The following is a 57,671-nucleotide window of genomic DNA, read 5'->3' on the forward strand; positions in this document are numbered from 1 at the left end:
CACTGGCGCGGTGATGCGGCTCCAGTCAAGCTGCAATTGCGCGCTGGCAACGCTGGCTTCATCGGCTTTAATCGTGCCTTCGGTTTCACTGACCAGCGCCTGTTGGGCGTCCAGCTCCTGGCGAGAAACTAAGTTGCTTTTGACCAGTTGCTGGTAACGGGCCAGATCGCGGCGGGCGTTCGCCAGCGTCGCTTTATCTTTCGCCAGTTGGCCCTGCGCCTGTGCCAGCGCGACTTTAAACTGGCTGGGGTCGATTTCAGCGAGCAGGTCGCCCGCTTTTACCTGTTGACCTTCTTCGAAGTGCAGCGCCAGTAACTGCCCGTCGACGCGACTGCGCACCGTCACGGTATTGGCGGCGGTAATCGTTCCTAATCCGCTGAGATAACGCGGCACCGCCTGTTCTACGGCGGTCGCCGCCTGTACGGGCGCCAGCGGACCGGCGCGCATCCCGCGACGACCCGCGCCCGCAGGCGCTTTCGCCTGCCCGGTCGCGCCCGGGGCCGCGCTCTGCGGCTCGCTATGGTTTTGCCAGAACCAGACTGCGGCGATGGCCGCCACGACCACCGCGAGAGCTATCACCCAGCGGGATTTGTTACTGCCTTTCATCGTTATGAGTTTCTCATCCTGAAACGTTTCACGGAATGATACTAGTTTAGACAGCCATCAAGGGAGAAAAATGGAGGAATTATGAAACCCGGTACGGATTCATCCTAATGGCGGCGCGCTTTGCAAGACGTTACGCAACAATCGATAACGAAAAAAGCGCTGGCGGAAAATGGCGTTAGAGTGGCGGCAAGGCGATGAAGGAGGTAAGCCACGGATTTCAGCGTGACGCTGAAAAGGGAAAGCCCCTCCCGAGGAAGGGGCCAGAATAAGGAAAGGGTTATGATGAAGTCAGTCATCATACTGGTGAGACTCTTAGTCATGAGCTTCCAGGCTTACTCAGACACCAGGGGGAGGGGCGACCCTCCCTTACCCTCACTCCTGAAACTAAGCCACACCACGCTCATGTCAATGCGTTTGCTTGCAGCCTGCGAGGCGGTTAGCGGAAAACAACTTCCGCCCAGCGCGCCAGTCCGGCGGTTACCGAACCAAAGTCATCGCCGCCGGCAATCGGAATGCCCGGCAATTGCCTCGCCAGCGCTTTTTTAATCAGCGGCGAGCGGGCGCTGCCGCCGGTCAGGTAGATCACATCTGGTTTCTCCTGAGCGTTATCCAGCGCCAGTCGCACCTGTTCCAGAATGCGCGTTAGCGGTTGATCCAGCGCTGTTTCCAGCCCCTGCTGGCTGATGGCGGTCGCCAGTTCATCGCTAATAAACGGCAGTGTGGCGGTAAATTCTGGCTGGTCGGACAGGGCGATTTTGCACTCCTCGGCGCGGCGCGCCAGACGATGGCTCAGCCGCTGACGCCAGACTTTCACCAGCAACGCCACTTTTTCCGGTTCGCGGGCATCGCGTACCAGCGTGTCCAACAGGCGACCGTTGGCACTGCTGTAAAAATCGCTCTGGGCCGGAACGTCGTTGATGGCCACGGCGTTCCACCACGGCAGCACCGGCAGGGCAATGCCTTTTTCGGTCTCGCCGCCCATGCCGAGTAGCGGCATCAGGTTTTTGAACGCCAGCGCGATGTCCAGGTCGTTGCCGCCAACGCGGCAGCCGCTGTGTCCGAGCAGGCTGGAACCACGGTCGGCGCGATGGTGCCATTGGGGTCCCATCAGCAGCAGCGAACAGTCGGTGGTTCCGCCGCCGATGTCCACGACCAGTACGCGTTTTTCTTCCTGCAGGGTGGCTTCATAATCCAGCCCTGCCGCGACCGGCTCGTACTGAAAGACCACATCCTGGAATCCGGCGCGGGTAGCGGCCCGCTGCAGAATGCCCTGCGCCTGACGGTTGGCTTCGTCACCGCCCAGCCCCTGAAAGTTGATCGGGCGACCAATGACGGCCTGGGTAATCGCGTCGGCAAGCTGATGTTGCGCCTGATTTCGGATGTGCAGCATCATGGCGCAAACCAAATCTTCAAACAGCGCAACCTGCTGTGGTTTGAGTCCGTTGGCGCCCAAAAAAGACTTGGGCGACTTAACGAAGTAGACCTCTTCCGGATCGTCAACGTATTGCGCCAGCGAAGACAGGCCGAACTGGACGCTGCCGCCGTGAACCTCGATATCTTCATCGCGGTTGAAGCGGATCGCCCGGCGCAGCAGCGCCTGCGTCTCTTCATCCGGCGTTGGTACAGCGTGATGGCGGAACAGCCATTCGCTCACGGCTTCCCGGGTGGGCGCGCAGAGCATTGACGGTAACAGCGTGCTGTCGTTTTCCATTTTCAGTAACTGCGGCGCGCCGTCGCGCATGATCGCGACCGAGCAGTTCGCGGTACCGTAATCAAAGCCAATAAACACCTAATAAATCCCCATGCCAGTGAAGAAGGGGCGTGACTTTAGCGAAATGTCATCGCGCCGACAACTGGAATATGAAAGCAAGGCGTAACAATGGAATAGGGGTTATGCTCAGGGTTTGCAGAAAAAGGAGTGGGTGATGTTTTTCCTGAACTGGCAGCCGCCTTATGACTGGTCCTGGATGTTGGGTTTTCTCGCCGCTCGTGCGGTGAGCGGTGTGGAAAGGGTCGGTGATATGCGCTATACGCGCAGCCTGGTGGTAGGGGAGCATCGGGGGATAGTCACCGTGGTGCCCGATGAACGGACGCATACGCTGGCGGTCACCTTAACCGGGGGGCTGCTGCCGGTAGCGGATGTCTGTCTGGAAAAAATGGCGCGGTTGTTCGATCTCGGCTGCGAGCCGACGAAAATCACCCGGGCCCTTGGCGATCTGGGCGCGGCGCGTCCGGGGTTGCGCCTGCCCGGTTCGGTAGATGCCTTTGAGCAGGGTGTACGGGCAATCCTGGGGCAGTTAGTCAGCGTGGCGATGGCGGCAAAGCTCACTGCAAAAGTGGCGCAGCGCTATGGCGAACCGCTGGCCGACGCGCCAGGCTACGTCTGTTTCCCCGGCCCTGACATCCTTGCCGGCGCCGATCCGCTGGATCTGAAAGCGCTGGGGATGCCGCTTAAACGCGCTGAGGCGCTGATCCACCTCGCGCTGGCCGCGCGTGACGGGATACTGCCCACCAGCGCGCCTGACGATGTTGAGTCTGGGGTGAAAGCGCTACAGGCGTTTCCGGGGATTGGACGCTGGACGGCGAACTATTTCGCACTCAGAGGCTGGCAGGCGAAAGACGTGTTTTTGCCGGATGATTACCTGATCAAACAGCGATTTGCGGGCATGACGTCGGCGCAGATCCGGCGCTACGCGGAGCGCTGGAAACCCTGGCGCTCCTACGCCCTGTTGCACATTTGGTATACCGACGGCTGGCAACCGTCAGTTGATGGCAAAGTAACTGGTATTCAGTAGCAGATCCAGCGGCTGGGCTTCGGTAATGATGTCGCCATAGATCTGGTCGATGCCGATACCCGACAGCGTATCCATGACTACCGCCGTCTGCACCGGGCCGGCGATAGTTTTGCATCCCAGACGCTGGGCGTGACCGTGGATGATCGATACCAGCATTTCATCCATCAGGTTACTGTGGATGCTGGCGCTAAGCTCGCTGTCGAGCAGCAGGTAGTCGGCCATATTGGGGGCCAGCAGATTAAAGATTTGCAGGTCGCGCCCAATCTGGCTGAGGATAATGCGACAGCCCGCCTGACGAAGGGTCTGCAAGGCGGGCGCGGCTTCTTGCGCGTGGAGCAGCAGTGCTTCCGCCGGAATAATCAGGTGCAGCAGACGCCCCGGCAGCGGACTTTTTTCCAGTTGTTGCAACAGTTCGTCTATCAGTGTCGCGCTGGTTAATCCGGCGACGGACAGCGGCAGGGCGATGCTCAGTCCTTTGTGCGCGACCGCCGGGGCGGCATGATGGAAAAAGGCATGAAAGACCCGCCGATCCAACGCATGATTGAGCGCCGGGTCTGCCAGTCCGGCGCGAAACGCCTGTTCTTCCATAACCTCGCCCTCGCTGGTCCACAGACGAAGTGAGATGAGCCACAGGCTGCGCGCTTCCGGAATACGCGGCGACGCGACGCCGCGGGCTAACATCAGCAGATGGTTTTCTTTAATCATGTGCCACTGTTCATCCAGCGACATCATGGCGCGCGGGTGCTGCGCCATTTCCTGCTGCGGCTCGTAGACGGTGACCTGACCGCGACCGCTATTTTTCGAGGCGTAACAGGCGATATCGGCCTGTGACATCACTTCCACCGGCTGGCAGTTGTCGTCGTCAATGAGCGTGATGCCCGCGCTGGCCCCAACCCGGTGCAGACGGCCTTCCCACATAAAAGGGTACTCGTTAACCGCAGTGATGAGCCGGGTGGCGATAACGCGCGCGCTTTCAAGATGACAGTCCGGCAACAACAGGCCAAACTCATCACCGCCCAGACGCGCCAGTACGTCGCCAGGACGAAGCAAACCGAGCATCAGTTGGGCGAGTTCGCGCAGTAACGCGTCGCCCGCAGCGTGACCGGCGCTGTCATTGACAGCTTTAAAACGGTCGAGATCGATAAATACCAGCGCATGATGCTGGTGGGTACTGCGCACCGTTTGCAGCAACTGCTTTAGCCGGGTCTCAAAGCTGGGGCGATTAGTCAGCTGTGTGAGCGCATCATGCGTGGCGCTGTAGCTCAGTTGGCGCAGCATCTTGCGTGACTCGGTGACATCCTGGATCACAAGAACCGAACCAATGTTCCCGCCGTCCAGCGTCGTGAGCGGAGTGATGCTGTAGTGAATATCGTAGCTGCCGCCGTTGCGACAGTGCAGCACCACGTCCTGTTCGATGGCCGAGCGGGACATATCCGCGCTGTAGATGTTTTCCATCAGCGGACCGTTATTGCCTAAGGTAATGTGCAGCACTGTCAGTAAGGGTACGCCGATGGCGTTCTCTTGATGCCAGCCGCTCATTTTTTCAGCGACCGGGTTCATAAAGGTGATTTTCATATCGACGTCTACACAGATTACCGCCTCGCCGATGGAGTCGAGGGTAATGTGCAGCCGCTCTTTTTCCTGAAACAGCGCTTCATTGAGGCGCTTATTTACCCATTCCGTGTGTTTAAGATCGTTAATGTCTTCAATCTGAGCAATAAAGTAGAGCGGCGTGCCGTCAGTATGACGAACCAGAGAAACCGCCAGCAGCGCCCACACCACTTCACCGCTGCGGGTGTAATAGCGCTTCTCCAGCGAATAGCTGTTGATGTCGCCGCGCACCAGCATGTCGAGCTGTTCCAGATCGTTATGCAGATCTTCCGGCCAGGTCAGTTGCTGAAACGTGAGCGTGCGCAGTTCGTCCTGCGGGTAGCCAAGAAACTGACACAACGCTTTGTTGACCTGTAACCACTGTCCTTCGGTACCGACCAACGCCATGCCGATGGCGGAATATTCCATGGCGTTACGGAAGCGTTCTTCGCTTTCCGTAATGTGTTTACGTTCCGCGCGAAACGCATACATCACCATGGTCATGATATTCGCCGGTAGCAGGATCATCAGGAACGGCAGCCACGGCAGATGCGTCAGCAGATTCACCTTCGGCGTAACCAGCAGCGACGGGTCGGCGGCCAGCATCAGTGAAACCACCATCACCGTGGCGAGAAAGACTAAAAAAGCTTCCATGCGCGGCAGGCGCACCGCGCTCCACATCAGCAGCACGATGACGCAGGTAAACGGCCAGGGGACAAACTTCATCGCCAGCCAGCTTAGCACCAGCGTGACGATCAGCGTCAGCAGCGTTTCCAGCAGCAGGCGAGGGTTGCGGTGGCGCAGCAGATAGTGTGGCTTAAACAGCAAGCCCAATGGCACCAGCGCCAGCGCGCCGATGGATTCTGACAGCACCCAGAACAGAAACGCCCGCAGCGGGGTATCGTGCGGAGACAACATCCAGACCAGCATCCCGCCGAGCAGCGGGGGGATCACCGCACTGCCGAAGGCCAGACGGATCCAGTCGTTCAGATTCTGTAACGGGTTATACCCAGGCAGGAGCTTGCGCAGCAACAGCGCGCCTGTTGCCGCTTCAATAATGTTTATCGCCGTATAGGTAAAGTTGAGCGCGCCCGGGGGAAACAGCACCAGCGAGGCGCCAATACTGCCCAGAGAACAGGCGAGGGCGATGCCCGGCCACATGCGACCGGCATGGCGGTAAAAAGCCACCATCATAATGGAGGTAGGAAACCACAGAGGCGCTAACGCATTGCCGAACTGGGATAATTCCAGTGAAAAGAGCGTAAAAACAAACGCCGCCAGACCTAAACTGACGAAGCGCAGCAGAGGGTGCGGTAAGGGAACTAAAACATGTTGGGTTGGTTTACTCATTACCCTATCCGAATAGCCGGGAACGTCGAAGCACGCCAGGACGCGTCAGTGTGAGTCTGTGTTTATGCTAGTACAAACTTTTTACCTTTTATATCCCGGCTGCGCATAATTTGCCGTCAATCCAGAAGTCATCAGGGCGCAGGGACGGGGCTGGCGTGACGTTTCGCCGCGATGCATCTTGTCTGAATTTGTGTATAATTGCCGGCGTTTGACGCTCCGGCGTCTCCCTTCCTTACAGGTTATTCAGGTCGCTAAATTTATGACTGATCAGTCTCATCAGTGCGTCATTATCGGTATTGCTGGCGCATCGGCTTCTGGCAAAAGTCTTATTGCCAGTACTCTTTATCGTGAATTACGTGAACAAGTCGGTGACGAACATATCGGCGTGATCCCCGAAGACAGCTACTATAAAGATCAAAGCCATCTGTCGATGGAAGAACGCGTAAAAACCAACTATGACCATCCCAACGCGATGGATCACAGCCTGTTGTTTCAACATCTGCAAGCGCTTAAGCGCGGCTGCGCGATTGAACTACCGGTCTACAGCTACGTCGAACACACCCGCATGAAAGAAACCGTGCGCGTGGAGCCGAAGAAAGTCATTATTCTGGAAGGCATTTTGCTGCTCACCGACGCCCGTTTGCGCGAAGAGATGAACTTCTCTATTTTTGTCGATACGCCGCTGGATATCTGCCTGATGCGCCGCATCAAGCGCGACGTTAACGAGCGCGGGCGTTCCATGGATTCCGTGATGGCGCAATACCAGAAAACGGTGCGTCCGATGTTCCTGCAGTTTATCGAGCCGTCCAAGCAGTATGCGGATATTATCGTGCCGCGCGGCGGGAAAAACCGCATCGCCATCGATATTCTGAAAGCGAAAATCAGTCAGTTCTTTGAATAAGCCCTGCGAATTGTGTACCGTTCAGTGATAACCTGGTTTGCCCTTGCGACACAATGCGTTAAGGGCCTGCTGCACGAAAGGAGAAAGTGCCATGCGTCTGTGTGACCGAGATATTGAAGCCTGGCTTGATGAAGGCCGTTTGTCGATCAACCCGCGTCCGCCTGTGGAGCGTATTAATGGCGCGACGGTGGATGTGCGCCTTGGCAATAAATTCCGTACCTTCAGCGGCCACACCGCAGCATTTATCGATTTAAGTGGGCCAAAAGATGAAGTCAGCGCCGCGCTCGACCGCGTAATGAGCGACGAGATTGCGCTGGCCGACGGCGAAGCGTTTTATCTCCATCCGGGCGAACTGGCGCTGGCGGTGACCTATGAGTCGGTGACTTTACCCGCGGATTTAGTCGGTTGGCTGGATGGCCGCTCCTCCCTGGCGCGTCTTGGCTTGATGGTGCACGTGACCGCCCACCGTATCGATCCCGGCTGGTCCGGCTGTATCGTGCTGGAATTTTATAACTCCGGTAAACTGCCGCTGGCGCTGCGCCCCGGCATGTTGATCGGCGCGCTGAGCTTTGAACCGCTTTCCGGTCCGGCGCTTCGCCCCTATAACCGTCGCGAAGATGCCAAATATCGCGATCAGCAGGGCGCGGTCGCCAGCCGGATTGATAAAGACTGAGTCTGATCCACTGAGGATAGCATGAGACGATTTCTGACGACGCTGATGATTTTGCTGGTCGTTCTGGTGGCCGGCTTTTCTGCGTTAGTAATGCTGGTCAACCCGAACGACTTCCGTACCTATATGGTGCAACAGGTCGCGGCGCGTAGCGGCTATCAGCTACAGCTGGATGGCCCACTGCGCTGGCACGTCTGGCCTCAGCTCAGTATCCTCTCCGGACGCATGGCGTTGACGGCGAAAGGCGCCAGTGAACCGCTGGTGCGCGCCGATAACATGCGGCTTGACGTTGCGCTGTGGCCGCTGCTTAGCCATCAGTTGAGCGTCAAGCAGGTGATGCTCAAAGGCGCGGTGATTCAGCTCACCCCGCAAACGGAAGCGGCGCGCAACGAAAACGCGCCGGTGCCTCCTAAAGACAATAACTTACCGGACGTCGCGGAAGATCGCGGCTGGTCGTTTGATATCGCCAGCCTGCGGGTGGCCGACAGCGTGCTGGTGTTCCAGCATGAAAATGATGAGCAGGTCACCGTTCGCGATATCCGCCTGCAAATGGAGCAGGATGCGCAGCATCGCGGCGCTTTTGAGTTTTCCGGGCGGATTAACCGCGATCAGCGTGATTTGAATCTGGCCTTAAATGGTACGGTGGATGCGTCCGACTATCCGCATAACCTCTCTGCCGGGATCCAGCAGCTTAGCTGGCAGCTCCAGGGCGCCGATCTGCCGAAACAGGGGATTCAGGGACAAGGACAGCTTCAGGCGCAGTGGCAGGAAGACGCGAAATTACTCTCGTTCAGCCAGCTTGATCTGACCGCGAACGACAGTACGCTGACCGGAAGCGCCCAGGTGACGTTGACGGAGCAACCGGCCTGGCGCATTAACCTGAATTTCGGCAAGCTGAATCTGGATTCCATTATTCCGCTGTCGGAAAACAGCAGCGGCGCTAACGGCGGTGGCGAGCAGGGCGTGACGTCATCGTCTCTGGCCCGACCGGTCATCGCCAGCCGGGTCGATGAACCGGCCTACCAGGGGCTGAAGGGGTTTTCCGCGGAGATCGCGCTGAATGCGGAGAGCGTATTATGGCGCGGGATGAATTTCTCGGCCGTTTCGACGCGAATGACGAATCAGGCCGGCGTGCTGAAAATCGCGCAGCTCGAGGGCAAGCTTGATGGCGGCACGATTTCACTGCCCGGCACGCTGGATGCCAGCGCTGACACTCCGCGCGTGGTGTTCCAGCCGCGTCTTAATGATGTGGAGATAGGCACGATTCTGAAAGCGTTCCATTATCCCATTGCCCTGACCGGTAAAATGTCGCTGACGGGCGATTTCTCCGGCGCGGACATTGATGCCCAGGCGTTTCGCCATAACTGGCAAGGCCAGGCGCGCGTCGAGATGCGCGATACGCGGATGGATGGCATGAACTTTCAGCAGTTGGTTCAGCAGGCGGTGGAGCGCAGCGGCGGCGACGTTGAGGCGATGCGTAATTACGATAACGCCACACGTCTCGATCGTTTCGTCACCGACCTGACGCTCGACCACGGTAAGCTGGGGCTGAACAGCATGGAAGGCGAATCCTCTGTGCTGGCCCTGACCGGTAACGGTACGCTCGATCTGGTCGGAGAGTCGTGCGACACGCAGTTTAACGTGCGGGTGCTCGGCGGCTGGAAAGGGGAAAGTAAGTTGATCGATTTCCTGAAAAACACGCCGGTGCCGCTGCGGGTTTACGGCAAGTGGCAGGCGCTGAATTATAACCTGCAGGTTGACCAGGTGCTGCGTAAGCATGTCCAGGATGAAGCGAAACGTCGTCTCAACGACTGGGCGGAGCGGAACAAAGATACCCGCGACGGCAAAGACGTCAGGAAGCTGCTGGATAAGCTGTAAACCGCCTGTGGCGAGTCCCTTTTTGTAAGGCCGGACAGGGCGCGAAGCGCCGCTGTCCGGCGATTGCCACTACGCGTCGTATTCCCCGTCTTCGTCCGCGCGTAACGGAATCAGTTGCACCTTCTGTACGCGATGACTTTCTACCTGTAGCGTTTTCAGCAAGTAGTCGCCCACCTGAACCTCCTCACCCTCTTTCGGTATACGCTGCAGATATTCCATCAACAGGCCGGCGATGGTGTGATACTCGCGTTTCTCATCGAGCGGCAGGGGAACATACTGCACCAGATCGTCCAGCGGCATATGACCGTTTGCCGTCCACGAACCGTCCTGATTTTTCTGAATATCATGGCGGGCGTCGATCTCTTCCACTTCGTTCGGCAAATTACCGGCAATGGTTTCCATCACGTCGCTCAGCGTCACAATCCCTTCGACAGACCCAAACTCGTCAACCACAAAGGCAAAATGCGTGCGGGCGTTGCGGAACTGCTCCAGCGCCGGCAGCAGCGGGAGCGTTTCCGGGAACACCAGCGGCTGGCGCACCAGTACCCGCAGGTTGAGCGGCTCTCCGCGCAGCGACTGCTGGAGCAGATCGATAACGTGCACCACGCCAAGCAGATCCTCCTGGTCATCTTCGCCGGTGACCACCAGTCGCGTATGCTGGTTTTTTTCGAGCAGGGCGCGGATATCCGCCTCGGGTGCGCAGAGATCGATATGCTCGATATCATGGCGCGAGGTCATAATGCTGCTGACGGTGCGCTGGTTCAGGTTGAGTACGCGCTCAATCATCCGCCGCTCCTGCGGGTTGAAAATTTGCGTGTCGTCATGATCCACCAGCATCGAGGCTGTTTCCGCATCCAGTTCGGCGTCCTCTTTCTTCCCACTTAACAGGCGCATCACTGCTTCGGTCGTTCGCTGGCGCAGCGTATGGTTTGCGGAAAGAAAGCGGCGGCGGTTAAAGATAGCCAACTGGTTCAGGGCTTCAATCATCACCGAGAAGCCGATGGCGGCGTACAGGTAGCCCTTCGGAATGTGGAAACCAAAACCTTCCGCCACCAGGCTAAAGCCGATCATTAACAGGAAACTCAGACAGAGAATGACGATGGTCGGGTGGCTGTTGACAAAACGGGTCAGTGATTTGCTGGCGAGCAGCATCAGCGTAATCGCGATAATCACCGCCGCCATCATCACCGCCAGGTGATCCACCATACCGACGGCGGTAATGACCGAATCAAGCGAGAAGATGGCGTCCAGCACCACGATTTGCGCCACCACGCCCCAGAATTTAGCCCCTTTGCGCTGGGTGGGGTTGTCGCTGTCTTTCCCTTCCAGCCGCTCGTTAAGCTCCATCGTGGCTTTAAACAGCAGGAAGAACCCGCCGAACAGCATGATCAGGTCGCGCGCGCTAAAGCTTAAGCTCTGAACGCTAAAGAGCGGCTTCGTCAGGGTGACCAGCCAGGAGATTGACGCCAGCAAGAGCAGGCGCATCAGCATCGCCAGAATCAGGCCGGTGATGCGCGCGCGGTCTCGTTGCGCGGGTGGCAGTTTTTCGGCGAGGATGGCAATAAAGACTAAATTATCAATGCCGAGGACCAGCTCGATCACCACCAGCGTGACGAGACCGGCCCAGATTGACGGATCGGCAATCCATTCCATAGTAAGCGTAAAACCCTTCGTTATATGACAATTGTCACAATTCGATCATGGATAAAGCTGGCGGAAAATGCAATGCCAGAGCGGGATTTATCCTGCTTTTGTATTTCGTCCCACCCGTAATAATAACCTTAATGTTTCTGTCGGGAATAAATTCTGGATTAAAAACAATTTCGGATATATCGCAGGTTCGGTGGAATATATGCATTTTGTCAACATCAAGTAATTCCTAAAAATGCTGCTTTATATGACTTAATATTAATCTTAAAAAGACAAAATAGCAGGCTTGTTGCCTTGCCTGCTAATACGTTAGCTGTAACAATTCTTCCAGCGTTAATGAGGTGTGAAGAAATATATTGACCGGCATCGTTAATCATTAACCGCCGACATTCTTATTACCTTACGTATTTCTCTGTTGTGGCGGGAGAAAAATCACGAGGTTTGCAAAAATCTAACTTAATCAGTGTATTGGTAGCTAAAAAGCCAAGGGCGGTAGCGTGCCTGAACGCCTGATGACGAGTCTGCATTATTCTGTCAATAGCTTACGGATGAATTCAAATTTTTTAGGACTGATGCCAGTTAAATTTCTTTTCAATTAACTGCAATGTAAATGTGTACGGCGAAGTCGCTATTTAAATTGCACAGGATAATTACTCTGCCAAAGTGATAAATAATCAATGATGAAATCCAAAATGAAATTGATGCCATTATTGGTGTCGGTAACCTTGATAAGCGGTTGCACAGTACTTCCGGGCAGCAATATGTCTACGATGGGTAAAGACGTGATTAAACAGCAGGACGCTGATTTTGATCTCGACCGGATGGTGAATGTGTATCCACTCACCCCGCGACTGGTTGAGCAATTGCGTCCGCGGCCAAACGTGGCGCAGCCGAATATGTCGCTGGACCAGGAGCTTGCCAGCTATCAGTACCGCGTCGGGGCAGGGGATGTTCTGAACGTGACGGTATGGGACCACCCTGAGCTGACAACGCCAGCGGGGCAGTACCGCAGCTCCAGCGACACCGGCAACTGGGTGCAGCCTGACGGCACGATGTTTTATCCCTATATCGGCAAGGTTAGCGTGGTGGGGAAAACACTCGCAGAGATCCGCAGTGATATTACCGGGCGCTTAGCGAAGTACATCGCTGACCCGCAGGTGGACGTTAATATCGCCGCGTTCCGTTCGCAAAAAGCCTATATCTCCGGCCAGGTGAACAAATCCGGCCAGCAGGCGATCACCAACGTGCCGCTCACCGTACTGGATGCGATCAACGCCGCAGGCGGCCTGACCGAAGACGCCGACTGGCGCAACGTGGTGCTGACCCATAACGGCAAAGAACAACGGATTTCCCTGCAGGCGCTGATGCAAAACGGCGATCTCAGCCAGAACCGCCTGCTGTATCCGGGCGACATTCTTTATGTTCCGCGCAATGACGATCTGAAAGTGTTTGTGATGGGTGAAGTGAAGAAACAGAGCACGCTCAAAATGGACTTCAGCGGCATGACGCTGACCGAAGCGCTGGGCAACGCCGAAGGTATTGATCTGACCACCTCCAACGCCAGCGGCATCTTCGTGATCCGTCCGCTGAAAGGCAAAGGTCCGGGCGGCAAGATTGCCAATATTTATCAGCTCGATATGTCTGATGCGACCTCTCTGGTCATGGCGACGGAATTCCGTCTGCAGCCTTATGACGTGGTGTATGTCACCACCGCACCGGTTGCGCGCTGGAACCGTCTGATCAATCAGTTGCTGCCGACCATCAGCGGTGTCCGTTATATGACGGATACGGCCAGCGACATTCACGCCTGGTAATCGTCATGTTTAACAAAATATTAGTTGTTTGCGTGGGGAACATTTGCCGTTCCCCAACGGCAGAACGCTTATTGAAGCGCTACCACCCGGCGCTGACCGTCGAGTCGGCGGGGCTTGGCGCGCTGGTGGGAAAGGGCGCAGACGCGTCTGCCCTTAGCGTGGCGGCCGATCACGGCCTGTCGCTGGAAGGACACTGCGCGCGGCAGATCACCGGACGGCTGTGCCGGGACTATGACCTGATCCTGGCAATGGAGAAAAGACACATTGCGTCTCTGCATGAGCTGGCGCCGGAAATGCGCGGCAAAGTCATGTTGTTTGGTCACTGGGACGATGAGCGCGACATTCCCGACCCGTATCGTAAAAGCCGCGAGGCGTTTGAAGCGGTGTACGCATTACTTGAACGGTCTGCCCGCCAGTGGGCGCAGGCATTGAACGCAGAGCAGGTAAAATAATGACAGAAAAAGTAAGACAGTCTGCCGCTCCGGTAACGGGCAATGATGAAATCGATATCGGCCGCCTGGTGGGCACCGTCATTGAAGCACGCTGGTGGGTGCTGGGGATTACGGCATTATTCGCACTTTGCGCAGTGATTTACACGCTCTTCGCCACGCCAATCTACAGTGCGGATGCGCTGGTGCAGATTGAACAGAACGCTGGCAGCTCGCTGGTGCAGGATATTAACTCGGCGTTGTCCGATAAACCCCCCGCCTCTGAGGCCGAAATTCAGCTGATTCGCTCGCGTCTGGTGTTAGGCAAAACGGTGGATGACCTGGACCTGGATATCTCCGTCAGCAAAAACACCTTCCCGCTGTTTGGCGCAGGCTGGGAACGGCTGATGGGACGCCAGAATGAGACGGTGAAAGTCACCACCTTTACCTTGCCGAAGGGAATGAACGACCAGGTTTTCACGCTGAACGTGTTGGACGATAAGTCCTACGCGCTGACCAGCGACGGCGGGTTTAGCGCCCGTGGGCAGATCGGTCAAACCCTGAACAAAGACGGCGTGACGATGGTGGTGAGCGAGATCCATGCCCGCCCGGACACCGAATTTACCGTCAATAAATTCTCCACGCTCGGGATGATCAACACCCTGCAAAACAACCTGACGGTAACCGAAACCGGCAAAGACACCGGCGTGTTAAGCCTGACGTTTACCGGTGAGGATCGCGAACAAATCCGCGAAATTCTCGACAGCATTACCCGCAACTACCTTGAACAGAACGTGGCGCGTAAATCGGAAGAGGCAGCGAAAAGCCTGGCATTCCTGGCAAAACAACTGCCGGAAGTGCGCAGCCGTCTGGACGTCGCGGAGAACAAACTCAACGCCTTCCGCCAGGATAAAGACTCCGTTGACCTGCCGCTGGAAGCAAAAGCGGTGCTGGACTCAATGGTCAATATCGACGCCCAGTTGAATGAGCTGACCTTTAAAGAAGCGGAAATCTCCAAGCTGTACACCAAAGCGCACCCGGCTTACCGCACGCTGCTGGAAAAACGCCAGGCGCTGGAGGATGAAAAAGCGAAACTCAACGGGCGCGTGACGGCAATGCCGAAAACGCAGCAGGAGATCGTGCGCCTGACCCGTGACGTGGAGTCCGGTCAGCAGGTCTACATGCAACTGCTGAATAAGCAACAGGAACTGCAGATCAACGAGGCCAGCACCGTCGGCGACGTGCGGATTGTTGACCCGGCGATTGCCCAACCGGGTGTACTGAAGCCGAAGAAGGGGCTGATCATACTGGGCAGCATTATTCTTGGCCTGATGTTGTCAATCGTCGGCGTCCTGCTGCGTTCGTTGTTCAATCGCGGTATCGAAAGCCCGCAGGTGCTTGAAGAGAACGGGATCAGCGTTTACGCCAGCATTCCGCTGTCGGAATGGCAGAAAGCGCGCGATAACGTGAAAAGCATCAAAGGCGTGAAGCGTTACAAGCAGAGCCAGTTGCTGGCGGTAGGGAACCCGACCGATCTGGCGATTGAAGCGGTGCGTAGTCTGCGTACCAGCCTGCACTTCGCCATGATGCAGGCGCAGAACAACGTGCTGATGCTGACCGGGGTCAGCCCTTCAATCGGTAAAACTTTTGTCTGCGCCAACCTGGCGGCGGTCATCAGCCAGACCAACAAGCGCGTGTTGTTGATCGACTGCGACATGCGCAAGGGGTACACCCACGAGTTGCTCGGCACCAACAACGTGAACGGCCTGTCCGATATTCTGGTCGGCAAGGGAGATATTTCCGCCTGCGCCAGACCAACCTCTATCCCAAACTTCGATCTCGTTCCCCGCGGCCAGGTGCCGCCAAATCCGTCGGAACTGCTGATGAGTGAACGTTTTGGCGAGTTAATCAAGTGGGCCAGCAGTCACTATGACCTGGTGCTGATCGATACGCCGCCGATTCTGGCCGTGACTGACGCGGCGATTGTCGGTCGCCACGCGGGAACCACCCTGATGGTGGCGCGTTACGCCGTGAATACTCTGAAAGAGGTGGAGACCAGCCTCAGCCGCTTCGGGCAAAACGGCATTCAGGTGAAAGGGGTGATCCTCAACTCTATCTTCCGTCGCGCCACCGGATACCAGGATTACGGGTATTACGAGTACGAATATAAGTCAGATTCCAAATAAAAAACGAGAATGCCGGATGGCAGCGAAACGCCATCCTGCGAAAACGCTTTGGGGAACGAGCATGAATAAAGACAACCCGCTGATTTCAATCTATATGCCCACCTGGAACAGGCAACAGCTGGCGATTCGGGCCATCAAATCGGTACTGCGCCAGGACTATACCCACTGGGAAATGATCATTGTCGATGATTGCTCCAGCGCCTATGAACAGCTGCAACAGTTCGTCGAAGGGTTAAACGATCCACGGGTGCGTTATACCCATAACGACGTCAATTCCGGCGCCTGCGCGGTGCGTAACCAGGCGATCCGACAGGCGAACGGGCAGTACATCACCGGTATTGACGATGACGATGAATGGACGCCAAATCGCCTGAGCGTGTTTCTCGCCCATAAGCATCAGTTGGTCACTCATGCGTTCCTTTACGCGAACGATTATGTCTGTGAAGGCGAAGTCTATTCGCAACCGGCCAGTCTGCCGCTGTACCCGAAGTCCCCGTACTCTCGCCGCCTGTTCTACAAGCGCAACATCATCGGCAACCAGGTGTTTACCTGGGCGTGGCGTTTTAAAGAGTGCCTGTTCGACACTGAACTGAAGGCGGCGCAGGATTACGATATTTTCCTGCGCATGGTGGTGGAGTACGGCGAACCGTGGAAGGTGGAAGACGCGACGCAGATCCTGCATATCAACCACGGCGAAATGCAGATCACCTCGTCGCCGAAAAAATTCTCCGGCTATTTCCATTTTTATCGCAAGCACAAAGATAAATTCGACCGCGCGAGCAAGAAATATCAGCTGTTCACCCTTTACCAGATCCGCAATAAACGGATGACCTGGCGCACGTTGCTCACGCTGCTGTCCGTTCGTAACGGCAAACGGCTGGCTGACGGACTGCGAGGGCGTTAAGCATGCTGGAAGATATTCGCGCCAACAGCTGGAGTCTGCGCCCGTGCTGCATGGTGCTGGCTTATCGCGTCGCCCACTTTTGTTCCGTCTGGCGCAAAAAAAATGTCCTTAACAACCTGTGGGCCGCGCCGGTGCTGGTGCTGTATCGCCTGATCACCGAATGCCTGTTTGGCTACGAGATACAGGCGGCAGCGACCATTGGCCGACGTTTCACTATTCATCACGGTTATGCCGTGGTGATAAATAAGAACGTGGTCGCCGGGGACGATTTTACGATTCGTCATGGTGTCACTATTGGCAACCGCGGCGCCGACAGCCTCGCCTGCCCGGTGATTGGCAACGGTGTGGAGCTGGGCGCGAACGTCATTGTGCTGGGTGATATCGCTATTGGTAATAACGTGACCATTGGCGCCGGGAGCGTGGTGCTTGACGCCGTGCCGGACAATGCGCTGGTGGTAGGCGAGAAGGCACGAGTGAAGGGAATAAAATGAACATTCTGCAATTTAATGTGCGGCTGGCGGAAGGCGGTGCGGCTGGAGTGGCATTAGATCTGCATCAGCGCGCGCTGCAAAAAGGACTGGCTTCACGTTTCGTGTACGGCTACGGCAAAGGCGGAAAGAAAAGCGTCAGCCACAATCATTATCCGCATGTGAGTAAGCAGACGCCACGGTTGACGTCGGTGGCGAATATCGCCCTGTTTCGTCTGTTTAACCGCGACCTGTTTGGCAATCTCAATAATGTATACCGCAGCGTCACCCGCACGCCGGGGCCGCTGGTGCTGCATTTTCACGTCCTGCACAGCTACTGGCTGAATCTGGCCGAGGTGGTGGCGTTTTGCGAAAAGGTGAAAAACCACAAGCCGGACGTCACGCTGGTCTGGACGCTGCACGACCACTGGAGCGTAACTGGCCGCTGCGCCTTTACCGACGGTTGCGAAGGCTGGAAGTCGGACTGCCGGAAATGCCCGACGCTGAACAATTACCCACCGGTGAAGGTCGACCGCGCCCATGCGCTGGTGCACGGTAAGCGCCAGCTTTTCCGTGACATGCTGGCGCTCGGCTGTCAGTTTATCTCACCAAGCCAGCACGTCGCCGAAGCCTTTAACAGCCTGTACGGGGCAGGGCGTTGCCGCATCATCAATAACGGTATCGACGTGGCGACCGAAGCGATTCTCGCGGAGCTGACCCCGGTCAGCGCGACGGAAGGAAAACCGAAAATCGCGGTGGTGGCCCACGATCTGCGCTATGACGGTAAAACCAACCAGCGGCTGGTGCGCGAAATGATGGCGCTGGGCGAGGCGATCGAATTACATACCTTCGGTAAGTTTTCGCCGTTTGACGGAACGAACGTGGTCAATCACGGATTTGAAACCGACAAGCGTAAGCTGATGAGCGCACTGAACCAGATGGACGCGCTGGTGTTCAGTTCACGGGTGGATAACTATCCGTTGATTCTCTGCGAAGCATTGTCGATTGGCGTGCCGGTTATCGCCACCCATAGCGAGGCGGCGCAGGAGGTCCTGCAAAAATCCGGCGGTAAAACCTTCGACGACAGCGACGTACTTCGCCTGGTGCAGTTAAGCAAAGCCGATATCGCGCAGGCCGTCTTTGGCACTTCGCTCGACGCCTTTCGCGAGCGCAGCCGGGCGGCTTACAGTGGACAACAGATGCTGGAGGAATATGTCTCGTTCTATCAGAATCTGTAGCTATCTGCTGCTGCCGCTGATCTACCTGCTGGTCAACGTCAAAATTGCCCAGTTGGGCGAAAGTTTTCCCATCACCATCGTCACCTTTTTGCCGGTTTTGCTGCTGCTTTATGTGGAGCGCATCAACCTGAAAAAACTGATGATTGCATTGGGGATCGGCGCCGGGCTGACGGCGTTTAACTACCTTTTCGGCCAGTCGCTGGACGCCAGCAAGTACGTCACTTCCACCATGCTGTTTGTTTACATTGTGATCATTATCGGCATGGTCTGGAGTATTCGCTTTAAAACCATTTCGCCGCACAACCACCGCAAGATCCTGCGCTTTTTTTATCTGGTGGTAGGGCTGGTGGTACTGCTCGCCGCTGCCGAGATGGCGCAAATTATCCTCACCGGCGGCAGCAGCTTAATGGAAGCGATTTCGAAATATCTTATTTACAGTAACAGTTATGTACTGAACTTTATTAAATTTGGTGGCAAGCGAACCACCGCACTCTATTTCGAACCGGCCTTTTTTGCTCTGGCGTTAATCTCAATTTGGCTCAGCATCAAACAGTTTGGTATCAAAACACCTAAAACCGATGCTATGATTCTGGCAGGGATAGTATTATCAGGATCGTTTTCAGGGGTAATGACATTTATCTTGTTTTACCTGCTGGAATGGGCATTTCAGTATCTGAATAAGGATGCGATTAAGAAAAAACTGCCGCTGGCGATAATTTCATTAACCGTATTTCTGGTGGGGGTGATGTTCGCATTTCCTTATATCTCCACGCGCCTCGGTGATTTAGGCAAAGAAGGGTCATCGTCTTATTATCGTATCGTCGGCCCGCTGGTTATGGTCGGCTATTCTTTGACCCATATTGACGGCGTTGTCAGATTTGGCTCACTTTACGAATATGTCGCATCATTCGGAATCTTTAACGGTGCGGATGTCGGAAAAACAATAGACAATGGTTTGTATCTGCTGATTATTTATTTCTCCTGGTTCGCGGTACTCATGACTCTGTGGTACATGGGGAAAGTGGTAAAAATGACGCTTAATGCGTTTGGTGATAATCAGAATTTTCGGGTGCAGCTTTATCTTTTTACCCCGGTGTCACTGTTTTTTACCGGTTCAATATTTAGCCCGGAATATGCGTTTCTAATTGTCTGTCCGTTTATTTTGCGCAAAGCGCTCAATATTACAAAAGTATGATGAGGTTATTCCTATGCTGCTCAGCATTATCACCGTCGCGTTTCGCAATCTGGACGGCATTGTCAAAACCCATGCGTCACTTGCGCACCTGGCCCTGGCAAATGATATCAGCTTCGAGTGGATTGTGGTGGATGGCGGCTCGAACGACGGAACCCGCGAGTTTCTCGAAAACCTCAATGGCGAGTACGACTTACGCTTTGTGAGCGAACCGGATAATGGCATCTATGATGCGATGAATAAAGGCATAGAGATGGCGCAGGGAACGTTTGCGCTGTTCCTCAACTCCGGTGATATTTTTCATCCGGATGCTGCCCGATTCGTGCGTCAGCTGAAGACACAAAAAGATGACGCCATGATGACCGGTGATGCGCTGCTGGATTTTGGCAATGGTCATAAAATTAAACGCAGCGCGAAACCCAGCTGGTATATCTATCACAGTCTGCCAGCCAGCCATCAGGCGATCTTTTTCCCGGTCAGAGGGTTAAAAATCTGGCATTACGATTTGCAATATAAAGTGTCATCCGACTATGCGCTGGCCGCCAGAATGTATAAAGCAGGTTATCGTTTTAAAAAATTAAATGGCCTGGTGTCTGAATTTTCTATGGGCGGCGTGTCGACAACGAATAATCTTGAACTCTGCGAAGATGCGAAAAAGGTCCAGCGTAACATATTACGTGTCCCTGGTTTCTGGGCGGAGTTGTCCTGGCATTTACGCCAGCGCACGACGGGTAAAACGAAAGCCTTATATAACAAATCATAAATATAAGGAAATAATATGCAGGATTTACGCGGTTTTTCCGTGCCGAAAGGTTTTCGTGGCGCGAATGGCATAAAAGTTCAATTGTGGTGGGCGGTACAGGCGACATTATTTGCCTGGTCTCCGCAGGTCCTTTATCGCTGGCGCGCATTTTTGCTTCGTTTATTTGGCGCAAAAATAGGAAAAAACGTAGTCATCCGACCTTCGGTAAAAATTACCTATCCGTGGAAATTAACGTTAGGGGATTACGCCTGGGTCGGCGATGAGGTCAATTTATACACCCTCGGCGAGATTATTATCGGCGCAAACTCGGTGGTCTCGCAAAAAAGTTATTTATGTACCGGCAGTCACGATCACGCCAGCGCGCATTTTGATATTACCGCCACGCCGATTGTGATTGGCGAGAAGTGCTGGCTGGCAACCGATGTCTTCGTTGCACCCGGTGTGACGATTGGCGATGGCACGGTCGTTGGCGCCCGCAGCAGCGTTTTTAAATCGCTACCGGCAAATACGATTTGCCGTGGCAATCCCGCAGTGGTGATACGCGAACGCGTTGAAACGAAGAGCCCGGTTCAGAATGGCAAGACAGATAGCCTTATGAGCAGGGTTTGAAAACTTTGATAAGTACAGAGGAAAATAAACATGTCTAAAGTCGCTCTCATCACCGGCGTTACCGGACAAGATGGTTCTTACCTGGCAGAGCTGCTACTGGAAAAAGGGTATGAAGTGCACGGTATTAAACGTCGTGCCTCTTCTTTTAACACGGAACGTGTTGATCATATTTATCAGGATCCGCACGCCAGCAACCCCAAATTCCATCTGCATTACGGTGACCTGACGGACTCTTCCAACCTGACCCGTATCCTGCAGGAAGTGCAGCCGGATGAAGTGTATAACCTGGGCGCGATGAGTCACGTTGCGGTCTCCTTCGAGTCGCCGGAATACACCGCCGATGTTGACGCCATGGGGACCCTGCGTCTGCTGGAAGCGATTCGTTTCCTGGGCCTCGAAAAGAAAACCCGTTTCTATCAGGCGTCCACCTCTGAGCTGTACGGTCTGGTGCAGGAAATTCCGCAGAAAGAGACCACGCCGTTCTATCCGCGTTCACCGTATGCCGTGGCGAAACTGTATGCCTACTGGATCACCGTTAACTACCGCGAGTCTTATGGCATTTACGCCTGTAACGGCATTCTGTTCAACCACGAATCCCCACGCCGCGGCGAAACCTTTGTCACCCGCAAAATTACCCGCGCGATCGCTAACATCGCGCAGGGCCTGGAGTCATGCCTGTACCTCGGCAACATGGATTCCCTGCGTGACTGGGGCCATGCGAAAGATTACGTCAAGATGCAGTGGATGATGCTGCAGCAGGAACAGCCGGAAGACTTCGTTATCGCCACCGGCGTGCAGTACTCAGTGCGTCAGTTCGTTGAGATGGCCGCGGCACAGCTGGGCATCAAACTGCGCTTTGAAGGCGAAGGCGTAAATGAGAAAGGCATTGTCGTCTCCGTCACGGGCCACGACGCGCCAGGCGTGAAGGCAGGCGATGTGATTGTTGCCGTCGACCCGCGTTATTTCCGTCCTGCGGAAGTGGAAACCCTGCTGGGCGATCCGAGCAAAGCGCACGAGAAGCTGGGCTGGAAACCGGAAATTACCCTGCAGGAAATGGTTTCCGAAATGGTCGCGAAAGATCTGGAAGCGGCGAAGAAACACTCCCTGCTGAAGTCTCACGGCTACGAGGTTGCCATCGCGCTGGAGTCCTGAGAATGAGCAAACAACGAATTTTCATTGCCGGCCATCGCGGGATGGTCGGTTCCGCGATAAAACGCCAGCTTGAACAGCGCGGCGACGTGGAACTGATCGTGCGCACTCGTGAGGAACTGAACCTGCTGGACAGTCGTGCCGTTCATGACTTCTTCGCCAGTGAACGCATCGATCAGGTGTATCTGGCGGCGGCGAAAGTGGGCGGCATTGTCGCGAATAACACCTACCCGGCGGATTTCATCTTTGAGAACATGATGATGGAAAGCAACATCATCCATGCCGCGCACCTGAATAACGTCAATAAGCTGTTGTTCCTCGGGTCATCGTGCATCTACCCGAAGCTGGCGAAACAGCCGATGGCTGAGAGCGAGCTGTTGCAGGGAACGCTTGAGCCAACCAATGAGCCTTACGCCATTGCCAAAATTGCCGGGATCAAGCTGTGCGAGTCCTACAACCGTCAGTATGACCGCGACTATCGCTCGGTGATGCCGACCAACCTGTACGGGCCGCACGACAACTTCCACCCGAGCAATTCCCATGTGATCCCGGCGCTGCTGCGTCGTTTTCATGAGGCGACCGTGGAAAACGCGCCGGATGTGGTGGTGTGGGGCAGCGGTACGCCGATGCGTGAATTCCTCCACGTTGACGACATGGCCGCCGCCAGCATTCACGTGATGGAGCTGGATCGCGAAGTCTGGCAGGAAAACACCCAGCCGATGCTGTCGCACATTAATGTCGGTACCGGCATTGACTGCACCATCCGCGAGCTGGCGCAGACGATCGCGCAGGTGGTGGGCTACAAGGGCCGCGTGGTGTTCGACGCCACCAAACCGGACGGCACGCCGCGCAAACTGCTCGACGTCACCCGCCTGCATCAACTGGGCTGGTATCACGAGATCGCGCTGGACGCAGGCCTTGCCAGCACCTACCAGTGGTTCCTTGAGAATCAGCACCGGTTCCGGGGGTAAGCATGTTTTTACGTCAGGAAGATTTTGCCGCGATCGTTCGTTCCACGCCGCTGATCTCCATTGATTTGATTGTGGAAAACGAACGCGGCGAGTTCCTGCTGGGAAAACGAACGAATCGTCCTGCACAGGGCTTCTGGTTCGTGCCCGGCGGGCGTGTGCAGAAGGATGAGACGCTCAGCGATGCCTTTGCGCGCCTTACTCTGGCGGAACTGGGTCTGCGGCTGACGATGGCAGCGGGCCAGTTTTACGGGGTCTGGCAGCACTTCTATGACGATAACTTTTCGGGCAGCGACTTCACCACGCACTACATCGTGCTGGGGTTCCGTCTGAAGGTGAGAGAGGCAGACCTGCCTCTGCCTGATTCTCAGCATGACGCCTACCGCTGGCTGACGCCAGAGGCGCTGCTTGCCAGCGACAACGTGCACGACAACAGTCGTGCCTATTTCCTGGCCGATCGTCAGTCCGGAGTGCCGGGCTTATGAAAATTTTGGTGTATGGAATCAATTACTCGCCGGAGCTGACCGGCATCGGCAAATACACTGGCGAGATGGTCGAGTGGATGGCGCGCCAGGGGCATGAGGTGCGGGTCATTACCGCGCCGCCGTACTACCCGCAGTGGAAGGTGGGCGAGCGCTATTCCGCCTGGCGCTACCGCCGGGAAGAGGGCGATGCCACCGTCTGGCGTTGCCCGCTGTATGTGCCGAAGCAGCCCTCGACGCTGAAACGATTATTGCATCTCGGCAGTTTCGCGCTGAGCAGCTTTTTCCCGCTGATGGCCCAGCGCCGCTGGAAGCCGGATCGCATTATCGGCGTAGTGCCGACGCTGTTTTGCACACCTGGCATGCGCCTGCTGGCGAAGCTGTCTGGCGCGCGCACCTTACTGCATATTCAGGATTATGAAGTGGACGCGATGCTTGGACTCGGTCTGGCCGGAAAGGGCAAGGGCGGCAAGGTGGCAAAGCTGGCCTCCGCCTTTGAGCGCAGCGGCCTGCATAACGTCGACAACGTTTCCACCATTTCGCGTTCAATGATGAATAAAGCGCAGGAAAAAGGCGTCCCGGCGGAAAAAGTGATTTTCTTTCCGAACTGGTCGGAAGTGGCGCGCTTTCAGAACGTCAATGACGCGGATGTGCTTGCGCTGCGCAATCAGCTTGGTCTGCCGGATGACAAAAGAATCGTGCTTTATTCCGGCAATATCGGCGAAAAGCAGGGGCTGGAAAACGTCATCGAAGCCGCGGCTAAGTTGCGCGATAAGCCGCTGGTGTTCGCCATTGTCGGGCAGGGCGGCGGCAAAGCGCGACTGGAAAAAATGGCCCGTGAGCACGGCCTCGATAACATCAGGTTTTATCCGTTGCAGCCTTACGAAGCGCTGCCTGCGCTGCTGAAAATGGGCGATTGCCATCTGGTGGTGCAAAAGCGCGGCGCGGCGGATGCGGTTTTACCGTCCAAGTTAACCAACATTCTGGCGGTCGGCGGCAACGCGGTCATCACCGCCGAACCGGAAACGGAACTGGGCCAGCTGTGCAGCAACGCGCCGGGTATCGCCGTTTGCGTTGAGCCGGAATCGGTCCCGGCGCTGGTCGCGGGGATTACCACCGCACTCGCCATGCCAAAACACAACACGGTGGCACGTGAATATGCCGAACGCACGCTCGATAAAGAGAACGTGTTACGTCAATTTATTACAGATATTCGGGGATGAATCATGGGGCAAAATAAACTCTATCCGGTTGTGATGGCTGGTGGCTCCGGTAGCCGTTTGTGGCCGCTTTCCCGCGTACTTTATCCAAAGCAGTTTTTATGCCTGAAGGGCGATCTGACCATGCTGCAAACGACCATTTGTCGTCTGAACGGCGTGGAGTGCGAAAGCCCGGTGGTGATCTGCAACGAGCAGCACCGTTTTATCGTCGCCGAACAGCTGCGACAGCTCAATAAACTCACGGAAAACATCATTCTCGAACCGGCGGGTCGTAACACCGCGCCGGCGATCGCGCTGGCTGCGCTGGCGGCAAAACGCCACAGTCCGGACAGCGATCCGCTGATGCTGGTGCTGGCGGCCGATCATGTGATTGCCAACGAAGACGCTTTCCGTGAGGCCGTACGTAACGCCATGCCGTACGCTGAGGCGGGTAAGCTGGTGACTTTTGGCATCGTGCCGGATCTGCCGGAAACCGGCTATGGCTATATTCGTCGCGGCGAGGTGGTGCCGGGCGAGAAAGACGCGGTGGCCTTTGAGGTGGCGCAGTTTGTCGAAAAACCGAATCTGGAAACCGCTCAGGCGTATGTGGCAACCGGCGATTACTACTGGAACAGCGGTATGTTCCTGTTCCGCGCCGGTCGTTATCTGGAAGAACTGCAAAAATACCGTCCCGATATTCTGTCGGCCTGCGAAAAAGCGATGAGCGTCGTTGACCCGGATCTGGACTTCATTCGGGTGGATGAAGAGGCGTTTCTCGCCTGTCCGGAAGAATCGGTGGATTACGCGGTGATGGAACGCACGGCGGATGCGGTAGTGATGCCGATGGACGCGGGCTGGAGCGACGTGGGTTCCTGGTCCTCGCTATGGGAGATTAGCGCGCATACCGCCGAAGGTAACGTACACCACGGCGATGTGATCAGCCACAAAACCGAGAACAGCTACGTCTATGCCGAGTCTGGCCTGGTGACGACCGTTGGCGTTAAAGACCTGGTGGTGGTGCAGACCAAAGACGCGGTGCTGATTGCCGATCGCAACGCGGTGCAGGATGTCAAAAAAGTGGTTGAGCAAATCAAAGCCGACGGGCGTCATGAACACCATATTCACCGTGAAGTGTACCGTCCGTGGGGCAAATACGACTCTATCGACGCCGGTGACCGCTACCAGGTGAAACGCATTACCGTTAAACCGGGCGAGGGGCTGTCGGTGCAGATGCACCACCACCGCGCCGAACACTGGGTGGTGGTGGCGGGCACCGCCAAAGTCACCATCAACGGCGAGATCAAACTGCTTGGTGAAAACGAGTCTGTTTATATTCCGCTGGGCGCGACCCACTGTCTGGAAAACCCGGGAAAAATTCCGCTCGACTTAATTGAGGTGCGCTCCGGCGCCTATCTGGAAGAGGACGACATCGTTCGCTTCGAGGATCGCTACGGCCGCGTCTGACCATCATCTTTCGCGGCGCAGGGGCGCAGGCTTCCTGTAACGCGAAACCGAATGGGTATCCGAAATGATTATTCTCCTTCCGGGAGAGGGCTAACTGTTGCCTGAAGAAGGGTAAAAAAACATGACAAAATTAACCTGTTTCAAAGCCTACGATATTCGCGGCAGGCTGGGCGAAGAATTAAACGAAGATATTGCGTGGCGGATTGGCCGCGCCTACGGCGAATTTCTCAAACCGAAAACCATTGTACTCGGCGGCGACGTGCGTCTGACCAGTGAGGCGCTGAAGCTGGCGCTGGCGAAGGGGTTACAGGACGCGGGCGTCGATGTGCTGGATATCGGCCTTTCCGGCACCGAAGAGATCTATTTCGCCACCTTCCACCTCGGCGTTGACGGTGGCATTGAAGTCACCGCCAGCCATAACCCGATGGACTACAACGGCATGAAGCTGGTGCGTGAGGGCGCGCGCCCAATCAGCGGCGACACCGGCCTGCGCGACGTCCAGCGCCTGGCGGAAGCCAACGACTTCCCGCCGGTCAATATGGCTAAGCGCGGCAGCTATAAACAGATCACCCTGCGCGACGCCTATATCGATCATCTGTTTGGCTACATCAACGTCAACAACCTCACCCCGCTGAAGCTGGTGATCAACTCGGGTAACGGCGCGGCGGGTCCGGTCGTGGACGCTATTGAAGCGCGCTTTAAGGCCCGGGGCGTACCGGTGGAGTTCATCAAGGTGCATAACACCCCGGACGGCAACTTCCCGAACGGTATTCCTAATCCGCTGCTGCCGGAATGTCGCGACGATACCCGCAATGCGGTGATTGAGCACGGCGCGGACATGGGGATTGCTTTTGACGGCGATTTCGACCGCTGCTTCCTGTTCGACGAAAAAGGGCAGTTTATTGAGGGCTACTACATCGTCGGCCTGCTGGCGGAAGCGTTCCTCGAAAAACACCCGGGCGCGAAGATCATCCACGACCCGCGCCTGTCCTGGAACACCGTCGATGTGGTGAAGGCCGCAGGCGGCACGCCGGTGATGTCGAAAACCGGTCATGCGTTCATCAAAGAGCGGATGCGTGCGGAAGATGCTATTTACGGCGGCGAAATGAGCGCCCACCACTACTTCCGTGATTTCGCCTACTGCGACAGCGGGATGATCCCATGGCTGCTGGTGGCGGAGCTGGTATGCCTGAAAGGGCAGTCGCTGGGCGAGCTGGTCCGCGACCGGATGGCGGCGTTCCCGGCGAGCGGTGAAATCAACAGCCAACTGGCGGAACCGGCGACGGCGATTGCCCGCGTGGAGGCGCATTTCGCGAAAGAAGCGCTGTCGGTGGATCGCACTGACGGCATCAGCATGTCGTTTGCCGACTGGCGCTTTAACCTGCGTTCGTCAAACACCGAGCCGGTGGTACGCCTGAACGTCGAATCGCGCGGTGATATCCCGCTGATGGAAGCGCGAACGCGCACTCTGCTGACGCTGCTGAATCAGTAAGGTCAGGTCTTCCCTTACCCGGTCGCGGGTAAGGGGCTAATAACAGGAACAACGATGACAAATCTAAAAAAGCGCGAACGAGCGAAAACCAATGCATCGTTAATCTCTATGGTGCAACGCTTTTCAGATATCACCATCATGTTTGGCGGGCTGTGGCTGGTCTGCGAAGTGAGTGGACGGCCCTTCCTGTATATGCACCTGTTGGTGGCGCTGATTACGCTGGTTGTTTTTCAGATGCTGGGCGGCATGACCGATTTTTACCGATCCTGGCGCGGCGTCAAAATTTCCACAGAACTGACGCTCCTGCTGCAAAACTGGACGCTGAGCCTCGTTTTTTGCGCGGGTCTGGTGGCGTTTAACCAGGATTTCGATAATCGCCTGGGCACCTGGCTGGCGTGGTATCTGTTGAGCAGCATTGGCCTTGTGATCTGCCGTTCGTTTATCCGCTACGGCGCGGGCTGGTTGCGCAACCGCGGCTATAACAAACGCCTGGTGGCGGTAGCGGGCGACCTGCCAGCCGGACAGGCGCTGCTCGACAGTTTTCGCAACGAACCGTGGCTGGGCTTTGAGGTGGTCGGCGTCTATCACGACCCGAAACCGGGCGGTGTATCTTCCGACTGGGCCGGAAATTTTGAACAATTGATTGAGGATGCCAAAGCCTCACGCATCCATAACGTCTATATCGCCATGTCGATGAGCGACGGCGCGCAGGTCAAAAAGCTGGTGCGCGAACTGGCGGATACCACCTGTTCGGTGATCCTTATCCCGGACGTCTTTACCTTCAACATCCTGCATTCGCGCATTGAAGAAGTGAGCGGCGTGCCGGTGGTGCCTCTGTATGACACGCCGCTGTCGGGCATTAACCGACTGCTGAAACGCGCGGAGGATATTGTGCTCGCCTCGCTGATCCTGCTGCTGATTTCACCGGTACTGTGCGGTATCGCGCTGGCGGTGAAGTTGACCTCGCCAGGTCCGGTGATCTTCCGCCAGACCCGCTACGGTATGGACGGCAAGCCGATCAACGTGTGGAAGTTCCGCTCAATGAAGGTGATGGAAAACGACAAGGTGGTTACGCAGGCGACGCAGAACGATCCGCGCGTGACGAAAGTGGGTAATTTCCTGCGCCGCACTTCGCTTGATGAGCTGCCACAGTTTATCAATGTGTTGACCGGCGGGATGTCGATTGTCGGCCCGCGTCCACATGCGGTGGCGCACAACGAACAGTATCGACAACTGATTGAAGGCTACATGCTGCGCCACAAGGTAAAGCCAGGCATTACCGGTTGGGCGCAGATCAACGGCTGGCGCGGCGAAACCGACACGCTGGAGAAAATGGAAAAACGCGTCGAATTCGACCTGGAATACATCCGCGAATGGAGCATCTGGTTCGACATCAAAATCGTTTTTCTGACCGTTTTCAAAGGCTTCGTTAACAAAGCGGCGTATTAAGATGAGCTTACGAGAAAAAACCATCAGCGGCGCCAAATGGTCGGCCATCGCCACGGTCATTATCATCAGTCTTGGGCTGATTCAGATGACCGTGCTTGCGCGGATTATCGATAATCATCAGTTCGGCCTGCTGACCGTCTCGCTGGTCATCATCGCATTGGCGGATACCCTGTGCGACTTTGGCATTGCCAACTCGATTATCCAGCGCAAAACGATCAGTCACCTCGAGCTTACCACCCTGTACTGGCTGAACGTGGGGCTGGGGATTGTGGTGTGCGTGGCGGTATATCTGCTGAGCGATGTTATCGCAGGCGTGTTGCATAATCCGGATCTGACGCCGCTGATAAAAACCCTTTCGCTGGTGTTTGTCGTGATCCCGCATGGGCAGCAGTTCCGCGCGCTGATGCAAAAAGAGCTGGAGTTCAACAAGATCGGTATGATCGAAACCAGCGCGGTGCTGGCGGGCTTTACTTTCACGGTAGTCAGCGCCCATTTCTGGCCGTTGGCGTTAACCGCGATTCTGGGGTATCTGGTCAACAGTGTCGTGCGCACCCTGCTGTTCGGTTATTTTGGCCGCAAGATTTATCGCCCGGGTCTGCATTTTTCCCTGAAGTCCGTCTCGTCAAACCTGCGCTTTGGCGCCTGGCTGACGGCGGACAGCATCGTCAACTACGTCAATACCAACCTTTCCACGCTGGTACTGGCGCGCATTCTCGGCGCCAGCGTCGCGGGTGGTTACAATCTGGCTTATAACGTGGCGGTGGTGCCGCCAATGAAGCTTAACCCGATCATCACCCGCGTGCTGTTCCCGGCGTTTGCCAAGATTCAGGACGACACGGAAAAGCTGCGCGTGAACTTTTACAAACTGCTGTCCGTTGTGGGAATCATTAACTTTCCGGCGCTGCTCGGGCTGATGGTGGTTTCGGATAACTTCGTGCCGCTGGTGTTTGGCGAAAAGTGGAACAGTATTATCCCGGTGCTGCAACTGCTGTGCATCGTCGGTCTGCTGCGCTCGGTGGGTAACCCGATTGGTTCCTTACTGATGGCGAAAGCGCGGGTGGATATCAGTTTTAAATTCAATGTGTTCAAAACTTTTCTCTTTATTCCGGCAATCATTATCGGCGGGCAGATGGGGGGGGCGATTGGCGTAACGCTGGGCTTCCTGCTGGTGCAGATCGTGAATACCGTACTGAGCTATTTCATCATGATTAAGCCGGTGCTCGGTTCCAGCTACCGCCAGTACATTCTGAGTCTGTGGCTGCCGTTTTATCTCTCGTTGCCCACATTTATCACCGCCTACGGCGCAGGGAAGTTATTTGACAAAGCCTTGCCGCTGTCCGGTGTCTTCACTTTACAGGTCGTGGTCGGAATAGTGAGTTTTATTTTAATGCTTATTTTTTCACGCAACGCGCTGGTCATGGAAATGAAAAGACAGCTGTTCGGCAGTGCAAGAATGAAAAAATTATTACGTGTCGGATGACAGGTAAATAAATCGATAAGAGGCAACTTATGAAATTATTAGTATTAGGCAACCACACCTGTGGGAACCGTGGTGATAGCGCCATTATGCGCGGTTTACTCGATGCCATCCGCCAACAAGAACCTGAAGTCGACATGGATGTGATGAGCCGTTTCCCGGTCAGTTCCGCCTGGTTACAGGGACGGCCAATTATTGCCGATCCGCTGTATCAACTAAGCCAGAAACAGCAGCAGATGACCGGGCTGAATGGCCGGGTCAAAAAAGTGTTGCGCCGTCGATTTCAGCACAAAATTTTACTGGCGAAGGTTGCGCAGGAAGGATCGCTGCGTAACTTTGCGCTTGCGCCGGAATTTGCCGACTTTGCCCGGTTTATCGCCCAGTATGATGCGGTCATTCAGGTTGGCGGCTCTAACTATGTTGACCTGTACGGCCTGACCCATTTTGAGTATCCCTTATGCGCGTTTATGGCGAACAAACCGATTTATATGGTCGGCCATAGCGTCGGGCCTTTCCAGAACCCGGACTTTAATCAGTTGGCTCATTACGTTTTTAGGCGCACTGATGCGCTGATCCTGCGTGAAACGGTCAGCCGCGATTTGATGACCGCCGCCCAAATCGACACCCGTAAAGTGGAACAAGGCGTGGATACCGCATGGCTGGTAGAACGCCGCCATGATGATTTTGTCGCCAGTTATGCGGTACAGCATTGGCTGGATGTCACCGCGCGAAGAAAAACCGTGGCCATCACCTTGCGCGATCTCGAGCCCTTCGACAAACGTCTGGGCACGACTCAGCAAGCGTATGAGCAGGCTTTTGCGGACGTTGTGAACAGACTGATTGACGATGGCTATCAGGTGCTGGTGCTTTCAACCTGTACCAGTATTGACCGCTATAACCGCGATGACCGCATGGTGGCGCTCCGGATGGCGAAATTTGTGAAGCCATCGGCGCATTTCCATATCGTGATGGATGAACTGAACGATGTGGAACTGGGCAAGATACTTGCATCCTGTGTTTTAACCATCGGCACCCGTCTGCATTCCGCCATCATTTCGATGAACTTTGGCACGCCCGCTATCGCGATTAACTACGAGCACAAATCCGCCGGGATCATGCAGCAGTTAGGCCTGCCAGAGCTGGCGATTGATATTCGTCACCTGCTGAACGGGTCGCTGCAAGGCGTGGTCGCAGATACGCTGGCGCAACTGCCCGCGCTCAGTGAAAAAGTGGATAACGCCGTCACGCAGGAGCGAACCAAGGGGTTTGCCATGATTAAATCCGTTCTCGACAGAATTCGGGAGGGGCGATGAAGGTCAGCTTTTTTCTGCTGAAATTCCCACTCTCATCAGAGACGTTTGTTCTTAATCAGATCACGGCGTTTATTGATATGGGATTTGATGTGGACATCGTCGCCCTGCAAAAAGGTGATACGCAAAACACCCATGCCGCCTGGGAAAAATACAACCTGGCGGCGAAGACCCGCTGGCTGCAGGATGAACCGCAGGGTCGGCTGGCGAAACTGCGTTACCGGGCGTTGAAAACGCTGCCGGGACTGCACCGGGCGGCGACGTGGAAATCACTGAATTTCTCCCGCTATGGCGACGAATCACGCAATTTGATCCTGTCGTCTATTTGCGCGCAGGTGAGCACGCCTTTGCAGGCCGATGTTTTCATCGCGCATTTTGGTCCTGCCGGCGTGACGGCGACCAAGCTGCGTGAACTGGGGGTGATCAAGGGCAAAATTGCGACCATTTTCCACGGCATTGATATCTCCAGCCGGGAGGTTCTGAATCACTACGCCCCTGAATACCAACAGTTGTTTCAGCGTGGCGACCTGATGCTGCCTATTAGCGACCTGTGGGCTAAGCGCCTGAAAAGCATGGGCTGCCCGGCGGAAAAAATCGCCGTCTCGCGGATGGGGGTGGACATGGCGCGCTTCAGCCATCGCCCGGTGAAAGCGCCCGGCACGCCGCTGGAGATGATCTCTGTGGCGCGTCTGACCGAGAAAAAAGGGCTGCACGTGGCGATAGAAGCCTGTCGCCAGCTCAAAGAGCAGGGCGTCGCGTTTCGTTACCGTATCCTCGGGATGGGGCCATGGGAACGGCGTTTGCGGACGCTTATCGAACAGTATCAGCTTGATGACGTGATTGAGATGCCGGGCTTCAAACCGAGCCACGAAGTGAAGGCGATGCTCGACGAGGCGGATCTCTTTTTGCTGCCCTCCATTACCGGCGCGGATGGCGATATGGAAGGCATTCCGGTCGCGCTAATGGAGGCGATGGCGGTGGGGATCCCCGTTGTTTCCACCGTCCACAGCGGTATTCCGGAACTGGTCGAAGCCGGAAAGTCAGGCTGGCTGGTGCCGGAAAACGATGCGCAGGCGCTGGCGGCGCAGCTTGCCGGGTTTAGCCAGATCGATCGCGCAACGCTTGAGCCAGTGGTGAAGCACGCACGTGAAAAAGTTGAACACGATTTTAACCAGCAGGTGATCAACCGTCAGTTAGCCAGCCTGCTGCAAACGATGTAAAACGAGGTTGTATGCCAGAAACGACGCTCTCCCGACGCACCTTCCTGGCGGCAGGCTCCGTGCTTGCCGCGCTTCCTGCACTCCATTCTCCTTTTGCCCGCGCCGTGACCGCGGGTAACACTGTCAACATCCAGGACTATAACCCCAAAGACTGGATCGCTTCCTTCAGGCAGGCCTTTACCGACGCACAAACCGTGCGGGTTCCGGCGGGTCTGGTTTGCGACAACATCAACGCCGCTATTTTTATTCCGCCGGGTAAGACATTACGGGTGGAAGGGGCGTTGCGCGGCAATGGACGTGGGCGTTTTGTTCTTCAGGACAGCAGCCAGGTCACCGGTGAGAAGGGCGGCAGCCTGCACAATATCACGCTGGACGTGCGCGGCTCTGACTGTGTCATCAGGGATATTGCGATGAGCGGCTTCGGCCCGGTGACGCAAATTTATATCGGTGGGAAAAAACCGCAAGTGATGCGTAATCTGGTTATCGACAACATCACCGTGACCCAGGCGAACTATGCCATCCTGCGCCAGGGTTTTCATAATCAGGTTGACGGCGCGAGGATCACCAACGGGACATTCACTGACTTACAGGGAGATGCCATTGAGTGGAATGTGGCGATTAATGACCGCAACATTCTCATTTCTGACCATGTGATTGAGCGTATTAACTGTACCAACGGCAAGATCAACTGGGGTATTGGGATTGGCCTGGCGGGCAGCACTTACGACAACACCTATCCAGAAACGCAGACGGTTAAAAATTTTGTCGTCGCCAACATCACCGGTTCCGACTGCCGCCAACTGGTACACGTCGAGAACGGCAAGCATTTTGTTATTCGCAACGTAAAGGCGAAAAATATCACTCCCGATTTCAGTAAAAAGGCCGGGATTGATAACGCAACGGTGGCTATTTATGGTTGTGATAATTTCGTCATTGATAATATCGATATGGTAAATAGCGCCGGCATGTTGATTGGCTACGGGGTGGTAAAAGGCAACTACCTGTCGATTCCGCAAAATTTTAAATTGAATAATATCCGCCTGGATAATACCCAACTTGCGTATAAACTGCGCGGAATACAAATTTCATCCGGCAACGCGACCTCGTTTGTCGCCCTCACCAACATCGACATGAAGCGGGCAACGCTGGAGTTACACAACAAGCCTCAGCACCTTTTCTTACGCAATATCAAGGTGATGCAGGAATCCACCGTTGGCCCGGCGCTGAAGATGCATTTTGACCTGCGCAAAGACGTGCGCGGGAAGTTTATGGCCAAAAACGACACCCTGCTGTCGCTGGCGAACATTCAGGCGGTAAACGAAAAAGGCCAAAGCTCGGTCGACATTGACCGGATAAATCATCAGGTCGTGAATGTGGACGCGATTAACTTCCGGTTGCCGGAGGGGAGGGGGTAGCGCAAGCTACCATAATCTCACTGGATCTCATGTGTTAAAAGATTATAATTGCCCGATTACCGTTAAAGCTGGGGCTGGGCAGCATTGACTACTCAGGGAAGGATCTCATCTTTATCTTATGTTCTTGTTTGATAACCAGATTAAGTGATTTATGAACAATAACGTTTTGCTTATCGGGGCTTCAGGATTTGTTGGGACTCGTCTTCTGGAAACAGCAGTAGCTGACTTTAACATCAAAAATCTGGATAAGCAGCAGAGTCATTTCTATCCAGAAATTACGCAGATTGGAGATGTCCGCGATCAGCATGCGCTTGATCAGGCGCTCGCCGGTTTTGACACCATAGTGCTGCTGGCTGCAGAACATCGTGACGATGTCAGTCCAACGTCGCTTTATTATGATGTAAATGTTCAGGGAACACGCAACGTCCTTGCTGCTATGGAAAGAAATGGTGTAAAAAACATCATCTTTACCAGTTCCGTTGCGGTCTATGGATTGAACAAAAAAAATCCAGACGAAACGCACCCGCATGATCCCTTCAACCATTATGGGAAAAGTAAATGGCAAGCGGAGGAAGAGCTTCGTGAATGGCATGCAAAAGAGCCTGATGAGCGCTCTCTCACGATCATTCGTCCCACCGTCATTTTCGGCGAACGTAACCGGGGTAACGTTTACAACCTGCTTAAACAGATAGCTGGGGGTAAATTCATGATGGTAGGTTCTGGTACGAACTATAAGTCTATGGCTTACGTTGGTAACATCGTCGAATTCATCAAATACAAACTCAAAAACGTTAAAGCTGGTTACGAAGTCTACAACTACGTGGATAAACCCGATCTCAACATGAACCAGTTGGTTACTGAGGTTGAGCAAAGTTTAGGTAAAAAAATCCCTTCAGTACATCTGCCATACCCGCTGGGTATGCTGGGCGGCTACTGTTTTGATGTGCTGAGTAAGCTTTCTGGTAAGAAATTTGCTGTCAGTTCGGTACGTGTCAAAAAGTTCTGCGCGACTACGCAATTTGATGCCACAAAAGTGCATGCATCCGGTTTTGTAGCACCTTATTCTTTGTCGCAAGGACTGGATCGGACGCTGAAGTATGAATTTGTTCATGACAAGAAAGACGACATAACGTTTGTTTCTGAGTAATACTATAACGTTATGGTGTCGCTACCTGCGATAATTCGGAAAGCGCTTTGGTAATCATCTTAGTCCGGGTTTTCCGAGAAGTCTGAGTAAATCTGCCGCTGATGGAGTGTAGTGTTAAAAGACACTTTTGACTCGCTTGTGTGACGTAAAACACAAAAGACGAGAAATGAGCCAGTTTCTGGCTATCATGTGGTTAAGGCCTATACTTTATCAGCCATTTCAGGGTAGGAAAAAGAATGACGAATTTAAAAGCAGTTATCCCAGTAGCCGGGCTCGGTATGCATATGTTACCGGCAACAAAGGCCATACCAAAAGAGATGCTACCCATTGTCGACAAGCCGATGATTCAATACATCGTTGACGAGATCGTGGCTGCAGGGATCAAAGAAATCCTTCTGGTGACTCATGCGTCCAAGAACGCCGTTGAGAACCACTTCGACACCTCCTATGAATTAGAGTCGCTTCTCGAGCAGCGCGTGAAGCGCCAACTGCTGGCGGAAGTGCAATCCATTTGCCCGCCGGGCGTAACGATCATGAACGTCCGTCAGGCGCAGCCGCTGGGGTTGGGCCATTCCATTCTCTGTGCCCGACCGGTGATCGGCGATAACCCGTTTGTCGTCGTCCTGCCGGACATCATCATTGATAATGCCAGTGCCGATCCGCTGCGCTATAACCTCGCGGCGATGGTGGCGCGTTTCAATGAAACCGGCCGCAGCCAGGTATTGGCGAAACGTATGAAGGGTGACCTTTCTGAATACTCCGTAATCCAGACCAAAGAACCGCTGGATAACGAAGGTAAAGTCAGCCGCATTGTCGAATTTATTGAGAAACCGGATCAGCCGCAGACCCTGGATTCCGATCTGATGGCGGTAGGGCGTTATGTGCTTTCCGCAGATATCTGGGCAGAACTTGAGCGCACCGAACCGGGCGCCTGGGGACGTATCCAGTTGACCGACGCCATTGCAGAACTGGCGAAAAAACAGTCTGTTGACGCGATGCTGATGACCGGCGACAGCTATGACTGCGGTAAAAAAATGGGCTACATGCAAGCGTTTGTGAAATATGGACTGCGTAACCTGAAAGAAGGTCCGAAGTTCCGTAAGAGCATTGAGAAGTTGCTTAGCGAATAAGCAGTGATAACGTTGGTCTGACCAACGCGAAACAGATAACGGCAGTAAACATTCAAGGCATATTTAACCTGTGCTGGGTATGTTTACTGCCGTTTTTGTTGAAATAAGAAAATACGTATCTTATCAAAGCGTTATCTACTGAAATTTAAACCATTTTTTGCGGGATTTCTGCTTGTTTCTAACATCATTTGGTAAGACAATTAGCGTTTGAGTTTAGAAGGCCTGTGCGTAAAGGCGGGTTTTGACATACCTTTGAAAGAGCGCAGTGCACTGGTAGCTGTAAAGCCAGGGGCGGTAGCATTCTTGAAAAAGAAAGCTAACACATTTCAGTTGCAGCGAAATTTTTGTATAAGTTTGAAGTAGCTTGCGTCAGCAAATGATTTTGACGAATGCTGTTTTGACATTAATAATTTGTAATGAATTAGGTCTGAATTATGGATAATATTCTTGAACTCATTGGGCGTAATAAAAAGTTGTTCAGTGATGATATATCTGAAAATGAAAAAGAATTAAAACGAATTGTATCTGCATCCCGTTTTTTGGTCTTGGGTGGGGCGGGTTCTATTGGTCAGGCTGTAACAAAAGAAATATTCAAGCGTAATCCACAAAAACTACATGTTGTCGATATTAGCGAAAATAATATGGTTGAGCTGGTAAGGGATATACGTAGTTCTTTTGGTTATATTGATGGCGACTTCCAGACTTTCGCACTTGATATAGGTTCAATTGAATATGATGCTTTTATCAATGCTGATGGTAAATATGACTATGTATTAAACCTATCAGCACTCAAACATGTTCGTAGTGAGAAAGATCCTTATACTTTGATGCGAATGATCGAGGTGAATGTTCTCAATACTAACAAGACGATTGAACAGTCTGTTGCGGCTGGGGTAAAAAAATTCTTCTGTGTTTCCACTGACAAAGCCGCTAACCCGGTGAATATGATGGGGGCCTCGAAGCGGATCATGGAAATGTTTCTGATGCGTAAAAGTGAAGAGATTGCCATTTCAACTGCACGTTTTGCAAATGTCGCATTCTCTGATGGCTCTCTTCTGCATGGTTTCAATCAGCGTATTCAGAAACAACAGCCGCTGGTCGCACCTAATGATATCAAACGTTACTTCGTCACGCCGCAGGAGTCGGGTCAGCTTTGTTTGATGTCATGCATTTTTGGTGAAAACCGTGATATTTTCTTTCCAAAGCTCAGCGAAGCACTGCACCTGATCTCCTTTGCTGATATTGCCGTTCTGTATCTTAAACAGCTTGGCTATGAGCCTCATTTATGCAGTACTGAAGAAGAGGCTCGCGAACTCGCGAAAACGTTGCCTCAGCAAGGCAAATGGCCGTGTCTGTTCACGTCAAGTGATACCACAGGTGAAAAAGATTTTGAAGAGTTTTTCACCGATAAAGAAACACTGGATATGGCGCGTTTTCATAATCTCGGTGTTATCAAAAATGAGCCGCTTTATGATCAGGCCCTTTTGTCCCATTTTGAAGAAGAAATTCAGAGAATGAAAACATCTCTCCAATGGAGCAAAGAAGACATTGTTAAACTCTTTTTCGAAATGATTCCTGATTTTGGCCATAAAGAAACAGGTAAATACCTCGACAGTAAAATGTAAGCAAGGCATCCTCGAATGAATATTAGCTCGATAATCGAATTTGTCCGCGACGTATACAAAACTAATGAATTTATTCCTTTGCATGCGCCTGTATTTGATGGAAATGAAAAAAAATATGTAATGGATACGCTTGAAAGCACGTTTGTCTCAAGCGTAGGCAAATATGTCGATGATTTTGAACGTAAGATGGAAGCCTATACAGGAACTGCGCGTGCGGTTGCAACGGTTAATGGTACCGCAGCATTAAGCGCAGCGCTGTATCTGGCTGGCGTGAAGCGCGGTGATTTAGTCGTTACTCAGGCTCTGACTTTTGTTGCAACCTGTAATGCGCTGTATCATTTGGGGGCAGAGCCCGTATTTATAGACGTTTCATCCGTGAGTCTGGGCCTTTGCCCCGTTGCGCTTGATAACTGGCTCTCTAAAAACACAGAGTTGACTGAACAGGGTTGCCAGCATCGTACCACACGCCAGATTGTCCGCGCTGTAGTACCAATGCATACCTTTGGTCATCCTGTTGAAATGGATGAGTTGATGGCGGTCTGCCGGAAATGGCGCATCGTTTTGGTAGAAGATGCCGCTGAGAGTCTGGGATCTTTTTATAAAGGCCACCATACGGGCACGCTTGGTGAATATGGTGCTCTGAGCTTTAATGGTAATAAAATCATCACTACCGGCGGTGGCGGAATGGTCTTTTGTCGTTCATCAGAGAATGGTGTGCGAGCCAAACATGTCACCACAACTGCCAAGGTTCCACATCCGTATGAGTTTTACCATGATGAACCTGGTTTTAACTACCGTATGCCAAATCTGAATGCTGCGCTTGGATGCGGACAGATGGAACGCCTGGACGTATTTTTGAAGCAAAAGCGGGTGCTTGCCCAACGTTATGAAACCTTTTTCGAAGGCTCCGAGTTTAAATTTGTCAAAGAACCTGAATACGCGCAGTCTAACTACTGGCTGAATGCAGTCATATGCGAAAACCTTGATTCTCGCGATGCAATACTTGCGAAAATGAACGAAGCGAAAGTCATGACACGCCCAATATGGAAACTCATGCATCGGTTGCCAATGTTCGAGCATGCTATGCGAGATGACCTCAAAAATTCAGAGATGATTGAGGCGCGCCTGGTTAACTTACCGAGCTCGCCGGTGGAATGAGCATAATGACGTCAGCAAAACGTAAAGTCGCCGTTTTCACCGGTACGCGCGCAGAATATGGATTACTTTATTGGCTAATGAAAGATATCCAGAATGACGAGGATTTGGCGTTGCAAGTCCTCGTTAGTGGCATGCATCTTTCCCCAGAATTTGGTAATACCTGGCAGCAAATTGAAGAAGATGGTTTTTTCATCGATGAAAAAATTGAAATTTTACTTTCATCTGATTCGCCTGTCGGTACTGCGAAAAGTGTGGGGTTAGGGATTCTGGGATTTGCGGATGCGTTATCACGATTGAGACCGGATGTGCTGGTGATTCTTGGTGATCGCTTTGAAGCGCTTGCGGCAGCGCAAACAGCGATGTTTCTTCGTATTCCCGTCTTTCATTTGCACGGAGGGGAAATTACTGAAGGTGCCTACGATGATGCTATTCGACATGCCATCACCAAGTTTAGCTATTTACACGGTACTTCGACAGAGGAACATAAAAACCGGGTAATTCAGTTAGGAGAAGATCCATCACGTGTTGCTAATGTCGGTGCTATAGGGTTAGATCACCTCAAGCGTGGCAAATTTATGTCCCTCGAAGAACTCTCAGTTTCTTTGAATTTTCCATTAAAAAAACCGTATGTCGTTGTCACTTACCATCCTGTCACGCTAGGGAATGAACCACCTGAAGAGAGTTTTAACGCTCTGTTGGATGCTCTTGATGAATTCCCCGATCTCCAAATCATTATTACATACCCAAATGCTGATGATGGTGGAAGAAAAATCATCCCTCTCCTTGAAGCATATGCTGCTAAAATGCCAGCGCGAGTAAAGGCCATCCCATCGATGGGACAGGTACGTTATCTCAGCGCGGTTAAACATGCGTTGGCCGTAGTCGGAAATTCATCCAGCGGCATAATTGAAGTGCCTGCCTTTGACGTGCCTACGGTAAATATTGGGGTACGTCAAAAAGGACGTATTTCCGCACAGAGCGTGCTTAATTGCGACGCAACAAGAGAGTCCATTTCAAAAGCGCTATCGCGAGCAATTTCACGAAGCTATATAAGTGAAGGAGCAAAGATTTCTAACCCTTATGGGCAAGGGGATACAAGTGCAAAGGTCATCAAAATGATCAAATCAATGCATTTTGTACCGAGTAAGACCTTTTACAATATCAAGTGAATCAATATGACGCTTATCATTGCTGAGGCCGGAGTTAACCACAACGGCGACGAAAAATTGGCTTTTAAACTTGTTGATGCTGCTTATAAAGCGGGTGCTGATATTGTCAAGTTTCAAACCTTCAAGGCGAAGAACCTGGTAACAGCTGAAGCGGTACAGGCTGACTACCAGATAGCAAATACGAAGAAGCAAGAATCACAGTTGGAGATGTTAAGTCGCCTGGAGCTTTCATGGGAAGCACACCATAAATTGGTAAGCTATTGTGATAATCTTGGCATTGAGTTTCTGTCTACCGCTTTTGATTCTGAGAGCCTGAATTTTCTGGTAAATGAGCTTGGTATTAAAAGGCTAAAGCTTCCATCTGGGGAATTGACGAATGCGCCACTGGTATTAGAGCATGCTCGTACTGGTTGCGACATTATTGTTTCTACGGGAATGGCAACGCTGGCAGAAATTGAATCTGCATTAGGCGTTATCGCTTTTGGCTATACCACACCTACAGATGCTAAGCCTGGTATCGAAGCCTTTCAGCGAGCATACTCATCTGAAGCAGGTCAGAAGGCCCTCAAGGAAAAGGTCATCGTCCTCCATTGTACTACTGAATATCCGGCGCCTGTGGAAGAGATTAATCTGCGAGCTATGGATACGCTGCATCAGGCGTTTGGATTACCTGTCGGGTATTCCGATCATAGTGAAGGGATAATGATCCCTGTCGCTGCCGTTGCGCGTGGCGCAATTGTGATTGAAAAACATTTTACGCTTGATAAAAATATGGACGGTCCCGATCATCAGGCATCGCTGGAACCTCTGGAACTGGAAGCAATGGTTAGCTCGATCCGCAAGGTTGAAAAGGCGTTAGGCAATAGTATTAAAGCTCCAACAGTGTCAGAAATTAAAAATAAAAGCGTTGCACGAAAAAGTCTGGTGGCTGCCACAACAATTGCAGCAGGTGAGAACTTTACGTTTGATAACCTTGCAATAAAACGTCCGGGGACGGGGATGTCTCCTTACCTATACTGGGATCTGATCGATAAAATTTCTGATAACGATTATTCTCCTGGAGATATGATTTGTGAATGATAAGGCGCTTAACAAGCCTCTCGTCATTATAGGTGGTGGCGGACACGCCAGTGTTATTGTTGATATCCTCAAGCAACAAAATCGGGATATTATCGCCATCATCAGTCCAGATGATATTAGCAAACGGAATATTTTTGAAGGGCTAAATGTTTTTTCAAATGATATTGATATAGCAAAGTTTAAACCTGATGAGGTTAGGCTGATTAATGGCATAGGCGTATTACCTGGTTCTGAAATAAAATATAAAGTTACTCTTTTTTTTAAAAGTATGGGCTACATATTTGAAACGGTTGTTGCAAATGACGCTTATGTATCGCCTTTTGCCTCCCTGGATGAGGGGGTGCAGATATTTCCTGGTGTTATTGTCCAGCCAGGTTCACATATTGGGGCTCATACGGTTATAAATACCAGGGCTACTATAGAGCATGATGTTATTCTTGGCGCATATAATGCAATCTCTCCAGGGGCTATAATATGTGGACAATGTAAAACTGAGGATCATGTCTTCATTGGTGCTGGAGCGACAGTTATTCAAAATGTTGAAATTGGAAGCAAAGCAACAATCATGGCGAATGCGTTAGTAACAGACAATGTAAAATCACAACAGAAAGTTTACGCGCCGCGCGCCCTGATCAGATAACCTTCTGGAAGGTATAAAATGACTCAACAATGGAAGAAAGTATTAATCTCTCCTGATAGTTCTATTCTTGATGCACTTGAAATTATTAATAAAGAAGCCTTGCGTATAGCACTGGTTGTTAATGAAAAAAATGAATTATTGGGTGTCATTACTGATGGTGACATTCGTAGAGGGTTGTTAAAAAATTTACCGCTCTCTACGGCTGTGCGCTTTGTGATGAATGAAAACCCTATAACCGCGATGTCAAGCACATCAAAAAAAGAACTTACAGAGATCATGTCTGTAAATGGAATATTATCAATACCAATCATTGATGCCGGTATTATTATAGGTCTTGAGACGATTGCAAGTGTAACAACGTCTACGAAATATGATAATCCTATTTTCATAATGGCAGGAGGATTTGGTACCCGACTAAGGCCGTTGACGGATAATTGTCCAAAACCAATGTTGAAAGTCGGTGATAAACCTATTCTTGAAACAGTTATTAAAAGCTTCGTCAGAGCTGGATTTAGTAATTTTTATATTTCAACACACTTTTTACCTGAAGTAATACAAAATCACTTTGGTGATGGTAAAGCCTTCAACGCTAATATAACATATATTCACGAGGAGATCCCATTAGGAACGGGAGGAGCTTTAGGCTTATTACCAGAAAATTTATCAGAATCTTTGCCGCTGATTATGATTAATGGTGATGTTCTGACTAATATTGATTTCCAACGTCTGCTTGCCTTTCATAATAGTAATAATGCAGACGCTACGATTTGCGTTCGTGAATATGATTATCAAATACCTTATGGTGTCATTACGGGAGAGGGCAATAAAATTACCAGTATGGTGGAGAAACCTGTCCATCATTTTTTTGTTAACGCAGGTATTTATGTTGTATCCCCGTCAATCTTCAAATCTGTACCTAAAAATCATCGGATTGATATGCCAACCTTATTGGAACAGCATATGAAAAACAACCGGGATATCCTGATGTTCCCGGTACATGAGTATTGGTTAGATATTGGTCGTATGGATGATTTTAAACGAGCGCAAGTAGATATCCATTCTCTGGGGCTTGATTAAATGGAAAAAATAGCTGTCATAGGTCTGGGTAATATTGCTGTACGACATCGGCGAAATGTAAAATTATTATTTCCTGAGGCTTCTGTTTACGCTATGTCATCAAGTGAGCGAGCGGTCACTGATTTAGTTAGTGATTGTGATGGCTACTTTATAAATATTGATGCTGTGATTAGAGAACAGGTCGATATGGTCATTGTTGCCTCTCCTTCTACTTGTCATTTAAAGCATAGTGCAGAATTAATTAAGGCAGGTATCCCCGTTTTAATTGAAAAGCCAGTAACTGCAACTTTTGAAGATGCTACGAAGCTAATGAATATTGCTGAACAATATAATACACCAGTAGCTGTGGGTTATTGTCTGCGTTATCTTCCTTCAGCAAAGAAAATGAAAAAATTGCTTGAAGAAGATTATGTTGGGCAAATTTATAATGTCAGTATTGATATCGGCCAATACCTTCCGGACTGGCGACCCTCTAAATCCTATCGCGACAGTGTATCCGCAAATAGACACTTAGGAGGGGGGGCATTACTTGAGTTAAGTCATGAAATTGATTATGCGAACTGGATGTTTGGTGATCTTTGTCGGCGATATTCCATAATCAGATCATCAGATGAACTTGAAATGAACGTTGAGTCTCTTGCTGATATTACAGCTGTTAGCTCTTCAGGCGCACTTGTAAGTATTCATCTGGATTTTCTTCAAAAACAAGCTTGGAGACAGTGTCATATAATTGGCAAGAAAGGAAGATTGATGTGGGACCTCATTCGTAACGAGATCCTATTTTATGATGCCGTTGGTATTCATATTATTTACAGTGAACCTGACTGGGATAAAAATGGCATGTATATAGCCATGCTAAATGATTTTATTAATAAAATTAATAATCGAGACAATCAATGTGTTTCTCTGGAAGAATCTGTAAAAATTATTGATTTTATAGAACAAATAAAAAAAGAAGCTAATTTCGGGGGATCTTGCAGTGAAAATTAATGCGTTTATCTTTGCCCGTGGTGGTTCTAAGGGATTACCAGGGAAAAATATCAAGCTGTTAAATAATAAACCACTTTTGCAATACTCTATTGAGACTGCAAAGGAATGCCCATCAATAAGCACAATCTATGTGTCAACGGATGACGATGGGATAGCGAGTGTCGCAGAAGAGAACGGTGCTACGGTGATTCGAAGACCCGCTGAACTTGCAAGTGATACCAGTGCCGAATGGTTAGCCTGGAGGCATGCTATTGAATGGGTAAATGAAAAAGTCGGGGAATTTGATGGGTTTGTCAGTTTGCCTGCAACAAGTCCGCTTCGCAGCGTTGAGGATGTTGAGAAGGCTATTGCTAAACGTGTCGAGTCAAAAGCCGATGTATGTATTTCAGTAACCCCTGCAAGTCGAAGTCCATATTTTAATATGGTGAAATTTATCGATGATGATTATGTCAGGCTTGTTAATGAAGCTGCCGGAGAGGTTCAAAGACGGCAGGATGCGCCTTCGGTGTATGATATAACAACAGTTGTATATGCAACAACACCGGCATTCGTACTTAACAATTATGGGTTGTTTTCCGGAAAGGTTACAAGCATTATCGTTCCTAAAGAACGTGCAGTTGATATTGACGATATTTACGATTTTTATATGGCGGAAATTCTCTTAAGGGAGACTGCAAATGGCTGAAGTTTTAAAAGGAAAAAAAATACTTATTGCGGGTGCGGGTGGGCTGTTAGGTACGCAATTAGTAAAAAAAATTATTGATGAAGGTGGATATGTAATATCAGGAGATAATAATCCTGATGTCACCCAGGAAAAATTCATTAAACTTGGCATTAGCAAAAATTATGAGCTTCATTATCTTGATATCACCTGCAAAGATTCTGTTCTTGACCTCTTTGCATGTTCTTCTGAACTGGATGGCGCAGTCAATGTGACCTATCCGAGGAATAAAACCTATGGTACTCATTTTTTTGATGTGACACTTGATAGTTTCAATGAAAATTTGTCGCTACACCTTGGCAGTTCATTTTTGTTCTCACAACAGTGCGCCTCCTATTTTCAGAAGAACCAACGACCTTTCTCTTTGGTAAATATTTCATCCATTTATGGCGTTGTAGCTCCAAAGTTCAATATTTATAATAATACCCATATGACAATGCCTGTTGAGTATGCTGCTATTAAATCCGCATTATTACATCTTAATAAATACATTGTTGCCTATGTTAATGATAGCCGTTTCAAAATTAATGCTGTAAGCCCTGGTGGTATTTTTGATCATCAGCCTGATGCCTTTCTGGAAGCATATAAAAAAGAAACCCATGGTGCAGGAATGCTTCATGTAAAAGAAATACTAGGTAGTATCGTATTCTTACTTTCTGACGAATCACGATATGTAACGGGGCAGAATATTATTGTTGATGATGGATTCACGTTATGATATCCATCCTGCAAAAAATTAAATTTTGGGTCACATGTAATCGATTAGGGCCTGACATACCGCTTACTCATTTTTTATTATACTCCACACGATTAGGAAAGATGATTTGTAAGAGGAAGTTTAAAAAATTTGGTAATAACTCTTTTTTTAGACCCTTTGCCTATGCTATTGAGACTCAGAAGATTACTATCGGCGATAATGTCGTTATCCGACCAGGCACGATGCTTTTTGCATCCCCATTAGGAAGTAGCGAGGATGTACACATTAAAATTTCTGATGATGTATTGATCGGGTCTGGTGTCAATATCTATGTATCAAATCACTCCTTCAGTGATGCGACTTTACCTATATCTTTACAAGGGCATTCAGATATCCAGCCAGTAATATTAGAACGAGGTTGCTGGATAGGTGCTAATGTAACAATTTTACCTGGAGTGACAATCGGTGAAAATTCTGTGGTTGGTGCCAACAGCCTTGTAACTAAAAGCGTACCAGCTTTTCATGTCGCGGTTGGGAATCCCGCTAAAGTTATTAAAAAAGTCAATGAATAATAGACCATATATAAGTTAATATCACTTCAGAACATTTATTATCTCTACTCAATAATATTTTGGTTTCCCATTATGAGCTTATTTAAGCGATCGGGGATTTATTTATTATCTAATATTTTAAATGCCCTTATACCCTTCTTATTATTACCCGTTCTAACTCGTAACTTAAGTACGGGTGAATACGGACAAATCGCTATGTTTCAGACCCTGATAACAGGGCTTGCTGCGCTGGTTGGTTTAAATACTATTGGTGCTGCTAACAGGAAGTTTTATGATGGTGAGTATGATTCTCTTCCTGAGTATAATGGAGCATGTGTACATATATTATTCATATCTATTTTAGTTTTAGGTGCGTTCTTAGGTTTATTTGCAAATTACATCAGTTCCTGGTTAAGTATACCTGTATTCTGGATATATTTAGCATTAGCAATTTCATTCGCAAATTTCATTATACAATTTAGGCTTGGACAGTGGCAAATTCGAGAGCAAGCGTTAAAGTTCGGTGCTATGCAAGTCAGTCAGAGTATTCTAAACTTCGTTTTTTCAGTTGTCCTTGTGGTAATATTTAAGTATGGTGCTCAAGGTCGAGTTGATGCGATCCTCGGTACAACAGTATTATATGCTCTATTCAGCATACTTCTTCTCTATAAGAATCAGCTAATCAAGCTTACGATTATTCGGAAAGATTACATATCTGATGCCTTATCGTTTGGCCTTCCTTTAGTTCCGCATGTTGTCGGAATGTTTTTGCTAAATTCACTTGACCGTTTTTTTATAAACAAGGAACTTGGTATTGATGAAGCAGGGGTTTATATGTTCGCTGTGCAATTAAGTCTTGGTGTTGCTGTTGTCTTTGATGCGATAAACAAGGCTATGATTACGTGGTTATTCAAAAGTCTGGCAGATAATCGAGTTGAACAACTTAAACGTGTCGTTAGGTTTACCTATCTTTTCTTTGTTATTGTATTTTTGCTGGGATGTCTGTCATTTTTTATAGGGCCATTAGTCGTGAGTATTGTTGGTGGTTATAAGTTTGAAAAAGCGACTGAGATAATCGGCTGGTTGTGCCTTGGTCAATGTTTTGGCGGTATGTATCTCATGGTCACCAATTATCTTTTTTATGCCAAGAAGACAGGGCGTTTATCAGTTGTAACTATCGCTACAGGTATATTAAATATAATTCTACTGCTTATTCTTCTTCAGGTTTACGGTATTGTCGGTGTTGCTATGTCCTTTGCTATCTCAATGTGCATCAGGTTCTTTGCCACCTGGTGGATAACATCAAGATTGGATTTAGTTTCGTGGAAAATTTTTCAATAGATAAGATTTGGAATTCCTTTCGTAGGTATATGAAAATATTGCATATTCGTTAGATATATTCTGTACTACTTAATTGGTATATAAATTACTCTAACTTGTTTATCATTATTTAACCTGCATGCGCAAGCCGCTGTACGTTATTAATAATAATGAAGGATAACTCGGTGAACGTCAGCAAGTTTACAATTTCAAGAATAATAATGTTGTTATTGGCATTATTGTTATTAATATTGAATAATTTTAGTGATGTTAATTTATTAGGTTTGCTTCTGCTTTTGGTCTATCTGGGAAGTATATTTATTTTTAAGCCTGTAGAATATGCTAATAATCTTCTTTTCTTTATCATATTAATACCTATGCTAGTGGGTGGCGTACTGGTTGAAAGAGGCACATACTTATTCGAAATTGATAAATATTCCTATTGGAATGGGACATTTATTATAAATCTGTTTTTTTCAATGATATTTGTTGAATTCTTAATTTATCCTGTAAAATCAAAAGATAAAAAGGTTTCAGTAGTATTTAGTCGACGAATTTTCGATTGTTTAGTTATTGGTGTGTTAATCGTATTATATGGAACTTTCCTCAAAACTGGAGTTCCGTTATTTAACAATATACACAGATCTATCTATTTTGGATCCATAGTGCCAGAATATATTAACCTTATTAAAGGCCGGTTAAGTTTCGTATGCCTGGCGTTGGGTTATTATTACTTTAATTACAAATCTAAAAGATATTTAATATATTTTAGTCTTATTGTAATTTATCATATCCTTTGCTCAATAAAAGGTGGTGAGTTATTAATAGTGATATATTGTTTCACTCTCCCAATGACATTGTTTTTTACGGCAAAGAAAAATATATTATTTGGTAATAAACTGAATAAAAGAATACGATCTTTATTATTGCTACTAATTTTTAGTGTTTTTAGTATTATTTTTATTAACTATCAAACTGTTGAAAATTACGACGCCAAAACGACCGCTTTGGAGAAAATCCAAAAACGCGTTGAAGCGGCAGGGCAGATTTGGTGGTCAATAAATGATAATAATCAAGTTCCCGAAAAGGATCGTTGGGATTTGTTTCTGAAAAACTTTTATGAAAGCAGTGATAAATATGAGCGCGGGATGAATCAGTTGATGAATGTTGTTGCGCCACCTAAGTATCTAAATGCCTGGCGTTCTGAAGATTCACGTGGACAAAGCCTGGCTAATGGTTTTCCTGCTATAGGCTATTATTATTTTGGATATACAGGTATCGTAATTTTAATCTTGGTAGTTGGAACTATAATCATTCTAATTAAAAAGGATATATTATCATCGTTTGAGAGTGGGGATATTTTATCATTCTTATTCTTGGGGCCTTTATTAGAGGTGATTATAAGGGTAACTGCTCAAGGTGATATTTATTTACTTTTTGAAAAAAGAACTCTAGTAATAGTAATTGCATACATATTATATAGTTTATTAAAAAGTTTGATCTATAGAGCAAAACCATTATGAAACTGAATTATTATTTTTTATGGAGTTATAATAAATTACCTTTTGTTTACTCTATAATGAATGCACACGAAAAGAATATCTTAATAATCAATACTCGTGATTCAAGTGATATTCAGGATAAGTTATCACATTTATCCGGTCTAGATAAAGTTGACAAGGTTATTTTATATAGAAATGATCTAAAAGAATATATATTAAGTATATTATATCGGATGTTTGTTTATCCGTTTAAAAATAAAAGAGAGAAAATTACTTTTTATCTGGATGGTTGCTTTGGTCGTTATCCAATATTGTTGGCCAATTGTGGTAAGCCTGATAATGTTATTTTCTATGAGGAAGGTGAAGGTACATATCGTAAAGATGTACTTTTTAAAAAGTTGGCTAACAATAATATTAAATATAAAGTTAATGAGTTGATTAAAAAGATGTTATTTATCAACAAAAATTCAATTGAAAATATAACATGCTTTTATATCCGTAATAAGGAAAGGCTTTTAAAGTCTTTTTCTCAACAGGGATACAGGGATATCAATTTCGAAATTATAGAGGTTAACGATATTGAGTGCCTCAGAAAGATATCTTTTTCTGATAAAGAATTATTAAAAAAGATTTTTTTTGATAAATTTACCTGCGATTTCACACTAAGACCCAATGAGAAACGAGCAGTTGTGCTTACGCAGCCTACCTATTTATATGGTATTCATACAAAAGAAGAACTCGCCAGTCTTTTCAACTCAAGGATCGAAGCGTTAAAAAAAGAAAATTATAAAGTGTATTTGAAAATGCACCCAATAGAGCGTGAGGATATATATATCAAAGATGATGTGCAAAGATTAAATGGATGTTTTCCTTTTGAGTTACTATCCTTATTTGATGTCGTATTTGATAAAGGCTTGACCTTTAACTCAACCGCTATTAACTCCTCGTTGATAAAGGAAAAATGTATTATTCAGGATGAAATCTCTGAGTAACTAGTTAGCGATGAACTAAAATGCCTGAGTATCAATAATAGCTTTATCTTATTTTTATTCTGATAATAATTTAATACTTAGGCAAAATGCAGATGTCGAAAATTTATCACCATGGTGGGGAAATGAGAATTGCAATGATTTTGCCTAGTCTTGAAAAAAGTGGACCAGGCATTCATGTCGAAGCATTATCCAGAGCACTTGTTGCTATAGGGTGCTATGTTGAGGTATTTTATCTCCGTAGTTGCGAAAAAAAATGCTTGCTTTTCAATTTTACAAAATGTACAAAATTTTCTTTTAGTATTAAAAATATTAGGTATCTCTCTGGCTTTGATATAATACATACACATGGTTTTTTCCCGGATTTATATGGGGTAATTTTAACGAAAATTTTTGTTAATTCAATTCATGTGTCTACAATGCATAATTTTTTAGAACAAGATTTGTCCAGCCGTTACAATGGATGGAAAAGGACTTTTTATATTTTTTTATGGACTAACGTAATAAAAAAAATTTCTCATAAAGTCGTATTTACGGAACTTGCAAAAGATTATTATCAACGTTTAGTCGGTGGGCATATTAATGTCGTGGGGAGTGGCATTGATGTATTTTCTGTATTAGAGGAATTGTCAACAAGAAGTTATTTGAATTCAAGTGTTGTGGATGTTTTACATGAAGTAAAGAAAAATAAAAAAATAATAGGTTCAACCTCAATAATAACAGAAATCAAAAGCCTTGATCTTATTGTTAGAGCTTTACCTGACTTGCCTGATTATGCTGCTGTCTTTGTTGGAGGTGGCCCCTTGGAAAATGATTTGATTATAATGGCTGAAAAGTTGGGAGTAGCGGAGCGCTGTATTTTTATTGGATTTACAGGTAATCCTTTGCCTTATCTTTCATTCTTTGATGTTTATGCTATGCCCAGTAAGAGTGAATCTTTTGGGCTAAGTCTTTTTGAAGCTATTGCAGCTAAGTTACCCATAGTATGTCGTGATCTTCCTGTATTTCAAGAATTATTGCCAGATGTAGGATTGCATAAATTTGATGGTACTCTTCTTAGTTTTGTTGATACAATAAGAAATATAAATGGAAAAAAATCTACTGAACTGGCGTTTGAAAAATTATTGGACAAGTATGATATGAAGAATGTGGCTTGCCGTTATGTTAAATTCTATCAGGAAATTGCAGAACAATGATAGAATTCAGCGTATTGATGTCTCTCTATATTAAAGAAAATCCATTATATTTAGAGTCATGCCTCGAAAGCTTATCGAGACAAACTCTTCAACCGAACGAAATAGTGATGGTCCTTGATGGCCCTATAAGTCAGGAATTAAATGACGTCCTGCTAAGATGGAATAACCTACTACCTCTCAAAATTTATCCAATTACAAACAATGTAGGCTTAGGTAAAGCTTTAAATTATGGGCTTGAAAAGTGTGCTTATAATATTATAGCCAGAATGGATACGGATGACATTTGTCATTGTAAACGTTTTGAGTGGCAAATTAGCGAATTTGTAAATGAACCCAAGTTGGTGTTACTTGGTGGGGCTATTAGCGAATTTGAAGATAACGTTGAGAATATTACTGGGACAAGAAAAGTACCACAGGGGCATAAAGATATTCTTTTAAGCGCAAGAATGCGCAATCCTTTTAATCATATGACTGTGATGTATAAAAGAAATGTTATACAAGAAGTCGGTGGTTATATTCACCATCATTTTATGGAGGATTATAACCTGTGGTTGAGGGTTCTTAGCGGAGATCACTTGACGAAAAATTTGTCTGAAACATTAGTGTATGCGAGAGTTGGCAATGCTATGCTATCAAGAAGGAGAGGCATGCATTACATAAAAAGTGAATATCAATTGGCTATACTTAAGTATCAACTTGGTTTCACAGGGAGGTCGCAAACGATTTATATTTTTCTGGCAAGATGTTTGCCCAGGATTATTCCTTTTTTATAATAAAAAGAATATATAAATTCTTGCGCAAGTAAAAATTGAATTTTAAAATATTCCTTATAAATATATTGTTCGTATCTACAGACAGTGTTTAATTATGCATAAAATACCTTGCATATATCGAGAAAAATTAATTTTCAGTTTATGTCTCTGTTGCTGGTAGTAAACAGATGCAAATCTGTAACTTTCTTTATCGTAGAATTAAAGCATTTTTGACTATTGCAGGCATATGCAAACAAATCTTTGTCATGCCATTTAATCATGAGTTAACATCTAAGCCACTTTCAAGCCGCGCATACGTCGCGCGGTGACCACACCTGACAGGAGTATGTAATGTCCAAGCAACAGATCGGCGTCGTCGGTATGGCAGTGATGGGGCGCAACCTGGCGCTCAACATCGAGAGCCGTGGTTATACCGTCTCCGTTTTCAACCGCTCCCGTGAAAAGACCGAAGAAGTGATTGCCGAAAATCCTGGCAAAAAACTGGTGCCTTATTACACGGTTAAAGAGTTTGTTGAATCCCTTGAAACGCCTCGTCGCATCCTGTTAATGGTGAAAGCTGGTGCGGGCACGGATGCAGCCATCGATTCGCTGAAACCTTATCTTGATAAGGGCGACATCATCATTGACGGCGGTAACACTTTCTTCCAGGACACCATTCGCCGTAACCGCGAACTGTCCGCAGAAGGGTTTAACTTTATCGGTACCGGTGTCTCCGGCGGTGAAGAGGGCGCGTTGAAAGGGCCATCTATCATGCCTGGCGGCCAGAAAGAAGCGTACGAACTGGTTGCCCCGATTCTGACGAAAATCGCTGCTGTAGCGGAAGATGGCGAACCTTGTGTGACCTATATCGGTGCTGACGGGGCAGGCCACTATGTGAAGATGGTCCATAACGGTATTGAATACGGCGATATGCAACTGATTGCTGAGGCCTATTCACTGCTGAAGGGTGGTCTGAATCTCAGCAATGAAGAACTGGCCAGCACCTTTACGGAATGGAACAACGGTGAGCTGAGCAGCTACCTGATCGACATCACCAAAGACATCTTCACCAAAAAAGATGAAGACGGTAAATACCTTGTTGATGTCATCCTGGATGAAGCGGCCAACAAAGGTACCGGTAAATGGACCAGCCAGAGCTCGCTGGATCTCGGCGAACCGCTGTCCTTGATCACCGAATCGGTCTTTGCGCGTTATATTTCTTCGCTAAAAGAGCAGCGCGTTGCTGCTTCAAAAGTATTAACGGGGCCGAAAGCGCAGCCGGCAGGGGATAAAGCGGAATTTATCGAGAAAGTGCGCCGCGCGCTGTACCTCGGTAAAATCGTTTCTTATGCTCAGGGCTTTTCGCAACTGCGCGCTGCGTCTGATGAGTACAACTGGGATCTCAACTACGGTGAAATCGCGAAGATTTTCCGTGCAGGTTGCATCATTCGTGCGCAGTTCCTGCAGAAGATCACGGATGCCTACGCGCAAAATGCCGGTATCGCCAACCTGTTGCTGGATCCGTACTTCAAAAACATTGCGGATGAATATCAGCAGGCACTGCGTGATGTCGTGGCTTACGCGGTGCAGAACGGTATCCCTGTACCTACGTTCTCTGCGGCAGTCGCCTACTACGACAGTTACCGTGCGGAAGTCCTGCCTGCTAACCTGATCCAGGCGCAGCGTGACTACTTTGGCGCACATACCTATAAGCGTACTGATAAAGAAGGTGTTTTCCACACCGAATGGTTGGATTAATTCCTTTTAGCTTACAAAGCCCGGTTTTTTAACCGGGCTTTTTTTTATCCGAATTCTTATTGCTTTATTTCTGTTGCTTCATATTAACTTAATATTATTGCTTTAGTCTGATAAAGAAAATCTTAATTGTGTCAGGCTTCGTTGACACTCTATTCGTTCGGACGTTAAAACAATAATAACGCGTCAGGGCTTTAACAAGTCATGACATCATTATGAGTTAATTCTGAGAGCATGAAATGAAAATCACCATTTCCGGTACCGGGTATGTTGGCCTGTCTAACGGTCTGCTTATCGCACAGCGTCATGATGTTATTGCGTTAGACATCGTTTCTTCCCGGATAGAAATGTTAAATGATCGGATATCTCCGATTGTCGATAAAGAAATACAACAATTTTTGCAGTCTGAAAAAATTAACTTTCAGGCGACATTAGATAAAAACGAAGCCTATAAAAACGCGGATTACGTTATCATCGCCACGCCGACAGATTACGATCCTAAAACGAACTACTTCAATACCACCAGCGTTGAATCTGTCATTCAGGATGTTCTTAAAATCAATCCCGATGCGGTAATGGTTATAAAATCTACCGTTCCGGTAGGCTTTACCGCCTCGATGAGCAATAAGTTCAACACCCAAAATATCATTTTCTCACCGGAATTCCTGCGAGAAGGGAAGGCGCTTTATGACAACCTGCATCCTTCCCGAATCGTGATCGGCGAGCGCTCCGAACGGGCCGAGCGCTTTGCAGCGCTTCTTCAGGAAGGCGCCGTTAAGCAAGATATCCCGACCTTGTTCACTGACTCCACGGAAGCGGAAGCAATCAAGCTTTTTGCTAATACCTATCTGGCCATGCGGGTTGCGTATTTTAATGAACTGGATAGCTATGCCGAAAGTCTGGGACTGAACACGCGTCAGATCATCGAAGGCGTATGTCTGGACCCGCGAATTGGCAATCACTATAACAACCCGTCGTTTGGCTATGGTGGTTACTGTCTGCCAAAAGATACCAAGCAGCTCCTGGCGAACTACCAGTCCGTTCCCAACAATATTATCTCCGCGATTGTCGATGCTAACAGAACGAGAAAGGACTTTATCGCCGACGCTATTTTGGCCAGAAAGCCAAAAGTCGTGGGCATTTATCGCTTGATCATGAAAAGCGGATCGGACAACTTCCGCGCCTCTTCCATCCAGGGGATCATGAAGCGCATTAAAGCGAAAGGGGTGGAAGTGGTCATTTATGAACCGGTGATGAAAGAGCACACCTTTTTTAATTCGCGCATAGAACGCGATTTAACCCGGTTTAAGCAACAAACAGATGTCATTATCTCTAACCGTATGGCTGAAGAATTAAAGGATGTGGTAGAAAAAGTCTACACCCGCGATCTGTTTGGCAGTGATTAAATGTTTTTTAAACAGGGAAAGGAATCCCTCTGAAAATCTCGTAAAATTACGTTTTTTATCAAATTTCTTATAGCATCCCGGCATTTTATCGTTACACTGTACCACCATAAGTCTTTTCCTATTCAGGGTATTGATATAAGTGGAAAATAACAGCCTCACCGGTCGCAATAACGAACCGGAACAGATTGATTTAATTGATTTAGTTGTGCAGTTATGGCGCGGTAAGGTCATTATCATCGCTTGTGTCATCATCGCCATCTTACTGGCTGTCGGTTATCTGGCCGTGTCGAAAGAGAAGTGGACGTCGACTGCCATCATCACACAACCTGATGCGGGCCAGTTAGCGACCTATTCCAATGCGATGAACGTGCTGTACGGCGGCAACGCACCACGGATTAACGAATTGCAGTCAAACATGATTGGCCGGTTCAGTTCTGCATTTTCAGCTTTATCTGAAACACTGGAAAATCAGGAAAAACCCGAAAAGCTTACCATTGACGCCTCTGTGAAAGGTCAGCCGTTACCGCTGAAAGTGACGTATCAGGCGCCGACTGCGGAAGATGCGCAGAAAACGCTGGCGAAGTATATTCAGCAGGTGGATGAAACCATCTCCAAAGAAGTCAATGTGGACCTGGCGAAAAATATCACTACCCGCACTTCAGACTTTGAACAATCGCTTGAAGCGCAGGAAAAAGTCGCCCAGGAACAAAAAGCGCTGCGTATCGCGCAGATAAGCCAGGCGCTGTCCGTCGCCAAAGAAGCGAACATCAAATTGCCGCAGGTTCAGCAGGCCGATCAGGTTTCGCAGGATACGATGTTTATGCTGGGCAGCGACGCGCTTTCCTCAATGGTGCAGAACGAAGCGACCCGGCCGTTAGCCCTTTCGGATGGTTACTACCAGACGCGCCAGAATCTGCTGGCGGTGAAAGCGCTGAAAATCGAACCGGACAGTGTTCACGCCTATCGCTATGTGATGAAACCGACGCTGCCGATTCGCCGCGACAGCCCGAAAAAAGCCATCACCCTGGTGCTGGCGGTGCTGCTGGGCGGTATGATTGGCGCGGGTGTGGTGCTTGGACGGAACGCGCTGCGTAATTATAAGCCGAAAGCGCAGTAAACGTGATTTTGCCAGAGGGGGGCAACTTCTCAGGCCAGTAAATACAAAGCCGGGCTTTGCGCCCGGTTTTTTACATATGAAGTTTACTGATGACGCTTACGCAGGTTTTCGATCACCGTCGTCAGGTCCAGTTCCTGATCCTGCAACAGCACCAGCAGGTGGTACATCAGATCAGAAGCCTCGTTGGTCAATTCATCGCGGTCATGCACCGTGGCGGCAAGCGCCGTTTCAACGCCTTCTTCGCCGACTTTCTGCGCAATACGCTTAGTGCCGCTGGCGTACAGTTTTGCCGTGTAGGAACTGGCCGGATCGGCAGTTTTACGCCCGGCTAACAGTTGTTCAAGTTGATACAGGAACAGCCACTGGTGGCTGGCTTCGCCAAAGCAACTGCTGGTGCCTTTATGGCAGGTTGGACCAATAGGGTTAACCAGCGCCAACAGGGTATCGTTGTCGCAGTCAGGCGCGATGCTCACCACCTTCAGAAAGTGGCCGGAGGTTTCACCTTTGGTCCACAGCCGCTGTTTCGTGCGTGAATAAAAGGTCACGTTGCCGGTCTCAAGGGTTTTATCCAGCGCTTCCGGGTTCATATAGCCCAGCATCAACACTTCGCCGGATACCGCGTGCTGTACGACCACCGGCATAAGTCCGTTGGTTTTTTCCCAGTCCAGCTCGCGGCGCTGTTGCTCTGTTAACATATCCTGATCTCCACGCCCTGTGTTGCCAGGTACGTTTTTAACTCACCAATATTGATAATTTGTTTGTGAAAGACCGAGGCGGCCAGCGCCCCGTCGACGTCCGCGTCACGGAAGGCCTCAAGGAAGTGCTCCATGGTACCGGCGCCGCCGGAGGCAATCAGCGGGACATGACAAACGTCGCGCACTTTTTTCAACTGCTCGAGGTCGTAGCCGTTACGTACACCGTCCTGGTTCATCATATTCAGGACGATTTCACCGGCGCCGCGTCTTTGCACCTCCCGCACCCAA

General features: G+C 49.9%; 50 protein-coding genes and 1 pseudogene (2 of these 51 running past the window's edge). 45 read left to right on the forward strand and 6 right to left on the reverse strand.

Annotation, left to right across the window (positions count from 1 at the left end):
- Window positions 1-606, reverse strand: partial view of an MdtA/MuxA family multidrug efflux RND transporter periplasmic adaptor subunit gene (locus HVX72_RS07870; protein ID WP_060569284.1) — the 5' portion only. The gene continues 642 nt to the left of window position 1, outside the view; 606 of the gene's 1,248 nt are visible here — the first part of the coding sequence; it begins with the start codon at window positions 604-606; its stop codon lies beyond the left edge, outside the window.
- Window positions 607-885: 279 nt separating this feature from the next.
- On the opposite strand from HVX72_RS07870, the pseudogene HVX72_RS22100 reads away from it, so the two are divergent.
- Window positions 886-942, forward strand: a pseudogene (locus HVX72_RS22100) (type I toxin-antitoxin system Ibs family toxin); the annotation flags it as partial.
- A gap of 100 nt (window positions 943-1,042) precedes the next feature.
- Here the strand turns inward: HVX72_RS22100 and yegD are convergent.
- Window positions 1,043-2,395 carry a molecular chaperone gene (gene yegD, locus HVX72_RS07880; RefSeq protein ID WP_181822929.1) on the reverse strand — a complete coding sequence of 451 codons (1,353 nt, stop codon included), beginning with the start codon at window positions 2,393-2,395 and terminating at the stop codon, window positions 1,043-1,045.
- A 136-nt stretch (window positions 2,396-2,531) separates the two neighbouring features.
- On the opposite strand from yegD, the gene alkA reads away from it, so the two are divergent.
- The gene (gene alkA, locus HVX72_RS07885) at window positions 2,532-3,401 is read left to right on the forward strand and encodes a DNA-3-methyladenine glycosylase 2 (RefSeq protein ID WP_181822930.1); all 870 of its coding nucleotides are present in this window, start codon (window positions 2,532-2,534) and stop codon (window positions 3,399-3,401) included.
- On the opposite strand, the gene HVX72_RS07890 is transcribed toward alkA, so the two are convergent.
- Entirely contained in the window at window positions 3,369-6,341 is a 2,973-nt protein-coding gene (locus HVX72_RS07890; protein WP_181822931.1) for a diguanylate cyclase, read from the reverse strand. The genes alkA and HVX72_RS07890 overlap by 33 nt on opposite strands.
- A gap of 259 nt (window positions 6,342-6,600) precedes the next feature.
- Between HVX72_RS07890 and udk the strand changes: the two genes are divergently transcribed.
- The 3 genes from udk to asmA all read left to right on the forward strand — a co-directional run bounded on the left by udk (window position 6,601) and on the right by asmA (window position 9,790).
- Window positions 6,601-7,242 (forward strand): uridine kinase, encoded by a 642-nt coding sequence (gene udk / locus HVX72_RS07895; RefSeq protein ID WP_042284352.1) that lies wholly within the window; start codon window positions 6,601-6,603, stop codon window positions 7,240-7,242.
- A gap of 91 nt (window positions 7,243-7,333) precedes the next feature.
- Window positions 7,334-7,915 carry a dCTP deaminase gene (gene dcd, locus HVX72_RS07900; protein ID WP_042284348.1) on the forward strand — a complete coding sequence of 194 codons (582 nt, stop codon included), beginning with the start codon at window positions 7,334-7,336 and terminating at the stop codon, window positions 7,913-7,915.
- Between the two features lie 21 nt (window positions 7,916-7,936).
- Window positions 7,937-9,790 (forward strand): outer membrane assembly protein AsmA, encoded by a 1,854-nt coding sequence (gene asmA, locus HVX72_RS07905; protein ID WP_181822932.1) that lies wholly within the window; start codon window positions 7,937-7,939, stop codon window positions 9,788-9,790.
- 69 nt (window positions 9,791-9,859) lie between these two features.
- Here the strand turns inward: asmA and HVX72_RS07910 are convergent, their stop codons facing one another.
- Window positions 9,860-11,443 (reverse strand): TerC family protein, encoded by a 1,584-nt coding sequence (locus HVX72_RS07910; protein ID WP_060569279.1) that lies wholly within the window; start codon window positions 11,441-11,443, stop codon window positions 9,860-9,862.
- A 674-nt stretch (window positions 11,444-12,117) separates the two neighbouring features.
- Here HVX72_RS07910 and HVX72_RS07915 point away from each other — a divergent pair.
- The 40 genes from HVX72_RS07915 to wzzB all read left to right on the forward strand — a co-directional run bounded on the left by HVX72_RS07915 (window position 12,118) and on the right by wzzB (window position 56,688).
- Window positions 12,118-13,254: a polysaccharide export protein gene (locus tag HVX72_RS07915; RefSeq protein WP_042284340.1), complete on the forward strand. Its 1,137-nt coding sequence runs from the start codon at window positions 12,118-12,120 to the stop codon at window positions 13,252-13,254.
- 5 nt (window positions 13,255-13,259) lie between these two features.
- Window positions 13,260-13,706 (forward strand): low molecular weight protein-tyrosine-phosphatase Wzb, encoded by a 447-nt coding sequence (wzb, locus tag HVX72_RS07920; RefSeq protein WP_042284338.1) that lies wholly within the window; start codon window positions 13,260-13,262, stop codon window positions 13,704-13,706.
- A complete protein-coding gene (gene wzc / locus HVX72_RS07925) occupies window positions 13,706-15,868 on the forward strand; it encodes a tyrosine-protein kinase Wzc (RefSeq protein ID WP_181822933.1) in 2,163 nt (720 codons plus the stop codon). Before wzb ends, wzc begins: the two co-directional genes overlap by 1 nt.
- Window positions 15,869-15,929: 61 nt before the next feature.
- Window positions 15,930-16,772, forward strand: coding sequence for a colanic acid biosynthesis glycosyltransferase WcaA (gene wcaA / locus HVX72_RS07930; protein ID WP_042284758.1), 843 nt, complete (start codon window positions 15,930-15,932; stop codon window positions 16,770-16,772).
- A 2-nt stretch (window positions 16,773-16,774) separates the two neighbouring features.
- Window positions 16,775-17,263 (forward strand): colanic acid biosynthesis acetyltransferase WcaB, encoded by a 489-nt coding sequence (wcaB, locus tag HVX72_RS07935; protein WP_181822934.1) that lies wholly within the window; start codon window positions 16,775-16,777, stop codon window positions 17,261-17,263.
- The gene (gene wcaC / locus HVX72_RS07940) at window positions 17,260-18,477 is read left to right on the forward strand and encodes a colanic acid biosynthesis glycosyltransferase WcaC (RefSeq protein ID WP_181822935.1); all 1,218 of its coding nucleotides are present in this window, start codon (window positions 17,260-17,262) and stop codon (window positions 18,475-18,477) included. Before wcaB ends, wcaC begins: the two co-directional genes overlap by 4 nt.
- On the forward strand, window positions 18,452-19,672 hold the full coding sequence (gene wcaD, locus HVX72_RS07945; protein ID WP_181822936.1) for a colanic acid polymerase WcaD: 1,221 nt from the start codon (window positions 18,452-18,454) through the stop codon (window positions 19,670-19,672). The genes wcaC and wcaD overlap by 26 nt, the downstream gene beginning before the upstream one ends.
- Window positions 19,673-19,685: 13 nt before the next feature.
- Complete coding sequence (gene wcaE / locus HVX72_RS07950) at window positions 19,686-20,432, forward strand: colanic acid biosynthesis glycosyltransferase WcaE (RefSeq protein WP_181822937.1); 747 nt, start codon at window positions 19,686-19,688, stop codon at window positions 20,430-20,432.
- Between the two features lie 15 nt (window positions 20,433-20,447).
- A complete protein-coding gene (gene wcaF, locus HVX72_RS07955; protein ID WP_060569275.1) occupies window positions 20,448-21,041 on the forward strand; it encodes a colanic acid biosynthesis acetyltransferase WcaF in 594 nt (197 codons plus the stop codon).
- A 30-nt stretch (window positions 21,042-21,071) separates the two neighbouring features.
- Window positions 21,072-22,193, forward strand: a complete 1,122-nt coding sequence (gene gmd / locus HVX72_RS07960) for a GDP-mannose 4,6-dehydratase (protein ID WP_042284320.1) — start codon at window positions 21,072-21,074, stop codon at window positions 22,191-22,193.
- A 2-nt stretch (window positions 22,194-22,195) separates the two neighbouring features.
- On the forward strand, window positions 22,196-23,161 hold the full coding sequence (locus HVX72_RS07965) for a GDP-L-fucose synthase (RefSeq protein WP_181822938.1): 966 nt from the start codon (window positions 22,196-22,198) through the stop codon (window positions 23,159-23,161).
- 2 nt (window positions 23,162-23,163) lie between these two features.
- A complete protein-coding gene (locus tag HVX72_RS07970) occupies window positions 23,164-23,643 on the forward strand; it encodes a GDP-mannose mannosyl hydrolase (protein ID WP_181822939.1) in 480 nt (159 codons plus the stop codon).
- Window positions 23,640-24,863: a colanic acid biosynthesis fucosyltransferase WcaI gene (gene wcaI / locus HVX72_RS07975; RefSeq protein ID WP_181822940.1), complete on the forward strand. Its 1,224-nt coding sequence runs from the start codon at window positions 23,640-23,642 to the stop codon at window positions 24,861-24,863. Before HVX72_RS07970 ends, wcaI begins: the two co-directional genes overlap by 4 nt.
- A gap of 3 nt (window positions 24,864-24,866) precedes the next feature.
- Complete coding sequence (gene cpsB, locus HVX72_RS07980; RefSeq protein WP_060569271.1) at window positions 24,867-26,303, forward strand: mannose-1-phosphate guanyltransferase; 1,437 nt, start codon at window positions 24,867-24,869, stop codon at window positions 26,301-26,303.
- Between the two features lie 121 nt (window positions 26,304-26,424).
- Window positions 26,425-27,795, forward strand: coding sequence for a colanic acid biosynthesis phosphomannomutase CpsG (cpsG, locus tag HVX72_RS07985; protein ID WP_181822941.1), 1,371 nt, complete (start codon window positions 26,425-26,427; stop codon window positions 27,793-27,795).
- A 54-nt stretch (window positions 27,796-27,849) separates the two neighbouring features.
- Window positions 27,850-29,244 (forward strand): undecaprenyl-phosphate glucose phosphotransferase, encoded by a 1,395-nt coding sequence (wcaJ, locus tag HVX72_RS07990; RefSeq protein WP_042284302.1) that lies wholly within the window; start codon window positions 27,850-27,852, stop codon window positions 29,242-29,244.
- Window position 29,245: 1 nt separating this feature from the next.
- Window positions 29,246-30,724 (forward strand): colanic acid undecaprenyl disphosphate flippase WzxC, encoded by a 1,479-nt coding sequence (gene wzxC / locus HVX72_RS07995; protein ID WP_042284298.1) that lies wholly within the window; start codon window positions 29,246-29,248, stop codon window positions 30,722-30,724.
- Window positions 30,725-30,753: 29 nt separating this feature from the next.
- Complete coding sequence (gene wcaK / locus HVX72_RS08000; RefSeq protein ID WP_181822942.1) at window positions 30,754-32,034, forward strand: colanic acid biosynthesis pyruvyl transferase WcaK; 1,281 nt, start codon at window positions 30,754-30,756, stop codon at window positions 32,032-32,034.
- Window positions 32,031-33,251, forward strand: a complete 1,221-nt coding sequence (gene wcaL / locus HVX72_RS08005) for a colanic acid biosynthesis glycosyltransferase WcaL (protein ID WP_042284293.1) — start codon at window positions 32,031-32,033, stop codon at window positions 33,249-33,251. Before wcaK ends, wcaL begins: the two co-directional genes overlap by 4 nt.
- A gap of 11 nt (window positions 33,252-33,262) precedes the next feature.
- Window positions 33,263-34,666, forward strand: a complete 1,404-nt coding sequence (gene wcaM, locus HVX72_RS08010; protein WP_181822943.1) for a colanic acid biosynthesis protein WcaM — start codon at window positions 33,263-33,265, stop codon at window positions 34,664-34,666.
- 151 nt (window positions 34,667-34,817) lie between these two features.
- Window positions 34,818-35,813, forward strand: coding sequence for an NAD-dependent epimerase/dehydratase family protein (locus HVX72_RS08015; protein ID WP_181822944.1), 996 nt, complete (start codon window positions 34,818-34,820; stop codon window positions 35,811-35,813).
- Between the two features lie 236 nt (window positions 35,814-36,049).
- A complete protein-coding gene (gene galF, locus HVX72_RS08020) occupies window positions 36,050-36,943 on the forward strand; it encodes a UTP--glucose-1-phosphate uridylyltransferase GalF (RefSeq protein WP_042284285.1) in 894 nt (297 codons plus the stop codon).
- A 434-nt stretch (window positions 36,944-37,377) separates the two neighbouring features.
- Complete coding sequence (locus HVX72_RS08025; RefSeq protein ID WP_181822945.1) at window positions 37,378-38,568, forward strand: UDP-N-acetylglucosamine 4,6-dehydratase; 1,191 nt, start codon at window positions 37,378-37,380, stop codon at window positions 38,566-38,568.
- A 15-nt stretch (window positions 38,569-38,583) separates the two neighbouring features.
- Window positions 38,584-39,726 (forward strand): LegC family aminotransferase, encoded by a 1,143-nt coding sequence (locus HVX72_RS08030; protein ID WP_181822946.1) that lies wholly within the window; start codon window positions 38,584-38,586, stop codon window positions 39,724-39,726.
- A 5-nt stretch (window positions 39,727-39,731) separates the two neighbouring features.
- The gene (gene neuC, locus HVX72_RS08035) at window positions 39,732-40,895 is read left to right on the forward strand and encodes a UDP-N-acetylglucosamine 2-epimerase (protein WP_181822947.1); all 1,164 of its coding nucleotides are present in this window, start codon (window positions 39,732-39,734) and stop codon (window positions 40,893-40,895) included.
- 6 nt (window positions 40,896-40,901) lie between these two features.
- On the forward strand, window positions 40,902-41,975 hold the full coding sequence (neuB, locus tag HVX72_RS08040) for an N-acetylneuraminate synthase (protein WP_181822948.1): 1,074 nt from the start codon (window positions 40,902-40,904) through the stop codon (window positions 41,973-41,975).
- The gene (locus HVX72_RS08045) at window positions 41,968-42,615 is read left to right on the forward strand and encodes an acetyltransferase (RefSeq protein WP_181822949.1); all 648 of its coding nucleotides are present in this window, start codon (window positions 41,968-41,970) and stop codon (window positions 42,613-42,615) included. The genes neuB and HVX72_RS08045 overlap by 8 nt, the downstream gene beginning before the upstream one ends.
- Window positions 42,616-42,633: 18 nt before the next feature.
- On the forward strand, window positions 42,634-43,692 hold the full coding sequence (locus HVX72_RS08050; RefSeq protein WP_181822950.1) for a nucleotidyltransferase family protein: 1,059 nt from the start codon (window positions 42,634-42,636) through the stop codon (window positions 43,690-43,692).
- Window positions 43,693-44,682, forward strand: a complete 990-nt coding sequence (locus tag HVX72_RS08055; protein ID WP_181822951.1) for a Gfo/Idh/MocA family oxidoreductase — start codon at window positions 43,693-43,695, stop codon at window positions 44,680-44,682.
- Complete coding sequence (locus tag HVX72_RS08060; protein WP_181822952.1) at window positions 44,672-45,367, forward strand: acylneuraminate cytidylyltransferase family protein; 696 nt, start codon at window positions 44,672-44,674, stop codon at window positions 45,365-45,367. Before HVX72_RS08055 ends, HVX72_RS08060 begins: the two co-directional genes overlap by 11 nt.
- Window positions 45,360-46,121 carry an oxidoreductase gene (locus tag HVX72_RS08065; protein ID WP_181822953.1) on the forward strand — a complete coding sequence of 254 codons (762 nt, stop codon included), beginning with the start codon at window positions 45,360-45,362 and terminating at the stop codon, window positions 46,119-46,121. Before HVX72_RS08060 ends, HVX72_RS08065 begins: the two co-directional genes overlap by 8 nt.
- Window positions 46,118-46,672: an acyltransferase gene (locus HVX72_RS22310; protein WP_181822954.1), complete on the forward strand. Its 555-nt coding sequence runs from the start codon at window positions 46,118-46,120 to the stop codon at window positions 46,670-46,672. Before HVX72_RS08065 ends, HVX72_RS22310 begins: the two co-directional genes overlap by 4 nt.
- A gap of 72 nt (window positions 46,673-46,744) precedes the next feature.
- The gene (locus HVX72_RS08075; RefSeq protein WP_181822955.1) at window positions 46,745-47,992 is read left to right on the forward strand and encodes an oligosaccharide flippase family protein; all 1,248 of its coding nucleotides are present in this window, start codon (window positions 46,745-46,747) and stop codon (window positions 47,990-47,992) included.
- A 164-nt stretch (window positions 47,993-48,156) separates the two neighbouring features.
- Window positions 48,157-49,494 carry a DUF6418 domain-containing protein gene (locus tag HVX72_RS08080; RefSeq protein ID WP_181822956.1) on the forward strand — a complete coding sequence of 446 codons (1,338 nt, stop codon included), beginning with the start codon at window positions 48,157-48,159 and terminating at the stop codon, window positions 49,492-49,494.
- Window positions 49,491-50,465: a polysialyltransferase family glycosyltransferase gene (locus HVX72_RS08085; RefSeq protein ID WP_181822957.1), complete on the forward strand. Its 975-nt coding sequence runs from the start codon at window positions 49,491-49,493 to the stop codon at window positions 50,463-50,465. The genes HVX72_RS08080 and HVX72_RS08085 overlap by 4 nt, the downstream gene beginning before the upstream one ends.
- A 92-nt stretch (window positions 50,466-50,557) precedes the next feature.
- A complete protein-coding gene (locus HVX72_RS08090) occupies window positions 50,558-51,658 on the forward strand; it encodes a glycosyltransferase family 4 protein (protein WP_181822958.1) in 1,101 nt (366 codons plus the stop codon).
- Window positions 51,655-52,431 (forward strand): glycosyltransferase, encoded by a 777-nt coding sequence (locus HVX72_RS08095; RefSeq protein WP_249418872.1) that lies wholly within the window; start codon window positions 51,655-51,657, stop codon window positions 52,429-52,431. The genes HVX72_RS08090 and HVX72_RS08095 overlap by 4 nt, the downstream gene beginning before the upstream one ends.
- A 330-nt stretch (window positions 52,432-52,761) precedes the next feature.
- Complete coding sequence (gndA, locus tag HVX72_RS08100; RefSeq protein WP_042284264.1) at window positions 52,762-54,168, forward strand: NADP-dependent phosphogluconate dehydrogenase; 1,407 nt, start codon at window positions 52,762-52,764, stop codon at window positions 54,166-54,168.
- Between the two features lie 236 nt (window positions 54,169-54,404).
- Window positions 54,405-55,571 (forward strand): UDP-glucose 6-dehydrogenase, encoded by a 1,167-nt coding sequence (gene ugd, locus HVX72_RS08105; protein ID WP_181822959.1) that lies wholly within the window; start codon window positions 54,405-54,407, stop codon window positions 55,569-55,571.
- 139 nt (window positions 55,572-55,710) lie between these two features.
- The gene (wzzB, locus tag HVX72_RS08110) at window positions 55,711-56,688 is read left to right on the forward strand and encodes an LPS O-antigen chain length determinant protein WzzB (RefSeq protein ID WP_249418873.1); all 978 of its coding nucleotides are present in this window, start codon (window positions 55,711-55,713) and stop codon (window positions 56,686-56,688) included.
- An 83-nt stretch (window positions 56,689-56,771) separates the two neighbouring features.
- On the opposite strand, the gene hisIE is transcribed toward wzzB, so the two are convergent.
- Window positions 56,772-57,383 carry a bifunctional phosphoribosyl-AMP cyclohydrolase/phosphoribosyl-ATP diphosphatase HisIE gene (gene hisIE, locus HVX72_RS08115; RefSeq protein ID WP_042284254.1) on the reverse strand — a complete coding sequence of 204 codons (612 nt, stop codon included), beginning with the start codon at window positions 57,381-57,383 and terminating at the stop codon, window positions 56,772-56,774.
- Window positions 57,377-57,671 carry the 3' end of an imidazole glycerol phosphate synthase subunit HisF gene (gene hisF / locus HVX72_RS08120; RefSeq protein ID WP_181822960.1) on the reverse strand. 482 nt of this gene lie beyond the right edge of the window, so only the last 295 of its 777 coding nucleotides appear in the window; its start codon lies off the right edge, out of view; it ends in the stop codon at window positions 57,377-57,379. Before hisF ends, hisIE begins: the two co-directional genes overlap by 7 nt.

Source organism: Citrobacter sp. RHB21-C05 (assembly GCF_013889015.1).
GTDB lineage: Bacteria > Pseudomonadota > Gammaproteobacteria > Enterobacterales > Enterobacteriaceae > Citrobacter_A > Citrobacter_A sedlakii.

Coding starts and splice junctions, on each gene's coding strand:
- wcaL (WP_042284293.1), top strand. CDS start 32,031: ATGAAGGTCAGCTTTTTTCTGCTGAAATTCCCACTCTCATCAGAGACG.
- asmA (WP_181822932.1), top strand. CDS start 7,937: ATGAGACGATTTCTGACGACGCTGATGATTTTGCTGGTCGTTCTGGTG.
- neuB (WP_181822948.1), top strand. CDS start 40,902: ATGACGCTTATCATTGCTGAGGCCGGAGTTAACCACAACGGCGACGAA.
- hisIE (WP_042284254.1), bottom strand. CDS start 57,383: ATGTTAACAGAGCAACAGCGCCGCGAGCTGGACTGGGAAAAAACCAAC.
- HVX72_RS08030 (WP_181822946.1), top strand. CDS start 38,584: ATGAATATTAGCTCGATAATCGAATTTGTCCGCGACGTATACAAAACT.
- wcaD (WP_181822936.1), top strand. CDS start 18,452: ATGTCTCGTTCTATCAGAATCTGTAGCTATCTGCTGCTGCCGCTGATC.
- neuC (WP_181822947.1), top strand. CDS start 39,732: ATGACGTCAGCAAAACGTAAAGTCGCCGTTTTCACCGGTACGCGCGCA.
- HVX72_RS08015 (WP_181822944.1), top strand. CDS start 34,818: ATGAACAATAACGTTTTGCTTATCGGGGCTTCAGGATTTGTTGGGACT.
- wcaB (WP_181822934.1), top strand. CDS start 16,775: ATGCTGGAAGATATTCGCGCCAACAGCTGGAGTCTGCGCCCGTGCTGC.
- udk (WP_042284352.1), top strand. CDS start 6,601: ATGACTGATCAGTCTCATCAGTGCGTCATTATCGGTATTGCTGGCGCA.
- HVX72_RS08050 (WP_181822950.1), top strand. CDS start 42,634: ATGACTCAACAATGGAAGAAAGTATTAATCTCTCCTGATAGTTCTATT.
- HVX72_RS07970 (WP_181822939.1), top strand. CDS start 23,164: ATGTTTTTACGTCAGGAAGATTTTGCCGCGATCGTTCGTTCCACGCCG.
- wcaM (WP_181822943.1), top strand. CDS start 33,263: ATGCCAGAAACGACGCTCTCCCGACGCACCTTCCTGGCGGCAGGCTCC.
- wcaA (WP_042284758.1), top strand. CDS start 15,930: ATGAATAAAGACAACCCGCTGATTTCAATCTATATGCCCACCTGGAAC.
- wcaC (WP_181822935.1), top strand. CDS start 17,260: ATGAACATTCTGCAATTTAATGTGCGGCTGGCGGAAGGCGGTGCGGCT.
- wcaF (WP_060569275.1), top strand. CDS start 20,448: ATGCAGGATTTACGCGGTTTTTCCGTGCCGAAAGGTTTTCGTGGCGCG.
- wcaI (WP_181822940.1), top strand. CDS start 23,640: ATGAAAATTTTGGTGTATGGAATCAATTACTCGCCGGAGCTGACCGGC.
- alkA (WP_181822930.1), top strand. CDS start 2,532: ATGTTTTTCCTGAACTGGCAGCCGCCTTATGACTGGTCCTGGATGTTG.
- HVX72_RS08075 (WP_181822955.1), top strand. CDS start 46,745: ATGAGCTTATTTAAGCGATCGGGGATTTATTTATTATCTAATATTTTA.
- gmd (WP_042284320.1), top strand. CDS start 21,072: ATGTCTAAAGTCGCTCTCATCACCGGCGTTACCGGACAAGATGGTTCT.
- cpsB (WP_060569271.1), top strand. CDS start 24,867: ATGGGGCAAAATAAACTCTATCCGGTTGTGATGGCTGGTGGCTCCGGT.
- HVX72_RS07910 (WP_060569279.1), bottom strand. CDS start 11,443: ATGGAATGGATTGCCGATCCGTCAATCTGGGCCGGTCTCGTCACGCTG.
- HVX72_RS22310 (WP_181822954.1), top strand. CDS start 46,118: ATGATATCCATCCTGCAAAAAATTAAATTTTGGGTCACATGTAATCGA.
- gndA (WP_042284264.1), top strand. CDS start 52,762: ATGTCCAAGCAACAGATCGGCGTCGTCGGTATGGCAGTGATGGGGCGC.
- HVX72_RS07915 (WP_042284340.1), top strand. CDS start 12,118: ATGATGAAATCCAAAATGAAATTGATGCCATTATTGGTGTCGGTAACC.
- wcaE (WP_181822937.1), top strand. CDS start 19,686: ATGCTGCTCAGCATTATCACCGTCGCGTTTCGCAATCTGGACGGCATT.
- HVX72_RS08055 (WP_181822951.1), top strand. CDS start 43,693: ATGGAAAAAATAGCTGTCATAGGTCTGGGTAATATTGCTGTACGACAT.
- HVX72_RS08090 (WP_181822958.1), top strand. CDS start 50,558: ATGTCGAAAATTTATCACCATGGTGGGGAAATGAGAATTGCAATGATT.
- wzxC (WP_042284298.1), top strand. CDS start 29,246: ATGAGCTTACGAGAAAAAACCATCAGCGGCGCCAAATGGTCGGCCATC.
- cpsG (WP_181822941.1), top strand. CDS start 26,425: ATGACAAAATTAACCTGTTTCAAAGCCTACGATATTCGCGGCAGGCTG.
- wzc (WP_181822933.1), top strand. CDS start 13,706: ATGACAGAAAAAGTAAGACAGTCTGCCGCTCCGGTAACGGGCAATGAT.
- HVX72_RS07890 (WP_181822931.1), bottom strand. CDS start 6,341: ATGAGTAAACCAACCCAACATGTTTTAGTTCCCTTACCGCACCCTCTG.
- wcaJ (WP_042284302.1), top strand. CDS start 27,850: ATGACAAATCTAAAAAAGCGCGAACGAGCGAAAACCAATGCATCGTTA.
- ugd (WP_181822959.1), top strand. CDS start 54,405: ATGAAAATCACCATTTCCGGTACCGGGTATGTTGGCCTGTCTAACGGT.
- HVX72_RS07965 (WP_181822938.1), top strand. CDS start 22,196: ATGAGCAAACAACGAATTTTCATTGCCGGCCATCGCGGGATGGTCGGT.
- wcaK (WP_181822942.1), top strand. CDS start 30,754: ATGAAATTATTAGTATTAGGCAACCACACCTGTGGGAACCGTGGTGAT.
- HVX72_RS08085 (WP_181822957.1), top strand. CDS start 49,491: ATGAAACTGAATTATTATTTTTTATGGAGTTATAATAAATTACCTTTT.
- galF (WP_042284285.1), top strand. CDS start 36,050: ATGACGAATTTAAAAGCAGTTATCCCAGTAGCCGGGCTCGGTATGCAT.
- HVX72_RS08025 (WP_181822945.1), top strand. CDS start 37,378: ATGGATAATATTCTTGAACTCATTGGGCGTAATAAAAAGTTGTTCAGT.
- wzb (WP_042284338.1), top strand. CDS start 13,260: ATGTTTAACAAAATATTAGTTGTTTGCGTGGGGAACATTTGCCGTTCC.
- dcd (WP_042284348.1), top strand. CDS start 7,334: ATGCGTCTGTGTGACCGAGATATTGAAGCCTGGCTTGATGAAGGCCGT.
- HVX72_RS08065 (WP_181822953.1), top strand. CDS start 45,360: ATGGCTGAAGTTTTAAAAGGAAAAAAAATACTTATTGCGGGTGCGGGT.
- HVX72_RS08095 (WP_249418872.1), top strand. CDS start 51,655: ATGATAGAATTCAGCGTATTGATGTCTCTCTATATTAAAGAAAATCCA.